At 73.2% G+C, this 45,324-nt stretch carries 31 protein-coding genes; 24 read left to right on the forward strand and 7 right to left on the reverse strand.

Features of this window, described 5'->3' with window-relative positions; genetic code table 11:
• The 6 genes from EBM89_RS21050 to EBM89_RS22415 form a co-directional block, all read left to right on the forward strand.
• On the forward strand, window positions 1-1,381 hold a 1,381-nt coding region (locus EBM89_RS21050), incomplete at its 5' end, for a putative type IV secretion/conjugal transfer ATPase (protein WP_122148398.1).
• On the forward strand, window positions 1,378-1,623 hold the full coding sequence (locus EBM89_RS05175; RefSeq protein WP_122148399.1) for a hypothetical protein: 246 nt from the start codon (window positions 1,378-1,380) through the stop codon (window positions 1,621-1,623). The genes EBM89_RS21050 and EBM89_RS05175, both read left to right, overlap by 4 nt.
• Window positions 1,620-2,270, forward strand: a complete 651-nt coding sequence (locus EBM89_RS05180; protein ID WP_147463452.1) for a hypothetical protein — start codon at window positions 1,620-1,622, stop codon at window positions 2,268-2,270. The genes EBM89_RS05175 and EBM89_RS05180 overlap by 4 nt, the downstream gene beginning before the upstream one ends.
• Before the next feature lie 150 nt (window positions 2,271-2,420).
• Entirely contained in the window at window positions 2,421-3,890 is a 1,470-nt protein-coding gene (locus EBM89_RS05185; RefSeq protein WP_122148401.1) for a type IV secretory system conjugative DNA transfer family protein, read from the forward strand.
• Entirely contained in the window at window positions 3,887-4,558 is a 672-nt protein-coding gene (locus EBM89_RS05190; RefSeq protein WP_122148402.1) for a hypothetical protein, read from the forward strand. Before EBM89_RS05185 ends, EBM89_RS05190 begins: the two co-directional genes overlap by 4 nt.
• On the forward strand, window positions 4,555-6,273 hold the full coding sequence (locus EBM89_RS22415) for a hypothetical protein (protein WP_158609515.1): 1,719 nt from the start codon (window positions 4,555-4,557) through the stop codon (window positions 6,271-6,273). Before EBM89_RS05190 ends, EBM89_RS22415 begins: the two co-directional genes overlap by 4 nt.
• Window positions 6,274-6,410: 137 nt before the next feature.
• Here the strand turns inward: EBM89_RS22415 and EBM89_RS05200 are convergent, their stop codons facing one another.
• Both EBM89_RS05200 and EBM89_RS05205 read right to left on the reverse strand, forming a co-directional pair.
• Entirely contained in the window at window positions 6,411-11,315 is a 4,905-nt protein-coding gene (locus tag EBM89_RS05200) for a helicase-like domain-containing protein (RefSeq protein ID WP_122148403.1), read from the reverse strand.
• 65 nt (window positions 11,316-11,380) lie between these two features.
• The gene (locus EBM89_RS05205) at window positions 11,381-11,722 is read right to left on the reverse strand and encodes a TnpV protein (protein WP_122148404.1); all 342 of its coding nucleotides are present in this window, start codon (window positions 11,720-11,722) and stop codon (window positions 11,381-11,383) included.
• Between the two features lie 308 nt (window positions 11,723-12,030).
• Between EBM89_RS05205 and EBM89_RS05210 the strand changes: the two genes are divergently transcribed.
• The 11 genes from EBM89_RS05210 (at window position 12,031) to EBM89_RS05265 (ending at window position 31,981) form a co-directional block, all read left to right on the forward strand.
• Window positions 12,031-13,152, forward strand: a complete 1,122-nt coding sequence (locus EBM89_RS05210) for a hypothetical protein (RefSeq protein WP_122148405.1) — start codon at window positions 12,031-12,033, stop codon at window positions 13,150-13,152.
• 256 nt (window positions 13,153-13,408) lie between these two features.
• Window positions 13,409-17,029: a hypothetical protein gene (locus EBM89_RS05215; protein WP_147463453.1), complete on the forward strand. Its 3,621-nt coding sequence runs from the start codon at window positions 13,409-13,411 to the stop codon at window positions 17,027-17,029.
• Window positions 17,030-17,208: 179 nt separating this feature from the next.
• Window positions 17,209-17,649, forward strand: a complete 441-nt coding sequence (locus EBM89_RS05220) for an HNH endonuclease (protein WP_147463454.1) — start codon at window positions 17,209-17,211, stop codon at window positions 17,647-17,649.
• 165 nt (window positions 17,650-17,814) lie between these two features.
• Window positions 17,815-19,344 carry a glutaredoxin family protein gene (locus EBM89_RS22010; RefSeq protein WP_233571552.1) on the forward strand — a complete coding sequence of 510 codons (1,530 nt, stop codon included), beginning with the start codon at window positions 17,815-17,817 and terminating at the stop codon, window positions 19,342-19,344.
• An 832-nt stretch (window positions 19,345-20,176) separates the two neighbouring features.
• Window positions 20,177-20,593, forward strand: a complete 417-nt coding sequence (locus EBM89_RS05235; RefSeq protein WP_122148409.1) for a hypothetical protein — start codon at window positions 20,177-20,179, stop codon at window positions 20,591-20,593.
• The gene (mobF, locus tag EBM89_RS05240; protein WP_122148410.1) at window positions 20,593-26,073 is read left to right on the forward strand and encodes a MobF family relaxase; all 5,481 of its coding nucleotides are present in this window, start codon (window positions 20,593-20,595) and stop codon (window positions 26,071-26,073) included. The genes EBM89_RS05235 and mobF overlap by 1 nt, the downstream gene beginning before the upstream one ends.
• A 187-nt stretch (window positions 26,074-26,260) precedes the next feature.
• Entirely contained in the window at window positions 26,261-26,995 is a 735-nt protein-coding gene (locus tag EBM89_RS05245; RefSeq protein WP_147463455.1) for a hypothetical protein, read from the forward strand.
• Window positions 26,992-27,597: a hypothetical protein gene (locus EBM89_RS05250; protein ID WP_147463456.1), complete on the forward strand. Its 606-nt coding sequence runs from the start codon at window positions 26,992-26,994 to the stop codon at window positions 27,595-27,597. Before EBM89_RS05245 ends, EBM89_RS05250 begins: the two co-directional genes overlap by 4 nt.
• Before the next feature lie 1,041 nt (window positions 27,598-28,638).
• Window positions 28,639-30,132, forward strand: a complete 1,494-nt coding sequence (locus tag EBM89_RS05255; RefSeq protein ID WP_147463457.1) for a Shedu anti-phage system protein SduA domain-containing protein — start codon at window positions 28,639-28,641, stop codon at window positions 30,130-30,132.
• Window positions 30,133-30,351: 219 nt separating this feature from the next.
• The gene (locus EBM89_RS05260) at window positions 30,352-31,098 is read left to right on the forward strand and encodes a helicase associated domain-containing protein (RefSeq protein ID WP_122148414.1); all 747 of its coding nucleotides are present in this window, start codon (window positions 30,352-30,354) and stop codon (window positions 31,096-31,098) included.
• Window positions 31,091-31,981 carry a hypothetical protein gene (locus tag EBM89_RS05265; RefSeq protein WP_122148415.1) on the forward strand — a complete coding sequence of 297 codons (891 nt, stop codon included), beginning with the start codon at window positions 31,091-31,093 and terminating at the stop codon, window positions 31,979-31,981. Before EBM89_RS05260 ends, EBM89_RS05265 begins: the two co-directional genes overlap by 8 nt.
• Window positions 31,982-32,058: 77 nt before the next feature.
• Here EBM89_RS05265 and EBM89_RS05270 read toward each other — a convergent pair whose 3' ends face one another.
• Window positions 32,059-33,327, reverse strand: a complete 1,269-nt coding sequence (locus EBM89_RS05270; protein WP_147463458.1) for a hypothetical protein — start codon at window positions 33,325-33,327, stop codon at window positions 32,059-32,061.
• A 321-nt stretch (window positions 33,328-33,648) separates the two neighbouring features.
• Here EBM89_RS05270 and EBM89_RS05275 point away from each other — a divergent pair, with 321 nt between their 5' ends.
• Window positions 33,649-34,620 (forward strand): hypothetical protein, encoded by a 972-nt coding sequence (locus tag EBM89_RS05275; RefSeq protein ID WP_122148417.1) that lies wholly within the window; start codon window positions 33,649-33,651, stop codon window positions 34,618-34,620.
• A 148-nt stretch (window positions 34,621-34,768) separates the two neighbouring features.
• On the opposite strand, the gene EBM89_RS05280 is transcribed toward EBM89_RS05275, so the two are convergent.
• Window positions 34,769-34,996, reverse strand: coding sequence for a hypothetical protein (locus EBM89_RS05280; RefSeq protein ID WP_147463459.1), 228 nt, complete (start codon window positions 34,994-34,996; stop codon window positions 34,769-34,771).
• Between the two features lie 223 nt (window positions 34,997-35,219).
• On the opposite strand from EBM89_RS05280, the gene EBM89_RS05285 reads away from it, so the two are divergent.
• Window positions 35,220-35,747: a hypothetical protein gene (locus EBM89_RS05285; protein WP_122148419.1), complete on the forward strand. Its 528-nt coding sequence runs from the start codon at window positions 35,220-35,222 to the stop codon at window positions 35,745-35,747.
• A 229-nt stretch (window positions 35,748-35,976) separates the two neighbouring features.
• Here the strand turns inward: EBM89_RS05285 and EBM89_RS05290 are convergent, their stop codons facing one another.
• Window positions 35,977-36,921, reverse strand: a complete 945-nt coding sequence (locus EBM89_RS05290) for a tyrosine-type recombinase/integrase (protein WP_122148420.1) — start codon at window positions 36,919-36,921, stop codon at window positions 35,977-35,979.
• A gap of 1,279 nt (window positions 36,922-38,200) precedes the next feature.
• Here EBM89_RS05290 and EBM89_RS05300 point away from each other — a divergent pair.
• The gene (locus tag EBM89_RS05300) at window positions 38,201-39,685 is read left to right on the forward strand and encodes a hypothetical protein (RefSeq protein ID WP_122148422.1); all 1,485 of its coding nucleotides are present in this window, start codon (window positions 38,201-38,203) and stop codon (window positions 39,683-39,685) included.
• A gap of 508 nt (window positions 39,686-40,193) precedes the next feature.
• A complete protein-coding gene (locus EBM89_RS21060; protein ID WP_158609517.1) occupies window positions 40,194-40,331 on the forward strand; it encodes a hypothetical protein in 138 nt (45 codons plus the stop codon).
• On the opposite strand, the gene EBM89_RS05305 is transcribed toward EBM89_RS21060, so the two are convergent.
• Window positions 40,328-41,557 carry a heparan-alpha-glucosaminide N-acetyltransferase domain-containing protein gene (locus EBM89_RS05305; RefSeq protein ID WP_122148423.1) on the reverse strand — a complete coding sequence of 410 codons (1,230 nt, stop codon included), beginning with the start codon at window positions 41,555-41,557 and terminating at the stop codon, window positions 40,328-40,330. The genes EBM89_RS21060 and EBM89_RS05305 overlap by 4 nt on opposite strands.
• 198 nt (window positions 41,558-41,755) lie before the next feature.
• Window positions 41,756-42,697: an ATP-dependent DNA ligase gene (locus EBM89_RS05310; RefSeq protein ID WP_233571553.1), complete on the reverse strand. Its 942-nt coding sequence runs from the start codon at window positions 42,695-42,697 to the stop codon at window positions 41,756-41,758.
• Between the two features lie 208 nt (window positions 42,698-42,905).
• Here EBM89_RS05310 and EBM89_RS05315 point away from each other — a divergent pair, with 208 nt between their 5' ends.
• The 3 genes from EBM89_RS05315 to EBM89_RS05325 all read left to right on the forward strand — a co-directional run.
• A complete protein-coding gene (locus EBM89_RS05315; RefSeq protein WP_122148424.1) occupies window positions 42,906-43,436 on the forward strand; it encodes a hypothetical protein in 531 nt (176 codons plus the stop codon).
• Between the two features lie 6 nt (window positions 43,437-43,442).
• On the forward strand, window positions 43,443-44,447 hold the full coding sequence (locus EBM89_RS05320) for a lysylphosphatidylglycerol synthase domain-containing protein (RefSeq protein WP_122148425.1): 1,005 nt from the start codon (window positions 43,443-43,445) through the stop codon (window positions 44,445-44,447).
• A 112-nt stretch (window positions 44,448-44,559) separates the two neighbouring features.
• A partial coding sequence (locus EBM89_RS05325; RefSeq protein ID WP_439647167.1) for a hypothetical protein occupies window positions 44,560-45,324 on the forward strand: 765 nt, incomplete at its 3' end.

Raw genomic sequence — 45,324 nt, forward strand, 5'->3', positions numbered from 1 at the left:
CGCCGTCGCGGCGCGCCGCCGGGCCGGCAACGCCCACGTGGGCGACGACCTGCCGAGCCTCGGCGGGCGCCTGGCCCGGCGTCGCGCGGCGTGGGGGCGGCTGCGGGCCGGGATGTGGGGACCGGTCGGTGTCGCGACTCCTGTGCACGTGACCTCGGCGGCGCGGATCGGGGTGCTGACGAGCTTCTGCGTGCCGCAGGCCTCGGCGATCCCCGGCCCGGTGATCGGGCTCGAGGTCACCACGCGGGCGCCGTTCACGTTCGACCCCTGGGGGGTTTACCCGCACCTGGCCACGTCCCCGTGCATGCTGATCTGTGGGCTGCAGGGCTCGGGCAAGTCCTTCGGCACGAAGGTCACCATGGCCCGCCTGGTCGAAGATCTGGGCCGGCAGGTCATCGTGTCCTCCGACCCGAACGGCGAGTGGTCCGCCCTCGCCGAGGGCTTCGACGGGCAGGTCATCCACCTCGGTCCGGGCACGGGCACCGTGATCTGCCCCCTCGACGAAGGCCACCGCCCTGCGCAGGTCGCACCCGAGGACTGGCGGCGCGCGGTCGACCTGCGCCGGTCCCAGGCGCTGGAGTCCATCGCGTCGATCCTGCGCTCCGGGGCGCTGGACGACGAAGAGCGCACCGTGCTGGACACCGCCGTCGAGCACATGGCCACCGGCGCCCTGACCCCCACGATCGCCGCCCTCGTCGACTGGCTCGACGACCCGCCCACCGAGCTGACCGACCGCGCCGGGACCGACGCCCCGCGGCGGATGTCGCTGGTGTTCACCCGGTTGACCCGCGGCCCCATGGCCGGGATGTTCGACCACCACTCGACCACCGCCCTGGACCCCGCGGCGCCGATGATCGCGATCAACACCAGCGGCCTGGGCGGCGCCGGCGACACCGTCCGGCAGATCGCCGCGGCGTGCACCTCGGCGTGGATCGACACCACCCTGCGCGGGCGCGACGGGCGCTGGCGGGTCGTGGTCTGCGAAGAAGGCTGGGACGAGCTGCGGAACCCCGCCCAGGCGCAGGCCATGGACGACCGGATCCGCCTGGCCGGGCACCTGCGGTGCGCGTCGGTGCTGATCATTCACGAGCTGAAGGACGTCGAGATCTTCGGGCAGGCCGGGTCCGCGCACCGGGGCCTGGTCGAACGGGTGCTGTCCAAGTGCGCGATCAAGGTCCTGTACCGGCAGTCCTCGGACTGCATGGATGCCGTCCACCGCATCGCCAAGCCCACCTCCACGGCCGCCGAGCTGCTGCTCACCCTCCCGCAGGGCCAGGGCATTTGGTGCATCGGCACCACCACTCCCATGTGGGTGCAACCCCTGGCGGGTCCCACGCTGGCCGCCCTGATCAACACCGACGCCGGAAGGACCGGACGATGACCCACCACCTCGCCCCCGCCACCCGCACGCGAGACCTCCAGCAGATCGGGGCGCGCGACCGCCACCTCGTCCTCGAGATCGAGGAGGTCCACACGCTCGCAGGCCCGGAGCACCGCCGGGGGCGGGACATCGTCGAGGTGTGGTGCCGCGTCGGGCGCCGGCCGGCGTCGCGGCGCCTCGCGGAGCTCCTCGACGACGTCGCGCCCGCAGGCGTCGACCCGAGCGACGGGTGGCCCCGGTGAGCCCCGCCCGCCCGCACACCGGCGCCGAGCCCGACGACATCGAACCGCCCCCGCCCATCGCCCGGCCCGCAGCCACCGGCGGCGCAGACGGCGTCCGGAAGGCCGCACGGGTGCTGGGTGTCGGTGTGGGTGCTGCGCGCACGGCCGCGCGCCGCTACCTGCCGGTCTACCGGTGGGCCGCCGAGCTGTCCGACACCACCATCGCCGCGGCCGTGGTCGCGGGGTGGGGCGTGTGGCTGCTCGGTGGGCTGCTGGTGGTCGTGGCCCGACTGCCCGGCTCCGCGCTGGTCGGCGCGGTGCTGGCCGTCGGGCTGCTGGCAGGCGACGCCGCGCTGGTGTCGTGGTGGATGGGCTACCGGCGCGCCGGCGCCCGGCTGCGCCACGAGATCCTCGCCCGAACCCAGATCGCCGCAGGGCGCGAGCTAGCCGACTCCCCGCTGGCCGGCGCGCAGGTCGCCGCCCTCGGCCAGCAGATCCGCCCCACCCTCGCCGCTGGCCTGGCCAGCGGTGTCGGCGTGGTGCGAGTGCCGGCCGCGGTCGGACCGAGTGGGACGGCGCGGCCGCTGCGCCCCGGAACCCTGCCCGACTGCCCCGTTTTCACCAGCGGGCCGACGGCTGCCGCGGGGCGGGCGGTGGGTCGTGGGTAGCCGGTGGCTGGCCTCGTTGCGGGTGCTGGGCAACGCCGGTCCCGCCCGCGCGGCTCGCACCCGCCGTGGCGTCGCCGTGCGCCGTGCGGCCCGTCCCGCCAAGCAGCCCACGACCGCGAACCAGAGCACGTCGACGCGAGGAGCACCGTGATGGACGCGAAGACCGCAACCCGGCTCGGTCAGCTCGCCCGGGCCGTCGCCGGACCCCAGGTCGGACAGGTTCGAGATCCCGGCGCGCTGGTCCCCGGGCGGGTGGCGCTTCCGCTCGGGGTCTCGCGCAGCGTGCCGCTGTGGGTGTCGTTGGAGCGGTGCGTGTACGTCTTGGGCGCTGCCCGCTCGGGCAAGGGCACGCTGGTGGTGGTGCCGTTCATCCTGGCCGCCCCGGGCGCCGTGGTGACCACGAGCACCCGGACGGACAACCTGCGCCTCACTGCGGCGTGCCGGGCGCGGATGGGGCCGGTGGAGGTGTTCAACCTCGACGGCGTCGGGGATCTGCCGCACACCGTGAACTGGGCGCCCCTGGAAGGCTGCGCCGACCCTGCGGTCGCTCAGCGCCGGGCACGGACGTTGGTCGCCGCGACGGGGATGTCCGGGGAGAACGCCCCCTGGGCGACCACCTCGGCGTCGATCGTGCAGGCGCTGCTGCACGCCGCGGCGCTGGAGGGCCGCACGATCGCCGACGTCTACACCTGGTCGCGGTCTCCGGCCAAGGCCGACGAGGCCATGCGCATCCTGGAGACCCGAGGGCTCGGCGACGCCTGGCACCTGACGATCGCGCAGGTCCGCGAGGAGGACCCGCGGATGCGGGCGAACAAGTGGTTCGGGGTCGACAACGCGTTCGCCGGGCTGGCCGTGAAGTCCGTGCGCGACCGCCTCGTGCCCACCCCCGCTGCCGCGTTCGACACGAGCGCGTTCCTCGCCCGGTCAGGCACCTGCTACATGCTCGCGCGCGGCGCCGACGCGAACTCCGGCGCCGGCGCGGGGACCGTCGGGGCCTCCACGGCGGGGACGGTGGGTGGCTTCTACTCGCTGTTCCTGGACCACGTCACCGAGACGGCCCGCCAGCTCTCCCAGACCTCGCTCGGGGGGCGCCTGGATCCGCCGCTGACGATCGTGGCCGACGAGCTCGCGCACATCGACCCCTGGCCCGCTGCGGTGCGCATGTCCGCCGCCGGTGGTGGTGAGGGCATCCAGCTGGTCATGGTGTTCCAGTCCCGCAACCAGGCCGCGGCCGCCTACGGGCAGCACGCCGAGGCGACGATGTGGGACAACGCGACCAACGTCATCCTCGGCGGCGGGAAGTCCGAGGACTACCTGGGCGCCCTGTCCCGCTCGCTCGGCGAGCACGAGCAGACCCGCACCCGCACGTCGTTCTCCAGCCGCGACCTGTTCGGTCGGGACACCTCCGTGGACGCTGAGTGGCGCCCCGCGGTGTCCGTCGACGAGCTGCGGCGCCTGCCCGTGGGAACCGCCCTGGTGATCCAGGACCGGACTCGGCCGATCCTGACCGACCTCACCCCGTACTGGCACGGCCCCCACGCGCCGTGCACCACCGCCTCGGCCGACTGGCACGCCGCCCACCCTGGGCACGTCCTGACGTCCCGGCAGGTGCCCGCATGACCCACTACGACGACCACGACCGGGACGAGTACGACGACGTCGAGCCGCCGCCGGCGGACCCGGGCGACCGGGCCGACCTCGAGGACCTGCTCGCCGAGCCGGCCAGCCCCGCCCCGCGACCGCGCTCCGGCCGAAAAGGTACGGCTGGTCCCGGCGTCGACCCGGTGGAGCGGCGGCTGGTGCTGCTCACGGAGTTCTGGGGACACGGCGACCCCGGGGTGTTCGCCTGGATGGACGCCGACCCCGCCACCCGCCACGCCGCCCTGATCCGCTTGGCGCGGTTCGTCGAGTGGGTGATCTCGACGTTCGAGGTCCGGGAGATCAAGCCCTGCTGGACCGCGCACCCCTCGGTGGTGGTCGAGCTGTGGGCCCTGGAGCGCCTGCACCACGCCACCCACGTCACCAACGCCGACGACGGCGCCGCGCCCGTCGTGTTCTACAACCAGCTGCCGGTCACCCGCGCCCGGCTGCGCACCGACACCGGCATGGACGCCTGCACCACCACCGACCACACCGTCCCCGTCCGCGAACTCGCCGACCGGGTCGCCGCCCGACGAGCGACCTACGACACGACCGAACGCTGGACGGCGACCTGGGCCTGGCCGAGCGTCGACGACGCCGGCGAGTCCGTCGTACCACCACCTCACGCCCAAGGACCACGCCCATGAACCAGCCCCCCATCCACGGCGAGGACGTGGTCGACGCCGAAGTCGTCCCCGACACCCCAGACAGCGTCGCCCCGGACGCGCCGTGCGACGTGACCACGACCGACACGACCATGGACACGACCGGCGGCGACGTCGCGGAGGGCGGGTTGGCGGCCCAGCTCGCCGCCGGACGCGCCGCGCTGAGCGCCGCCCAGGACACGGCAGCCAAGCCGCGCCGCGGGCTGGGGCGCAAGCCCCGCCGCCCCCGGCCCGGGCCCCCAACCGCCACCGACACGGACGCACCGGGTCCGGTGAACCCCGGCACGCGATCCAACCCCGCCGCGGCGGCCGTCACCCCCGATGCCCCCGCAGTGCCCCGGCCGGAGCCGGCTGTGGCACCCGAGGCCCACCAGCCCCCGGCGCCGGACCTGCAGCGAGGGCCCGCGCCCGTGTCCGCCGCGGTGCCAGACACTCGCCGCGTCGACGCCGCCCCGACCTTCGACACCGCACCGGGGCCCGAGGCGGCACCGCCGGAGATGATCGACACCCCCGAGATGACCGGTAACGGGGGGCCGTCCGACGACGTGGACGGCGCTGGTGGCCTGGACGTGGTCGACCTGGTCGCAGGTCTGGCCGAACGGACCCGCGTCGCCGAGGCAGCCACCGCGACCGCCCGCGCCGACGCGCAGGTCTGGCGGGAGCAGGTCCAGGCCGCCCGCGCCGAGGCCGCCGAGACGCGAACCGCCCTCGACGCGGCGCTGGCTGACGTCGAGCGAGCGCGCGCCGAGACTGCCTGTGCCCACGCGCAGGCGGCTGCCGCGCGCGACCGGCTCGCCGAGCTGACGGCGGCCATCACCCAGCACGCCACCACCACGAAGCGCCCCACCCCGCCCACCGGATCCGCGATTCCCGACGGCCCCGAGGTACCCGGCCCGTGTGACGGCGCCGCGTGCGTCGACCCCGGCGACGAAACGGGCGCGGGCGAGGTCGACCCGCAGCGCGAGCCCGGTGGCGACGAGCACCGCCAGGCCCTCGAGGCCAGCGCGGGCGAGGCTCCCAGTGGTCGGGGGCCGCGGCGAGGCCGGGTCGCGATGGGCGTCGCCGCCGTGGTCGTCGTGGTGACGTGCGTGGCAGTGGTGCTGTGGCCTCGCACCGCGACCGAGTCCACCGCGGTGCTGCGCCCGACCGCGACCACCGCCCCGCCGTCCCCGACACCGACGCCGACTCCCAGCGAGGTGTCGGACGACGACGTCACCGACCCCTCGGCCGAGGCTGAGGCGGAAGCCGCGGCGCAGGCGCAGGCCGACCAGGCTGCCGCCGACGCCCGAGCCGCGGCCGAGCAGCAGGCACGGGCCGAGCGCCGGGCCGCGGCGGACGAGCAAGCCGCCGCCGCTGCTGCCGCGCGGGCGGCCGAGCAGCAGGTCTCTGCCGATCAGCAGTCGTCCGCCGCGCGGTCGGCGGCGGGTGACCAGCAGCCTGTCACCCGGCCGCAGGCGCCGGCCGCTCGGGCGAGCACCTCCCAGACCGTGACCTGTACGGGCGCGGCGTCGGTGACGTTCACCGCCACCGGCGGTGGCACCGTCGAGCTGTCCGCCGGCGGGCAGCACGCCACCGTGCCCGGGACGGCGACCCTGACCGTGAGCACCGGGCCGGGTGCGGTGACCGCCTCGGCGTCGGCCGAGCAGTCGGTGTCGATCGCGCACACCTGGGCTGCCGCGGGCGGCACCTGCGCGTGAACCGCGCCCTGAGCTCAGCGGCGGCGCGGTCGTGCTGAGTCCAAGCCGGTAGGACGCGGGGAAGGGCGGCGCGAGGTTCCCTAGGCTCCCCAGCCGATCGCGTCGCGTCCCCGCGTCCTACCTCTGTTCGAGCCCGCTCACCCGGGGCCAGTGGTGCCGGGCCCGGCTCCGGGCCCCGGACGACCGTGGCCGGTGCGCACCGCGTCCAGCCACGGCCGCGCGCCCGGCGACGCGGTCGGGTCGGGCCCGCTGCCCGCGTCGGCGTCGGGTGGGTTGAGCAGCGCGTCGATGCGGGCGAGGTCGGCGCGCGCCTCGCCCAGCTCGCGGGCGTACTTGAACCCGCCGGCGGCGGCTTGCTCGACGTGGTCGAGGTCGCGGTGGGCGGTGGCGATCTCGGTGCGGACCGTCTCAGCGAGGGCGGGCAGCCGCTCGATGCGGTTCTCGATCTGCCGGACCAGGCCGATGCCCTCACCGGCAGCGGTCTCGACGTCGACGCGCCAGGTGGTGCGCGGGACCCCGGCGAGCTGGAACAGGAACCCTGGCTCGCGCAGGGTGAGCGCGCCGGTGCGGGGCGCGACGGCCGCGGTGATGGTGTGCCCGCCGACCTCGCAGACCACCCCGAGCGGGCGGTCGTTGAAGGTGTGGCTGACTGTCGCTCCGGCGTGGGCGTTCACCCACTGCCGCAACGCGGCCGCGGCGTCCGCGCGGGCGGTGTGCCGGGTCGCGCCGGTGGTCAGCGCGAACTGCTCGCCGGCCGTCGACGTCGCGCGTTGCACAGCGGCGCTCAGGACGGGCAGGTCGGCCTCGGCGGTGGCGAGCAGGGCGCTGGTGCGTTGGCGGTCGCGGCTCAGGTGGACCTGGTTGCGGTGGTACGCGCGCTCCAGCCGCTCGTACTTCGTGACGGCCTGCAGCGCCTTCTCGCGCTCCATGACCAGTGGGTTGCCTGAGGCGAGGGCCTTGACCTCGGCGAACGAGAGGGCGGAGTCGCCGATGTCCTCGATCTCGCGTACGTCCAGGCGCCCGCGCATGACCTGGGCGATGAACTTCGCCTTGCGTTCGACGGTCTGCCAGGAGTACGCGTCGAAGGACCGTTCGGTGACCCACCGGTAGATCTCGATCTGCGGGTTCTGGTTGCCCTGGCGCAGGATCCGCCCGTCGCGCTGCTCGAGGTCGGCAGGTCGCCACGGGCAGTCCAGGTGGTGCAGGGCGATGGCCCGGGTCTGGACGTTGGTGCCGACGCCCATCTTCTGGGTGGAGCCGACCAGCACCGAGACGTGCCCGGCGCGCGCGGCGGCGAACAGGCGGGCCTTGTCGGCGTCCTTGGCGGCCTCGTGGATGAACCGCACCTGCTCGCGCGGCATCCCTCGACGCACCAGCTGGTCGCGCAGCTCGTCGTAGACGTTCCAGTTCGCCGACGGGGTGCCCAGATCGCAGAACACGATCTGCAGCGCGCCCGGGACCGGGGCCTGGTCCCCGGTGGTCGGGTCGGCGTAGACGCGGTCGCGGTTGGTCGACCAGATCGCGTGGATGCGGTCGGCCGCGGACTCGACCTTGTTGTCCTCGGTGCGGGCTCCCGCGGCCAGGCGCAGGTCGAGGGCGGCCTTGCGGCCGTCGGTGGTGATCTTCAGCATGTTGTCTTCTGCCGGGTCGACCAGGCGGGCCTGGACTTCGTCGGCACGCTTGCCGAGCCAGCCCACGTACTCCAGGAGCTCGTCCGAGGGCGGCAGGATCATCGTGCGCGGCCCGCGTGTCCCGTCGGGTCGCTCCGCGATGAGCGGCCGGTCGAGGTTGAGGTCGGCGGCGGTCTTGACGTCGGCGAACGTGTGCCAGGTGCGCAGCATCTCCGGGACGTTCTGGAACCGCGCGAACCGGGACTTCTGCTTGTACCCGCCGGTCACGGACATCTCGATCTCGGTGACGACCTGCCCGAAGGTCGCAGCCCAGGCGTCGAACTCCTGCACCCCGGCCGCGCGCAGCAGGTCCGGGCGCATGAGCCGGGTCATCACGTGGGCCTCGGTGACGCTGTTCGCGATCGGGGTCGCGGTCGCGCCGGTCACGACGCGCTCGCCGTGGCGGGCGCGCAGGTACTCCAGCTTCATGTGCAGGTCGGTGGCTCGTTGGGACCCAGCGATCGCGGCGTCAGGGATGTTGGAGACGGTCATCAGGTTCTTGAAGTCGTGGAGCTCGTCGACCACGACGTAGTCGATGCCGGTCTCCTCGAACGTGATGCCCGGGTCTTGCGGGGAGTCCAGGCGAGCACGGACCCTCTCCTCGATCGCGGCGACGCGCTTCTCCAGGCGCTTGACCGTCCCGGAGCCCTTCTCCTCGGCCAGGCGCTCGAGCATGGCCCGCACGCCAGCCATCTCGGTGCTCATGTACTCGGCCTCGGTGGCGCGGGACACCGGGATGCGTTCGAACGCGCCACGGGTCATGAGGATCGCGTCCCAGTCGCCGGTCGCGGCCCGCGCGACGAACCTGCGGCGGCCGTCGCCGGCGAGGTCCTCACCGGAGGCCGCCAGGAGCCGGGCGCTGGGGTAGAGCTGGAGCCACTCGCGGGTGAACTGTTCGAGCATGTGGTTCGGGAGGTTGACGACCGGCTTGTTCACCAACCCCAGGCGACGCAGCTCCATGACGCCCATGGCCATCTCGGCGGTCTTGCCCGCACCGACCTCGTGGAACAGCCCGACGGCGGGCTCGGCGATCATCCGCGCGACGGCGGTGCGCTGGTGGGGGCGCGGGGTGAACGTCTCGACCAGTCCCGGCAGGGTCAGCCGCTGGCCCTGCTCGGTGTAGTCCCGCAGCACCAGGGCGTTGAACTGGCGGTTGTAGACCCCCGCCAGGCGCGCAGCACGCTCAGGGTCCTCCCACACCCACTCCGCGAACCGCTCCTGCAGAGCGCCGGCCTTCTCCCGGGCCGCTTCGGTCTCGGTCGGGTTCAGCACCCGACCGCCGTCCTCGGTCGGGTCGGTGACCTGCACCTGACGCTGCTCCAGGACCGCCTTCAGGATCACCGGCGCCGACATGCGGGCGGTGCCCCACTCGCTGGTCGCCTGGATCGAGTGGGTGCGGGCCTTGACCTCCCAGATCGCCCCTCCGGCGTGGATCACCCGCGCCTCGGGGTCGCCCATGATGTCGCGGACGAACTCGGAGTGCGTGTCGGCGTCGATCCACGCCGCGCCGAGCCGGGCGGAGATCTCGTCGACGCCGAGCGGGGTCGGGACGACCTCCTGCAGGGCGCGCACGTTCACCGCATACCGCTGGTCGGACTCGGCGGCCGTGCGCGCGTCGTCGAGCTTGTCCAGGACGTTGCCCGACAGGTACTCCGCGGCCGGGACGATCCGCCCGGGCGCGACCGGGTCGTCGTACACCAACGTCGCGAGCCGGGCGCGCGCCTCGCCCTGCTCGACGCCGAGCAGCGAGGCGATGTGCGCCAGGTCCGCGCGCCCGAGCGCCTCGACGCTGACCGCCAGCGCCTCGTCGGCGTCCTCGACGCCCAGCACCGTGGCGCGCGGCACCACCACCCGCTGGCGCAGCAGCTGCGCCGGCGCTGCGGTGCCCGTGGCGTCGTCGTAGGACTCCAGAGCCATCACCAGCGCGCTGAACGGGTCCCTGCGGAACGTGTTCATCACCGGTGGGCGCACCCGCGCCAGCCGCGGCTGCCCGGTCTGCGGATCGACCTTGCCGGTGCTGCGGGTCGTCGAGCGGTTCAACGGCCCGTAGCGCGCCACGTACGCGGTGTACCGGACGTGCAGGGCACGCCGAGCGGCGGTCAGGTCCTCGGTGTCGTCCAGGGACGCCGACTCCATCGCCAGCAGGTCACGCGCGCCGTCGCGCAGCGCGAGCAGCGCACGCAGCTCGCCCGCCCGCGTGCCGGGCACGACCAGCGGCTCGTGCACGCCGTCGACCAGGGTCGTGAACGACCCGTCGTCGCCCGCGCTGATGTGCCCCTCCCACAGGCCCTCCTCGGCCCGCGCAACCCGGGCCGTGACCGCGGGTGCCTCGGTCGCGGGTGCAGGCGGGGACCAGGTCAGGTGCTGGCTACGGCCGCGCTCGACGACCTCACCCAAGGCTCGCTCCAGCACCTCGGGCAGCGCGTCGAGGTCGGCGACGACGGACAGCGTCTCCTCGCCGTACATCCCGTGGCCGAGGCGGTAGTCCCCGAGGACGTGCTCGGGGTGGTCCAGGAAGTAGTTGTTCGTGCGGACCGTGTGCCCGTCGACCTGGTGCGCCCCGACGGTCTCCCAGACCTCGTCCCGCACCACCGCGCCGTCCTGTCGACGCCGCAGCACGAGCAGGTCGGTGACGACCTCGGTACCCGCCGCCCGGCGGTGCGCCCCCGCCGGCAGCCGCACCGCACCGACCAGGTCACCCAGCGCGTTCATCTCGCGGCGCGCGGCGGGGTTGACCTGGTCCATCGTGAACCGCGACGTCAACGCCACCACCAGCCCACCCGGGCGAGTCAGCGCCAACGACTTGATCAGGAAGTGGTTGTGCATCGCGTGCCCGCCCCGGTTGTGCACCGGGTCGTGCAACCGGACCTCGGCGAACGGCACGTTGCCCACCACCGCGTCGAAGAACCCACCCGGACGCCGGGTCTCGGTGAACGACTGCGCGTGCACCTGGGCGTGCGGGTACAACGCCGCCGCGATCCCCGCGGACACCGGGTCGAGCTCCACCCCGGTCATCTGCGCGCCGTGCGGCGCCATCCCGATGAACGTCCCCGCCCCGCACCCCGGCTCCAGCACCTGCCCACCGGTGAAGCCGAGATCGCCCAGCACGCCCCAGAGCGCCCGCACGTACACCGGGTCGGTGTAGTGCGCGTTGATCGTCGTGCGCCGCGCCGCGCCGTACTCCGCCTCGCTCAGCAGCCCGCGCAACTCCTCGCGCGCGGCGGCCCATTCCTGACGCGCCTCGTCGAACACCCCGGGCACCGCACCCCACGCCGACCACCGCGCCAGCACCCGCTGCTCGGCTGCCGACGCCGCACGGCGCTCGCCCTGCAGGTCGCGCAGCACCCGCAACGCAGCGAGGTTCGCCGCCACCCGCGCACGTTGCCCCGACGGCGCCAGGTCGTCCTGGCTCTCGGGCCGGAACCGGCCCGAGACGATCAGCCGCGCGCCCGCGCCACCATCCGGTGCGCGTCCAGCACCGCCGTCCCGATCTGCGAGGGCTCCTCCACCGGGTCGCTCTCCGGGCCGATCGAGAACACCAGCTCGTCCATCGCCGCCTCGACTGCCTGCGACCTCGCCGCGTTCAACCGGCCCACCTTGCTCAGGTACCCCTCGCCCGGCACGTCCGGTCCCGCCATCGACGCCGACAGCTCGCTCACCCGCGCCTCGATCTGCTGCGCCAGGTCCGCGAAGAACGCCGTCGGGTCGTCCATCTCCGCCAGCTCCACCGGCCGCTGCTCCTGCCACCACATCCGCGCCGTGCTCGCGTACCCGCTCATCACTGACCTCCTCCAGCTGCCCCCACAGATCCAGTACGCCCTGACCCTCGACCCGGACGCTCCTACGACGTGCCGCCACCAGCAGACCCTCACGCTCGCGGCTCCCCACGACCGAACCTACCCGCGCCCACCCACTCAAACCCCGCCCCGGACAGCCTGGTCACAGCGACGACGGCCTCGCCTCGACGGCATTTCCGGCGTCCGGGACGTTAGTCGCTGGCTGGTGTCTGTGCCGACCGGTACTTTCACGATCAGCCGCAGTCCCTTCACCCGTACGGGTGATCCGAACGAGGCGACGGAGCACCGTGATGCGCACCCACCCCCACGACACGACCCCGACCGCGGCGAGCAGCGACGCCCTGCGTCCCGAGGTCGACGCCGACCGGTCGCGGTGGCGACGACGGCTCACCCGGCCGCGGCTGGCCGCGATGGTCGCGGCCGTCCTCGTCCTCGGGCTCGGTGGCACGCTCGGCGGGGTGCAGGCGGCGAAGGCGTCGACCCAGCGCAACGCCGTCGCGGCCCACGACCAGGCCGCCACAGCCCTGACCGCCGCGCTCGACGAGGCGAACGCCGCCGCCGACGAGGCCAGCGAGGTGACCGGCCTGGGTGAGCAGGTCACCGACCCCGACACGATCACCGCCCTGACCCAGGCGCTCGAGGTCGTCGCCGACCTGGACGCCGCACCGGACACCGGTCAGGACGCACCGTGGCGGACCTGGACCGCGCCCGACCTCGACGTCGCCACCGCGGACCTCACCACTCGCACCACCGACGCCGAAGCCGCAGCGCAGGGCGTGCGGGACGCAGCCGAGGCGGTGCGCGCCTCCCACACCGCCTGGGTCCTGGACACCGCACACGCCACCTGGTCGACCACCCACGACGCCCTCACCGAGGCGGTCGCCTCCGCACAGACCCTGCTCGCGGACTCCGACGGCCGGGTCGCGGACGCCCAGACCCGCTTCGACCTCACCGACGCCATCGTCAACGCCACCACGACCCTCGACGCCGGGACGGACGAGACCGACGCCGATGCCCTGGACCAGGCCACCGCCGCCCTGGGCGAGGCGCGGGGCCCTCTGGACGCCGCGACCGCGGCTGTGACCGCCTCGGTCGCGGCGTGGCAGGCCGAGCAGGACCGCCTCGCCGCCGAGGCCGCCGCGGCGGCGCAGCGCTCCACCACCAGCTCCGGCGGCGGGAGCAAGTCGACCGGCGGCGGGTCGTCCTCGAAGGGCAACAACTCGGGGTCGTCCTCGAGCGGTAACCGCAGCACCGGAAGCAACAACGGAGGTAGCGGGACCAGCAAGGGCGGCGGGTCGAACACCCCCGCACCCCAGCAGGACAACCGCAGCACCTGGGAAGACTTCACCGGTGTACCCGGTGATCGGGGCTGTGACGGTACGAGCAGCAACGGGGATGTCTGGCTCTGCTGACTGGCTGGGCCCTCTTCGAGCGATGCCCTCGACCCCTTTGGGTCGGGGGCATCCGTCGTGTCTGGGCGATATCGCCTGGGGCGGGCGCGCGGGTGCGCCACGGGTTGTGGGGTGAGCCGCTGGTTGGCGGCTCGTCCTGCAGCTGGTGGAGGTTGGCATGTCTCGTGCGTGGTCGTGGTGGCCGGGGTGGAAGGGCCGGAGATCGGACGTCCGGGTGCGGTCGGGTCGCTCGGGTCCGCCGGTGCGGTCGGGCCCGGTGCGGCGCAAGGTCGCCTCGGTCGCCACGGCGACGGCGCTGAGTCTGGGTCTGCTCGCCGGTGCGGGCGGCCCCGCGGTCGCCGGGGACGGTGGCCGGGTGTCGGCCGGTCAGGCGATCGCCGGCGGCACCGCCGCGGGGGACGGGTGGCGCATCACGGGGGTGACGTCGACGGGTGCGGCGTTCCTGGGTCCGCTGCACGATCCGACGGGCTCGGGTGAATGGGTGTGGTGCATCAACTTCGGACTGGCGGTGCCGGCCGGGTCGGTGTCGGTGCAGAGTGTCTCGGACGCGAACTCGGCGGCGATGGCGTGGCTGCTGCAGCGTCTGCAGCACGACCCGGGTTCCCTGGGTGTCGGAGACCGGGGTCTGTCGAACGCGGCCGGCTCCTACCTGGTCCACATGCACTACGAGGAGGGCAACAAGGCCGCAGTGTCCGCCGAGGCCCGCAAGGGTGCGCTCGCCGCGGCCGCGTGGCCGGCTCTGACCGCGGAAGCAGACCGTCTCTGGGACCTCGCGACCGCGAACGCCAACCTCACCGCGACGACCGAGGTCCAGACCTACCGCGTCGGCCAGCGCACCGGCGTCGTCACCAACATCGGCATCCAGAACCGCCGAGGCGAGTGGATTCCCGGGATCGACTTCACCAGCACGCTGACCACCGGTGCGGTGTGGGACACGAACGGCAATGGCATCGCCGACCCGGGCGAGTCTGCGGTCTACAGCGGGGTGACGACGAACGGGCCGATCACCCTGCCGTGGGTTGCCACCCCCGGTGTGCACGACGTGCACGCGAACACGCGCTATCCCATGACGCAGGCAACTCTCGAAGCTCTTCGTGCGGGAGCCGGGATTCAGGACAGCATCCGGCGTGGTCCGGACGATCCGCAGATCCTGGAGTCGGCGGGCGTGCGGTTTCGCGCGGTGGGGTCGTTCCAGCCGGTGGTCACGACGCGGGTCGTGCAGGAGGTCGTGGATGCCGGGCAGGGTGTGCCGGACCGGGTGACCTTCGCCGCGAAGGCTGGTGAGCAGTGGATCGCGGGGACGCGGGTGTGCGCGGACGGGGTGCTGTACGGGCCGTACGCCTCGGAGCAGCCGGCGTCGAACCAGGTCCCGGCGGGTGCGCCGGTGGCGGGTCGTGCGTCGGCGTGCGCGTCCGAGCCGTCGACGGTGGTCGCGGGGTCGCAGGTCGTGGCGCCGAACTCGGGCGTGTACACGTGGGTGTGGTCGATCTCGCGGTCGGCGCAGGCCCAGCCCGAGCTGATCACGGGCGACTACACGGACGGGTTCTTCACCGCGGGGGAGACGTCGTACGCACGGCTGCGGATGGGGCTGTCGTCTGCGGTGGCCTCGCACACGCAGGTGATGTCGAAGGGTCAGACGGTCGTGGACTCGTTCACGATCGCCCCTGTCGAGGCGGGTGACCTGTGGCTGGCGCCGGAGGGGGTGCCGGTGGAGGTCCCGATGATCGCGGAGATCTCGACCCCGGTGTCCGAAGAGGGCCTGGAGGTGGCAGGGGTGTCGCAGGCGATCCGGTTCACGGCGTCGCAGTTCGGGACGTACACCACGGGCACGGACGAGGTTCCGGCGTTCGCGTCGACGGGCCTGTCGGGTGCGTACTCGGTGCGTCTGAGCGTGGACACCGCGGCGCTGTCGGAGCGGACCCGGTTCTGGCTGGACGAGGCGTACCACGACGCGACGGACGGTTGGTGGGCGCCGGACGAGACGTTCGTGGTGCGGATGGCTCCGGAGATCTCCACGCAGGTCGCCGAGCGGTTCTTCGACCAGGAGTCGTGGGACGCCCCGGCGGAGTTCGTCGTGGTCGACCACGTCACGGCGTGGCTGCGCGATGCCGGGGACGTGTGGCTGACCCAGGGCGGGGTGCCGGTGGGTATCCCGGCGGACAACACGTTCTGGGGGATGTTCGACCAGCCCATGGCGCCGGCCCCGCTGTCGGTCGCGCCCGCGGGACACGAGATCGGCACCGAGCGGGTGGTGTTCACCGAGCCCGGCACGCTGTCCACCGCGGGTGAGACCCGCACGACGGGTGTGGGGTTCGGGACCTGGACGACCGTCGTCGAGGGTGACCCGCTGTGGTTCGAGCCGTTCGAGTCGCGGTTCTTCGAGGAGTCCGAGACCGTCTCGGTGCGACGGGCGGTCAAGCACTCCTCGATCGTGCGGGAGTACTCGGTCGACGGCGGTGACCTGGCGTTCGACACCGTGACCAACGCGCGGCTGTCGCCGACGGCCGGGCTGTTCGACGGTCTGGGCGGGTGGGCGCCGGACGCGCAGGCCGCGACGATGAGCCTGTACGCGATCGACCGCGAGCCGGACACCACCGAGGTGCCGGACGATGCGGTGCTGATCTGGACCTGCGACTACGCCGACCTGATCCGCAACGGCACGTACGAGATCGGGTGGGGCGCCAAGGGTGACTGCGACCGGGTGGACATCCCCGAGCCGCTGTACCCGGACGGCACGTGGTACGTGTTCGTGTACGACCACCCCGGTGACGACCGGCACGTGCCCTACACGAGCCCGTTCGACGACCTGCGCGAGCGCATGTTCGACAAGACCGTCCCCCCGCCGCCCCCGGTCGAGCCCGAGCCCGGCATCCCGGCACTGGTCACGCAGGCGGTGGTCGTGGCCGACGACACCGGGAACGCCACGAGCATCCCGGTCGCGAGGGACTCGACGTACGACGTCATCCGGATTGTGGCTGGCGAGGGTGAGCAGTTCCCGCCCGGGTCGACGGCGGTGTCCGAACTGTACTTCGCCCCCGACGGGCAGCCGCTGGTGTGCAACCCGACGCAGTCGGTGTTCGTCTCCGAGGTGATCGAGCTCCTCGAAGACGTGCAGGAGTACGTCACGGACTCCTTCACCACCGCGGCGGGTCTTGCGGGGACGTACGGGTGGGTGGAGTCCGCCCACGACGCGGGCGGCGCCTTGCTGTCGCGTGGCGTGTGCGGGGAGCCTGCCGAGACGTTCGACGTGATCTCGGTCTCGACGACCCTGGGTCACGAGGACACCAACGGCGACGGCCTGGCCGGCGCCGGCGACGAGCTCTGGGACGACATCCACCTCGTCGGAGCAATCGGCGACGGCGTGCAGGTCGAGCTGACGTCCACCGTCTACCAGGTCGACGCAGCCGACGTGACCTGGGGCGACGCAGCGATCAACACCGGGGCGGGGAACATCACCGTCAACCCGGACGTCTGCACGCCCGATGCGGTGTTCACCGAGCTGACGGTCGCCGAGGAGGTCACCGGGCCCGGCACCTACGCCACGGACCGGTTCACCGTGCCGGAGGCCGGTGACCTGGTCGTCGGCGGTCTGACGATGGTCGAGACCGCGACGCTCACCACCGACGACGGGTCCGAGACCCGCACCGTGACGGGGGAGTGCGGGGCGCCGGAGGAGTCCGTCGGCCCGGTGTACTTCGGCGCCGGATCGACCGCCGCGTCGGTGGGGGCCGGTGGTGGGGACGCCCTGGCCCGCACCGGGGTGGAGCGCCTGGCCTGGATGCTCGCCGCCGCGGTTCTCCTGGCCGCCGCCGGAGGGACTGTCGCGCGGGCGGCCGAGCGTCGCAAGCACGCAGCGCAGGACGCGGCCGCGACCTGACGCACACGGGGTCGGCCCGCCCTGGCGTGGGTGGGCCGGCCCCGACGCCCGGCCGACGCGGGGCCGTGGCGCCGCCGCTCCTGACGACCTGCCGACGTCGTGGGCAGCCGCGCCGAGCACGCCGTGCGAGGCGCCCTGCCCCGTGCGACGTCAACCACCTGGTGCTGGAGGTGTCCCTCGTGCAGTTGACGCTGCCCGCCGTGATCGGGCTTGCGAACGTTCCGGCGCTGGCGTGGCTCGCGGTCGTCGTCGTGCTGGCGGCGGCTGTTGGCGCCAGGCGCCGCGGCCGCAAGGGCCGCCGTGATCCGGCGCGGTGGTTCGACACCGGCGCCCGTGCCGCGGGCCGGGCGCTGGCCGGGGGCAGGTGCGAGTACCCGGCGCGGTGGCGGCCGTGGCGACGCTGCACCAGCGCCGCGCAGCAGGCCGATCACTTCTACCCCTGGGCCCGCGGTGGCGCGACGTCGATGCGCAACCTCGTGGCCGCCTGCACGGCGCACAACCAGACCAAGGGCGGCGCGTGGCCGAGCTGGTGGCTGCGCGCGGTGATCACCCGCCGGCGATGCGCGTACTTCCCGCCCGGTAGACCGCGACGTCCCGGGCAGCGCTACCAGCCCCGATGACCCTGCGCCCCGGCGCGTGCCCGCGGGTCGGGGCCTTCCCACACGACCTGCGGCGCCCGGGCCTGCGGGGCACCCAGCACGACGGACGAGAGGCGAACAACGATGGATCCTGAAGCGAAGACCACGGCTGCGAGCACCCAGGGTCACGGACGGCGTGCGCCGAGCGTGCGCGACCTGCGCCGCGAGCTGAGGGCCGGGCAGCGCGACCTGGCCGAGCTCGTCGCGGACGCGTTGGCGTTCTCTGTGACCGCCACCGGCCTCCAGGGGATGCTGCAGCGCGCGGCGGCGGCGCGGGCCGCGCTGATCGCGCACGCGGAGGCCGAGGACGCCGCCTACCTCGCCGCCGCCGGGACCGGCCATGAGCCGTACGTGCCCGAGCCGTTCGCCGCGCGTCTGGTCGCGGACGCCGAGGGCGACCTCGCCGCGGTGCTCGCCGACCCGTACGACCTGCTCGCCCAGCAACTCATGAAGGTCCAGGGCCACGAGTTCGGTGAGGTCCTGGTCAACGACGAGGACGGGCCACGCTACGAGTGGGCCTCCGCTGACGTCGAGGACATCGCTGCGGCGCGAACGGTGCTCGACCAGGTCGGTGACCTACTCGAGGAGCGACACGGCGTACCCGGGGCGAACCCTGGGCCTGCCCCGGATGTGGCTGGTCTGGCGGAGCGGGCCCGCGACGGCGCCCTGCCGGAGCCCGGCACCTCGTACCCGGTGCGCGGGTACGAGGTGCTGCTGCGCGCCCGCGGGGCCGGCCCTGGTGCTCCGGTCCACGCGGTGCCGGTGGTCTCGTGGGACGCCGGCGCGGCCGCGAAGGCCGTCGAGGACGTCATGACCGACGACGAGATCTCCACCTGGGAGCACGCCGGGGTCAACCACGCCCGAGCGCCGTGGGCCGGCGCGCCGGACTCCACGGACCCGCGGATGCAGCGCGGCCCCGACCTTGAGACTGGACCCGAGCGCGGGCCGGGGGAGGAGGCGGTCCCCGGCGGGTCGGGGGTGCTGGTGGACTTGACCGCGCCCCCGCTCGCAGCGCTGGCGCCGCCGAGCCCGCAGGTCGCGGAGCTGGTCGCGGACATGCGTGACGGCGGGCACGGCGTGCGCGTCGAGGACCTGGTGGCCGAGATGTTCTCCCGCCCGGCCCGGGTGGTGTTCACCTGGCACCCCGCGGCCAGCGAGCTGGCGTACCGGGCGGTGGCCGAGGACATGTGCGGCCCGGAGCCGACCTCGTGGCAGGGGCCGGAGGGGTACGTGCAGGCCACGGACCTGCTGCACGCCGGCTACGTGCTGCCTGACCTCTCCCGCGACCCCGACGTGCTCGCCCGGGCTGCCGTGGCCAGGCAGGTCGCGGACGACATGTACTCCGCCGCCTACCCGCGGGACGCGCTCGAGCCCGACCGAGGTCCTGAATCCGAGGCGGAGCCGGAGCGGGTGCGGGTGTACTCCGCGCCGCACTGCCCGCAGTGCGCGGCCACCGTGCGGACGCTGACCAAGGCCGGGGTGCCGTTCGACAAGATCGACCTCGGCGACCTGGACGACGGCGAACGTGCCCGCGTCACCGCCGGGCACACGACCGCCCCGGTGGTCGTGGCTCCGGGGGTGGGGACCTGGTCCGGGCACCGCCCCACCCGCCTGGAAGCGCTCACCGCCCAGCACGCCACCAAACCGTCCGCCGGTGGACCGGGCGGCCCGGCATGACCCCCACCGATCACCGGTGGCCGCCGAACGACCCGGTTGGGGCGGCGGTGACCACCGGCGCGCCGGCAGTCGAGCCCTCCGCGGGTGTGGAGCGGTGGCGGCCCGCCGTCGACGACCCGGTCGTCGTGGCGCGGTTCGTCGGGTTCGTTCACCGGAGCCCGGGTTGCTGGTGGTGGACCGGGGCGCTGTCCAGCTGCGGGCATGGCCGGTTCTGGGTCCGCGCGGGGCTGGTGGTGATCGCCCACCGGTTCGCCTACGCGCTCGCCCACCCGGACGCTGCCCTGCCGGAGGTACTGGCGCACACCTGTGATGAGTCGTCGTGCCAGAAGCCCGCGCACCTGGCCCCGAGCGACCCGGACGACAACCGCGCGCAGTGGGTCGCGCGTCGCTCCACCCCAGGTAGTCCACTGCGCGACACCAGGGGTGCCCGAGGGCGCGCCGCGGCGGTGCGTGCCGCGCTGCGAACGGGAGGCGACGCGTCCGCGTCCGCAGCGGCGGGAGCCCCGGCGGTGGATGCCGGGCAGGGCTCTCTGTGGTGACTGGCAGCCGTGACCCCGACGCCGGGCCGGCCCCGGCCTCGGGCGCGGGGCGGGTGTGCGCGAACCCGGTGTGCACGCAGGTGCTGGCCTCGCACCGGCGCCCCGACGCTCGGTACTGCACTCAGGCGTGCCGAGACCGGGCTCGCTCAGCCCGCTACCGGCAGACGCGTGCCGCAGCCAGAGCCCTGGCCGGGCCCGCGAGCGGTGCCGGTGGCCCGGAACCGGCCGGGTCGCGCACGTGCGCGAACCCGGCGTGTGGTGCGAGATTCGCGCCCGGCAAGCGGGCCGACGCGGTGTTCTGCGACCGCTCCTGCGGGGCCCGCGCGCGGGCGGTCGAGCGCCGCGCGGCCAAGGCGGCCGCAGCACGCGGCGAGCACGCCCAGCGCCTCGCAGTGGCGCTGTCCGCGCGGTTGCCGCGCACGTCGGCGCAGATCACGGCGGTCCGAGACCGCATCGAGGCAGCCGACGCGCGCGCCGCGGCGCTGGAGACCGAGTTGGACCGGGTGCGGGTCGACGCGCGGCGCCTCGCCCGCCTGGCCCGGTACCTGTTCCTGGCGACCGGCGCGCCCGGGTTCTCCCGCCCCGGGGTGCAGGCGGTCCTCGGGACCTACCTGACCGCGGCGGACCGCCGCACCGTCCCCGAGGGGTTCGCGCAGGCCGACCTCGCTGCGCTGATCCCCGACCTCGGCGTCGCGGACGGTGGTGCCTGATGGCGATGAGCATCACGGTGATGCGGTCGGTGGCCTACCTGCTGGACACCTGCCAGACGCCCGACGGGCCAGCCGGCGGCCCCGTGGCGTACTTCACCCAGGACGGCACGTGGCCCGGACGGTGGGGAGGCGCCGGGCTGTCCGCGGTCGGCCTGAGCGCGGGGACGCGCGTCGACCCCGGGCAGGCCACCGCGCTGCTGGAGCACGGTGCCCACCCGATCACCGGCGAGGCGCTCGGGCGCCCCCGGCTTGCCGGCGACGCGGCCGCGTCGGGCACAGCGGTGGGGGCGTTCGACCTGACGTTCACGATCCCGAAGTCGGTGTCGGTGCTGTGGGCCGTGGCCGACGCTGACACCCGCCAAGCCATCTGGGACGCCCACCACGCCGCGATCGACGCCGCGGTGGACTGGGCCAGTGCGCAGGTCCTGCGCACCCGCTCTGGGCGCGGCGGAGTCGCGGTCGAGGCCACGCGCGGGATGCTGTACGCGGCGTTCGACCACTTCGAGTCCCGAGACGGCGACCCCCACCTGCACACCCACGTCGCCCTGGCGAACAGGGTGCAGCGCGCCCGCGACGGCGCGTGGCGGACCGTGGACGGCAAGTCGCTGCTGCGCGGCGCGGTCGCGGTCTCCGAGCACCACGAGAACCTCCTGCTGGACCTGCTGCACGAACGCCTCGGGCTGCAGTTCACCGAACGTGCCCGGCCACGCGCCACCTCGAAGGCGGTCGTGCTCGACGTCGCCGGGATCGGGGCGGACGTGGTGGCTGCGTTCAGCTCCCGGGACAAGGCCGTCTCGGCGCGGCTGGACGAGCTCTGCCAGGCATGGTCCGCCGAGCACGGCGGCGCGGCGCCGCCCCGTCGGGTGGTGGACTCGCTGAAGCTCGCGGCCTGGGCCGCGACCCGCGCCCCGAAGAAGACGATCCCGGACTCGCTGTCCGACCTGACCACCCGGTGGCGCCGCGAGCTCGCGACACTCGGCACCGACCCACGCGGCCTGGTCACGGCGTGCATCGGGCACCCGGTCCGGCAGGTCGCCGTCGCCCGCATCAGCAGCGACCCCGAGGTCGTCGTCGAGCTGGCGCGCTTGGTGCTCGCCGCGCAGGCCTCCACCGACCGCGAGAAGGTCAGCCCCGACCAGGTGCCGGGTCACGAGGTCGCCGACTACCTCGCGGCCGCCGCGGCGGGGGCAGCCGACGCCGCCGCCCTCGCCGAGGTCCGGGGCGCCGCCGAGGGGTCGGGTGACGGGGTGGTCGAGCAGGTCAGCGGACACCTCGGGGCGATCGTGCACGCCCGGCTGGCCGCGGGTTCCTCGACCTGGACCGCGGCGGGCGCGTTCGCGGCCGCCGCCCGCCTGACGCGGTCGCTGCGCACCGACCCCGCCCAGCGCGCGGCGCTGACCGACGTGGTCGCCAGCGCGGCGCTGAAGATGTGCGTCCCGCTCACCGCGCAGCGCTACCGCCTCCCACCGAACGCCACGAACCTTGTCGCGGTCGGCGGGGCGTCGGTGTTCGACGATCCCGGGGCGCGGGTGTTCACCTCCCGGGTCGTCCTAGACGCCGAGGCGGCCGTCCACGACGCCGCCACCACGGCGCTGCCGCGGCAGGCGACCGGCGCGCTGGACCCCGACCACGCACGGGCAGCCCTGGCGGCCTACACGCCGGGGCAGGGGCGGACGCTCGCCGCCGACCAGGTCGCGGCCGTCGCGCACCTGGCCTGCGCGCCACCACGGGTCGCCGCGATGGTCGGCGCCGCCGGCACCGGCAAGACCACCTCGTTGCGCGCACTGCGGGACCTGTGGGCCGACGCCCACGGCGAAGGGCGGGTGCTGGCGCTCGCGCCGTCGGCTCGGGCCGCGTCCGTGCTGCGCGGCGAGCTGGACGGCGTCGACGCGATGACCGTGGCCGGATTCCTGACCGCGACCACCCCCGCAGCGAAGGCCGACCGGACACGGTGGATCGCCCGCTGCCGCACCCGCGCCCACGCGGCCCGCAACGTCGCCTCGCGCGCGCGCGCGGGACGCGCGCTGGCCGCGGCCCTGGCGCAGGACGCCTCGGTTACCGTGCGCCCAGGGTCCCTGGTGATCGTGGACGAGGCCGCGATGGCCACCACCGCCGACCTCGCAGCGGTCCTGGCCGAGGTCGAATCCGCCGGAGCACGCATGGTCCTGGTCGGAGACCCCGCCCAGCTCGACGCGGTCGGCGCCGGCGGGATCCTGGGCCGGTTGGACCGCACCGGCCTGGCCGCGCGCCTGACCTCGATCTTCCGATTCACCGACCGCTGGCAGGCAACCGCGTCCACCCGACTGCGCGCCGGCGACACCACCGTGGTCGCGCCCTGCACGCACACCCAGCCGCACCAGGCGGCAGGCCCGTGCTCGTACGACGACGCCGGGTGGGTGCACGAGGGCCACGACTCCGAGGTGTCCGAAGGCGCCTACGCCGCCACCCAGAGCGCCCTGGCCGCCGGGCGGGACGCGGTCCTGCTGGTGGCGACGAACGCCGACCTGTTCGAGCTGAACACCCGCGCCACGCTGGAACGCCGCGCAGCCGGGACCGTCGACACCAGCCGCCTGGTACCCCTACGTGCGGGCGCGGACGCCGGGGTCGGTGACCTGGTGGTGACTCGCCGCAACGAGGCGAAGATCACCGACTCCACCGGGGCCCGCATCGAGAACGGGCAGCTGCTGCGCGTGGAGAAGATCACCGACGACGGCCGAGCGATCTGTCGACGCACCGGCACGCCCGGCACCGACGCGCGCGCGGCGCGGGTCACGTTGCCAGCGACCTACCTGGCCGAGGACGTGGAGCTGGGCTACGCGCTGACCGCGCACCGGGCGCAGGGCATCACTGTGGACGAGGCGCACCTGGTGATCCCGTACGGAGCGCGGATGACCCGCGAGCTGATCTACGTCGCGATGACCCGCGCCCGCGGCGCGAACCATGTCTGGACCGGCCTGCCGGACGCCGACCAGCTGCGCGCCGAGCACACCCCCGCCTACACCCGCGACGAGAACGGGGACATGGTCCCCGTCCAGCCCACGGCGACGGACGTCCTGGCTCGCGCGCTGACCGCCACACGGGCGCAGACCACCGCCCACGAGACCGCCGCAGCCGAGACCGAACGCACGAGCTCGCTAGCACTGCTCGCCGCCGAGCACGCGCACCTGGTGCACCTGGCCGCCGAAGAACAGCTGCGCGATCTCATCACCGACCTGCACGGAACTGACCACGCCGCCGCCTACTGGGCCGACGAGGGACCATGGCAGGCGCTGGTCGCCACCTTCGCCCGCGCCCACGCGCTGCACCCCGAGCGCACCACCCGACTGCTCGCCCTGCCCCACCACCGCGACGTCGACCCCGCCCAAGGCGAACTCGACCTGTTCGGCCCAGCCCCAGCACCAGGCGCGCCGGCGTCCCGGCGGACCCACCCAGCGGGGACGGGCGCGCAGGACCACGCGCTCGACAGCACAGCCCCGACGGCACCCACCGCGCACGACCTGAACCTGGACCTCGCCCTGGACGAGAGCCTGGCCTCCAGCGGCCCAGTCACCGGGCGCCCACAGGGCGACACCGAGATCGCCGACGGCGCGGGTGGCGGCCCGCACACGCCGGACGACACGACCACGGCGGCTCCGGACGAGCAGGGAGCGCGGGGTGCGGCGCTGCTGGCTCACTGGACGCTGAACGCCGCCATCGTGAACCCCCACCTGGCCGGGGGAGCTCCGCCCGGGTGGGTCACCGGACTGACGCCACCCATCGGCGCCGGGCCCTCGGACGTGGTGGACCTCGCCCACCAGGCTCAAGCCCTCATCGCCGCGCGGCAGAAGAACCTTGCCCGACAGGTCATCTGCAGCACCCCGCCCGGCTGGGTGGACCTGCTGCCGGCGTGCCCGGAGGCCGCCCTCGACCCAGACGGCGCGGCCGCCTGGCAGGACGTGGCCACGCAGGTGGCCGCCTACCGCGACACCTTCACCATCGAGACCCCCGACCCCCTCGGCCCTGAACCCGAGCCCGGGTTCCAGTCCCGTGCCCGGGCCCTGGTCGCCACCGCGATCGACCAGCTCACCACTCGGAAGCCCGCACGCCCGCCCGCGCCATGGAACCCACCGCTGGACCCGCACGCCGACCCCGACCACGACTGGGCCGAACCCGAGGAGGTCAGCGCGCCGACCCGCGCCGAGGCACGCCAACGCGCACCGTGGTGGACCGAGCACGACCGCGCCGAGCCGGCCGACGCCAGCGATGCCGACCTCCTCGACGGCGACGTCGACGAACCGACCTGGTGGGAACCGGCCTACACCCTTCCCGCCGCCGCCCGACGAGCCAGCACCACCCCACGCGACGTCGACCTCGCGGTCGACGTCGACGACCTGCTCCGGCTCGCCGCGGTCAACACCGCCGCACTGGACTACTGGACCTCCTGTGCACAAGACCCCAAGTCCTGGGTCCCCGCGTACCTCGCCAACCGCGCCCTGGACACCGCGGTCACCCCGGCGCATGCCCCACCCGGATGGACCAGCACCTACAACCACCTGCGCGCACACGGGTTCACCGACGCTGATCTGCTCGACGCGGGCCTGGCGACCCGCACCCGCCAAGGCACCCTGGTCGACCGGTTCCGCGACCGCGCCGTGATCCCCATCCACGACCAGACCGGACGCATCGCAGGATTCACCGCCCGCGCCAACCCCCACGACACAGACCCGCGCACCGCGAAGTACCTCAACACCCCCACCACCGCCCTGTTCGACAAGTCCACCCTCCTGGCCGGCCTCACCCCCAGGGCGCGAGCCGCCCTGGCCGCCGGAGCAGTACCCGTCATCGTCGAGGGCGCCCTGGACGCCGCGGCCGTCACCGCCGCCGGACGCGGAACCCTGGTGGGCGTCGCACCCTGCGGAACCGCCCTCACCACCGCCCAGCTCACCACCCTCGCCACCGCACGCGAAGGACACACCGGCGCCGTCGTGCTCGGGTTCGACGACGACACCGCCGGACACTCCGCGACCGCCCGAACATGGGACCTCCTCGACCCCCGAGACGCGACCACCGCCCGGTCCGCGCAGTGGAACGGCCACAAGGACCCCGCCGCCCTCGCCGCCCAAGCCGACTCCGACGCGGTACTCACCGCGATCACCAACGCCCAACCGCTCGTCACCTCCGTCATCGAGGAACGACTGCGCGAACACGACCTGAGCACCGCGGAGGGTCGCGTGTGGGCCGCACGCACCGCGGCGGCCACAGCTGTGGCGACCCTCGAGCCCGAGACCATGGACGCCGCCGGACAGGCACTGCGCGCAGCCCTAACAAGCGCCGGAATCGAGACCGACACCGCGAAAGCGATCTGGGACCGAGCCCACACCGAGGCCCTCGTTGCCTACTCGCAGGCCGCCGACCACCGACCCGACGACGTAGCCACGACCGTGACGAACCTGCCCCCGAGGCACCCGCACGCCGGGGCCAGCGGTCCCGCACCGCTCTGAGTGCTACCCAAGGCAGCGGCGAAGCGCGTTGGAGTTCGCGGCAGAGGACCGTGGGCCGGTCGCGATCGCCCCGAGCGTCGTCGTCTCCAGCCGACTCGTGCCGACTCCGTCCGTGTTCTTAATTCTGACAAGCGCTCCGATTGCGAACGGACACAATTGGGGCTTGAGATCCGCTATGGTCACGCGCATGGCAGATCAGCAGCGAGCTGACGAGGGCGGCACGGGATCGTCGCGCACGCGAGGCCTTCTGGGCGACGTCCTTGTCTGCTTGGCGATTGCTATCGTGACTATCGCCGGAACGGCGGCCCTCTGGGTGAAGGGTGGAGGGGCGTGGTTCGACGACTCGTACATACGGATCGTCGGTTGGGTGGGTGCTCTTGTCTCGCTCGTGGGGGTACTCCTCGCGTACCTCATCTTCCGCCGTCAGAAGCGCGATGCTGACAGCGCGAGCGCGCGACAAATCGACATTCTTTCCGGCCTTCAAGAGGTGATGGGCCAAGTGCACGCGAAAGTAACAGACCTCGCGATGCACCGAGCGAACGAAGCCATCTCGGACAGTGAGGCGGAGGAGGGGGCGGGGCTCGAAGACCTCTGGGCTGATGTTGCGCCCGAGCGAAGCGCTGGCGAGCTCTACCTAACCAGCCCTTCAGGCAAACGTCGCCGCGTGTTTGAACCGCGCGATATCCCCATGGCAGTCGTCGGTGCGCTCGTAGGGGAGTGGCGAAGGCAGGGGTTGTCCGGGAAATGGCCGCTCGGCGCGCTTCGGGGGGCATTCCGCGCAGAGGGCAAGGGGAATCACCCCTGGTATCTTATTCTTGTCCCGCCGCACGACGAGGATAATCCGCGAATGTGGAAAGTGACGAGAGGTCCGGGCGACGCGGACCGTGCAGTGCAGGTCACGAACCCGAAACAGATCCGATGAGCGCGTCTCGTCAACTTCGGCGGAATGATCCGCCCTCGTGGGATGACGGCTGGACGCTGCAGCTCGACGACCAGTCGCTTCGCGGCGTGTTGTGGAGCAGACGCGGACTCGTTGAGGCCCACCGTCGCGCGGCGAGCGCCGGCTCCATCGCGTTTGATCACTGGTCTGCTGCTGTTGAAGCAGTGTGGTGGGCGGTCGCGCTCGACGACGTGTTGAACTCGTTGCTCGACGGCCGATACCGCCCAGCGCGCGCTACTGAACGCGACGGGCAGACCGTCGTCGGACTGCGATGGCTCCGCCACCAGCATGCGCATCGCATCATCGTGACTGGCCAAGGCGGGCCAAAGCAAGACTTCATTGGACCCAGCGGCGGCCCCCCGTTCTATATCAGCCCGGCCAACCGATGGCTACCGCGCTCGGACATGAGCGTCGCTGACCGAAAGCGCGACCCGATATCGGAAGAAGCCTACGATGTGTGCGTTGCCGGGCATCCGCTTGAATCGCCGATCGCCGAGTCGATCAAGTGGTTCGACCTCGTCCTGGCCGCCTCGGGGGTCCACCCCAATCGCCGAGTCGATGGCGGCGATCCGACGATTCTCTAGAAATCACGGCGGTCGACCGTGGTGAGCATCCTGCCCGCAAGAGCGACCGCCGCGCCGCGGAACTCCGGTGGGTACGGCTTCGGCATGGTTCGAACCTTCTCTCCGGAGGTGCCGAACCGCCAGATCCGATCTGGCAACCGAGCCGTAGGGCAGGTCGCTCCAGCTCCGGGCACAACTGAGTGCGACCACTCAACGCCCGAGCGCCAGGTCCTCGGGGCGGCGCGGCGCTGATCGCCCGTGGTCGTGGGTCACCGGGTGGGGTCGCGCGTCGACCCAGATGTCCGCCTGTCGCCGCGACTACCCGGCCGACACCGTGGCCCCTCGCAGCGCTTCGCGCCTGCGCGCCTGCGAGACGTCAGTGATGCGGGCCTCCGATGTCGCGACGTGGCGGGTGGTGAGCTGCGGGCTGCCGGTGCTCGGCGTCGAGGTGCATCCGGTGACGGGGGTGACTCCTACTGCGAACCTCGGGTGCAAGAGGCCCATCCCGTTTTATCCGATACTCATCCACAGGTGCGCTGTACACGGTCGACCGCTGAGCAGGTATCTGTCGGTCGAGCCAGGCATGTAGTCGCGGGGTCGTCCTGGCGGTGCTACGGGTCTCACGGTGGGCGAGGCATATGCGGCTGGGCGTCGGACGGCCAGGCGCGGTAGGGCCCATGCCTGATCGGACATAGGCGCACCGTGGAGGCGGAGCTGAGGGGTTCGCGACCCGCGACCGCGCTGCGCCGCCCAGGGGAGCGCGATCGCAACCGATCGTGAGCGCGCAGGTGCGAAGCACCGCGCGCGGCCACCGCTGCCGGGCGTGGTCGCGGCCACCGCTGCCGGGCGTGGTCGCGGCCACCGCTGCCGGGCGTGGTCGCGGCCACCGCTGCCGGGCGTGGTCGCGGCCACCGCTGCCGGGCGTGGTCGCGGCCACCGCTGCCGACGCGAGGCGCGGGTCTACCGGGGGCGCGGCGAGCCGCCCGTCGACATGGTGCTAGATGGCGCGCCACACTGGCGCAGTGCGCGGCGCTGGTGCTGTGCGTGACCCCGGGGGTGGGCGTGAACGCCGAGGACCTGCAAGAGGACGCCGGATCGGTCGTCGAGACGAACGACGGCAACGAACTGGTCTTGTCCTGGCTCGAGAGCACGCGCGACGCCGAGCCCGTCGAGGTCATCCGTTACGAACCGAGCGCCAGGCTGCTGCGGATCTTCCCCATGGTCCAGCGCGGATGGCCCGGAGGGCTCGGCAGGCAGTTCGACGAGCTGACCGAGATCCAGCTCGACATCGGTGCAACGCAGTGGGACCCCGAGAACCACACGGGTGAGGGTGACAACGGGCACCTGCAGGCGATCGGCCTACCGAAGGGCTTCGAGTCCACGTACGCTTTCGGGATCGGGATCGAGCGTGGATTCCAGGGGCTCTTCCGCAAGATCGAGAAGCTGACGACCTTCACGCTCGTGCGCATCGTCGCTGGAGCCGAAGAGGGCGAGGCGGATGGGGTCTTCCGGATCAGCGTCGGCCGCTTCGCTCGATGGGTCGCCGCGGTGAAGACCAACCGTCAGCGTGGAAGCACCGCGGTGCGCCGGGTCAACGAGGCCGAGAGCCACAACCTCCTCGCCGACCTGCTGGACCTGGAGCGCGTCGAGCCGGCCTTCAGGCGTCACCCCTTGATCAACGCGATCACCGAGGTCGTGGCCACCGGCCACCTGCTCGGCGGCGCCGATCGCGGCTCCCTGGTGGCGCACATGGCGCAAGTCGCTCCGGTCGTGGCCCAGGAGGACCCGGTTCAGTTCGGGCAGTTGCGCCAGGACGTCGAGCTCGCCTCGCTCAAGGTCATCATCCGACGCTTCAACGAAGGGCTGAGCAGCGCGGCGGGCAACGCCGAGGACTACTGGCAGGACTTCTTCCGTGCGTACCCGTTCGCGCTGCAGCAGCTCTTCTCGGCGCCGGTGAAGCTGTACCGCGAGCACCTGCACGTCAGGGGCAGCAACGCCGAGGGTCGCGGGCAGCGAATCACGGACTTCGCCTACGTCAACCCGGTCACGCTCAGCACGTTCATCATCGAGATCAAGACGCCCGCCACCCCGCTCACCTCCACCAGCTCGTATCGAGGTGCCAGTGGATCCGGATCCGAGGCGTACCCGCCGAGCCCGGACCTCAGCGGTGCGGTGGCTCAGGTCCAGGCGCAGGTGGCTTCGATGCGCGAGGACTTCCCCGACCTCAAGCGCCGGACACCGGGCCTGCCCGACGACATCGACCCTCACGATGTGCACGGCGCCGTCATCGTGGGCCGGGTCGGCGACCTCGACTCCGGCGAGCGCCTCGCATCCTTCAAGCGGTACCGCTCCGGGCTCGCAGGCGTCACCGTGATCGGATTCGACGAGGTGCTGGAACGGCTCCGCGGACTCCACGCGATGCTCTCCAACCCGGTTGACGTCGACGTCGAGGATGGGGAAGTGGACGAGGCGCCGCCGGCTGCGCGTCCTCGCGCCAGGCGCCTACCGCGCAACGGCGAGCGCGCGTCTGCCGGTGGCGACGCCGGGGCCGACTAGGACCCCGCCAGGACGGCGGAGTGGAACGCCTGGACCTCATGCCAGGGAATGTTGTCGGTCCAGCCGTGCGGGTTGCGGACGCTGACCATCTCGCAGTTTGCGCGGACGACCTCGTACAAGTAGCCGCGGGTCGAGCGTACTCGGGGGGTCTGACACGCACTGCCTAGTTGCTTCGTAGTCAGTGCACGCGGGAGGATGTCAAGAACCCGGGGAGGACCCGTGCCCGATCCCACAACCCGCTCACCCGCAAGCGCCGCCCCCACCTCCGCGCGTGCCCGCGCCGAGGCCAGCGCCTTCGCGCACCTCCTCGACGAGCTCGACTGGTGGATCGGCCAGCACGGGAGCGCCTACGTGCCCCAGAACGCCACCAGTCGCCACATCGACGGCCGCCCTTACCCCCTCGGCCAGCGCCTGCACGACCGCCGCAAGCGGCACCGCGCCGGACGCTTGCACCCCGAGCAGGCAGCTGCCCTGGAGGCCCGCACCGGCTGGGCCTGGACCAGCGCCGACCGCGTCGTCGACGACGCCCGCGAGCGCCACCTGGCGACCCTGCGCGCCTACGCCCGCGAACACGGCTCCCTCGACGGCCTCGACGTCGCCCACGTCGCCACCGCCGTCTGGCTCCGCAACCAGCGCAACCGCGGCCTGACCCCCCAGCTGCAACGCGAGCTCGCCACCATCCCCGGCGCCACCCAACCCCGCCGCGAGCGCATCCCCGCGTTCACCGCGGCGCTCGCGGACTGGGTCGCCGGCGACGCCGACCGGGACGCGGGCGCGTTGCGGTGGTCGACTGAGCACGTGCACGACGGCGAGGGCATCCCGCTGGGCAAACGGGCTGCGTACGTGCGCTCGCGCTACGAGCGGGGTCGGCTCACCCCCGAGCAGGTCGACGCCCTGGAGTCGATCCCCGGATGGCTGTGGACCACACCGCGCTCGCGCGCCGTGCAGGAGGGGTCCGTTGGCTGAGAAGTACCCCGGATTCGACGCATCGGCGATGCTCGCCCAGATCAACGCGTCGCTGAACCGGCACGTCCAGGGGATGGCTAAGTCGGTGCTGGGCTACCAGCGCATCGGCGAGATCGCCGCCGCGAGCCTCGCGCCCTTCACGTCGGGAGTCCGGCAGATCGCCACGCCCCAGCTCGACTGGGTCGCCGGCTTCACGCGCGACTTCGGGCGCATCGCGGAAGAGGCGCTTGCCGAGTTCCGGCGGTCCCTCCCGCCGAACCTGCGCCACCTCGACGGCGTCGAGTTCACCCCGATCCTCGCGCTGGCCGACGAGGGCATCACGCTCTGGGCTGTCCCGCGGGCGCAGATCGCAGACCGCCTCCTGCGCGCGCAGACCACCCGCGCCCGACGACGCATCCTCGGATCGAGCGCCGACGACATCCTGCACGACTGCTCCGTCGTCGCCGTCGCCGGGGCTGCGGGTCCCTATGCCGACCTTGCCCGACTGCTGGAGCAGGCGATCCGGGTGATCCGAGCGGGCGAGCTCGCAGCCGGACAGGCGCTCGCGGCGAGCGTGCTGGACACCCTCATGCGGGTGTCGTTCACGGAGGACGACCGCAAGCGCCTCATCGCGCACAAGAGGAGCGCGCGCTCGCAGGTGACGCCCGTGGACCACTTCGACGAATACGACTTCGCGTTCGCCATGGTCATGCGGCCCGTGTGGTTCGCGTACCGCCCACAGGACACCGCCGAGCAGCGGGCGGCGTCCTCGACGTTTGCTCGCCACGGCTCCGCCCACCACATCCGGGGCCGCCAGGTCAGCAAGCGCAACGCCGTCCAGTCCGTGATGCTCGCCGCCGCGCTGCTCGACCTGCTCGCAGTCCTTGACCGCGAACGCTCCTGACCGCCCGGGGCTGTTGCTGCCAGGCGCATGGGGCTGGCGGTGCGGCTGTGGGTCGCTGATCGGTCCGGGCTGCGTCGCTACTGAGGTGATCGCCCTGGGGATGGGCTGTTCGGTTCGGGGAAGTATTCGCCCGGGGCGAGGGGGTTCCGCACGACGTGCATGTCCGCCGAGGCGGCCATGAGTCCGTTCGGGAGGCTGGTGTGATGGACGTTCATGAGGGTCGTTGCCAGGAAGTTCTCGCGGGTCACAACGTCGTTCGTCGCGAGCGCGGTCGCCTCGCGCAGGACATCCCAGTTCGCCGGTGACAGGTCGAATCCGGCGAGCAGGAGCATCGAAGGCTCCGAGCGGTCGAGTTGACTGATGGCCTCCCGGAGCCGGCGACGCGCCAGCTTCCGCGCTTCCGAGGGCGAGAGGCGCGCGGTCGGGCTCCACAGTGCGGAAGGGGCCTTCACCTCTATGCCGACCCGGATCGCAGTGCCGGGGTAGAGCCAGAAGTCTGCGCGCTTGAGGCCGGTGCCGGCTTCGATGAACTCGACGGAGATCCCATGGTCGACGTAGGAACCTGCTGCCATCAGCATCGCGACCGTGTGCCGGGTGCTGTTCGTCAGCAGCAACTCCTTCACCAGCGCTTCGTAGCTCGGGTGGTTCCGCCATCGCTCCAGGTGCTCGCGGATCAGCTCGAGGGCGAACACCCGGCTCGGATCCCAGAGCACGTCCTCGCCGGCGTCGGAGCGGCGGGCCTCCTGCAGCGCGTACTCGACGAGTTCCACAACGCGGTTGCGGGTGCGTGGCGGGGTCGTTCCTCGCCCACGGCCGCGGTCGTACGAGGCCTTCTCCCGCGCGTACCCGGGCCCGAGGGCGTCGCGTACCCACCGCGCGGTCTCCGCGATCCGCTCCGAGGTCAGTAGGCGCGGCTGCTCGGGCTTGGTCGGATCGTGGCGCCCGACCTCGCGCGTGTACGCCTCCCAGGCGCTGCGCCCGATCACCGTCTGCAGTCCTGCGCCCCGCGGCGCACCGTCGACGTGGACCGTCCCCGGCTCGCACACCACCGGATCCCCCAGGACGGGCGCACCGGGGGTGCGGTGTGCGGCGACGACAGCCCTGCACCGAGGGCACGCGAACAGCACCCCGACGAACTGGCTGCTTCGAACCCCAGCCAGCACGACCAGCCCGCAGCTGCCGCAGACCGCGTCGGCGCCGACGACCTCAGGGCCGAAGAAGATCGGCGCCGCATCGGCAGTGAAGACGGGGAAGTCCTCAGCCGGCCCGTCGTGCACAGTGAGCACGATCCGCGAACGCCCCGCGGCACCTGCCGATGGCGCCGCTGGTGAGTTCTCGTCGGTCATCGGCTCTGTCTCGGGTTGCTCTCGGGTGTCGCGGCGGGGGACCCGCAACACCCTAGCCACCTCGGCACCCACGACCGCCGGGCGCTCCGAGGTCGCGTGCGAGGCCACGAGAGTCGCGCGCTGTGACGCTACGGTCGGGCTCCAGGAGGTGGTGAATGACGTCGGCCCGGTCGACCACGAGCCCGAGGACGCCGCGAGCGCTCGCGTCCTCGTTCGCCATGCGAAGCACGGATGCCCCACCGACTCGCGACGAAGAGGCGATCGCCGGGTCATCTTGGACGCCGCCGCGGGCTCACGTCGCCACTGGGGCGGCGTCGAGCGATGGCTGACGAGCCGATCTCTAGCCCGCTGGTTCCGGTGGAGGACCAGGTTGCCAGTGCCCGGGTCGCGCTTGGTGCTGCGGTCGCGGTGGTGCGGGCCGTCTCCGACGCGCTTGGAGGCGGGGCCGCCCTCAGCAATCTCGCGGAGGGCCTTCGCTGGTTCGGGGAGTCGGTGGCGCCGCTTGCACGGGTCGTCTCCGCCGCGCTGCCCACGGTCAAGGAGACGCTTGCGGGCCTGCAGGAGATCGCTGAGAGCTGGCGGCGTCGCTCGTTCCCGCCGAATGTCGTCGACCTGCCCGAGCTGCGGATGGACGCGCTGGTCGCGCTCAGCGACGAGGGCATCACGGTGTGGACCGTTCCTCGCCCGGCGATCGCTGCGCGGCTGCTGAGCGCGGACTCCCCGCAGGCCCGGCGTCGGGTCCTCGGGCAGTCGTGGAGGCCGATCCTGAAGGACTGCGCCGATGAGGCGGCCAAGGCGGTCGCGAGCGACCACGTCGACCTCGCGCGGCTCCTGGAGCAGGCGATCCGTGCGGTTCAGGCTGGACACACCGCAGCGGGCCAGGCGCTCGCCGCGAGCGTCCTCGACGCACTGCTGAGCACGACGTTCGTCGAGTCCTACCGCCGTGATCTCGTCCGACACCCGCGCGGCAACCCGAAGGCCAAGGTCATGAACCACTTCGACGAGCTCACGATCGGCGAGGCGATGGTGCTGCGCCCGATCTGGTTCGCCTACCGGCCACAGGACACCCACGAGCAGCGGGCGGCGTCCTCGGCCTTCGCCCGGCATGCCACGGCGCACCACATCCACGGTCGCCAGGTCAGTCGCCGCAACGCAGTCCAGGCGATCATGCTCGGGACCGCGCTTTTGTCGTACATCCCCGTGTACGACGCGGCCCGGGCCGAAACCGATGCGTTCCTCGCGAGCCTGAGCGACGACGAGCGCGCTGCCTACGAGGTGGCGACCCCGGAATGAACGCCGAGGAGATCCGACGCAACGCGGCTCAGGCCGTGACGCTCGTGGCCCTTCTCCTGGATGCGCGACTGTTCCTTGACCACGCGTAGCGACCTGGCCCCCAACGAGACGGCCAGTCGACGGCGGTACCCGCCGAGCTCGGCGTCGCTCACGAGCGCCTGGTGACGGCCGAGGCCCACACGGTCACGAACCCCTCGCGGCCGTGCGGGTCGAAGTACCTGACCTGGACTGTGCGGGAGGTCCAGGCGACGGCCTCGCCGTCGACCTCGACGTCGCGGCCGCGCGCGTCGACGATCCACGCCCGCACCGGCACCGCCACGTCCGGGCGACGCACCGACTCACCCGCCGTCGCCTGCGACGGCGCCTGGCGCGCCATGTCCCGCATCGGTACCCGATCCACCACTCAACAAGTATCGAACAAGTGTTCGATTTTGGGCGAATCGACTCCGACCGTTGAGGGCTGGGTGTTGCGCGCTACTCACGCGCCGGGGGTCGTGCGTGTTCCGCTCCTACGCTTGCGCAGGCCAACCCTTTCGGCCGCTGATCTCCGCACCTGCGGACATGTCATCCGACGCGGCGCACGATCCCAGGGAGAACGCGTGGACCCTTCCGACCTGTCCGTCACCGAGCTGGTCGCCGGCCTGCGCGCGGGCGCCGCCGGGTCCTACGACACCGAGGCCGGCGTCGAGCTGCTGATCCGGCATTGGACCTGGCTCGCCACGCCAGGGTTCGTGCGCGAGTGCGTCACGGCGCGCGACCCGGACGGCGACCTGCTCGACGTCGACTGGACGCGCGTGGCCGCGTGCGCGCTGGCCCCACAGGCCGACCCGGCGCCGCGCGCAGTCGCGCTGATCGCTGTGCAGCTCGCCGGGTACCCGAAGTTGTCCTCCGAGCCGGTGTCGCTGGGGACGCTGCCGCCCCTGGCGTGGCTGCTGCGCACCCTCAGCCGTCGGGACGTGGACCTGGTGCTGGCCGCGATCTCCCACGCCACTGGCACCCACCACCAGGTCCACCACCTCGGCGAACCCGACCCGGACGGCACGTGGCACGTGACGTCGACCAGCCCCCGGCTGCGCCCCGGACCGCTGCACGACTGGCCGCCGCCACCGCTGCCCGGACTCGACTGACCGCACACCACAACTCAGCAGGAGGCGCCGGTAGCGCCCGCCTCGCGAGGTGAGGAGCGCGAGCCCGAGTGGCACCGAGCGGCCGGAGGGCGTGGTGCTGGTCGGCGACGACCCTTCAGATCCCCGACCAGCGCAGGCATCGCCCGCGCGCGACCGATGTTCGAGAGTCCGGTCGAGGTGCCCTCCGTCGCGCGCAGTGACACGGAAGACCCGCACTCGAACCGTGATCTCACGCTGGCTCCCGCATCAGGGCCTTGATCACCTGCACGGCTATCAATGTGGGGTCGGACTCGGCAGTCGGACCCAGCAGGGCTCTTACGAGGTCGCTCGGATCGACGTGCGCCGGTCGGGGGTTCTCCGGTGGGGGCAGGTCGCTGCTTTCGGGGGCTCCGGCTCGCACGACGTCGAGCAGGCTTTCGTACGGCACCTGCGTGTAGATCTGGGTGGTCTCCGGCCGGGCGTGGCCGAGGACCTTCTGCAGCGCGAGCACGTCCGGGTGGCGGGCGTTCGACGTGGTCGCGAACGCGTGCCGCAGCTTGTGCCCAGTCCACGCTCCGGCTAGTGCTTCGCTCATCAGACGCGAGACGGTGCCGGGGGACAGGTGCCCGTCCACGCGCCCGGGGAACAGCCACCCGTCAACTTCGTTGATCGCCGCGAGCAGCTCAGGGTTCTGAATCGGGATGCACCGGACCTTGCCGCCCTTGCCTGTGACCCACAGGACGCGTCCGTCCCAGTTGTCTCGGTGGGCAGTGGCGATCTCGCAACAGCGCATCGCCGCGTAGCGGGCGAAGCGCAGCATCGTCGCTTCCCGGTGCGCCGACAGCTCGATCGCTCGCGAGACCACCGACCACGGCGCCGGCTGGGGGACCGGCTCAGGCACCGACACCGGCTCCAGGCGGGCAGCCGGGTCTCGGTCGACATAGCCCTCGATCGACGCCCACCGATAGAACTTCACAACCGCTGCGCGCGCCGAGCGAGCGGTGTTCGGCTTCCACCGCTCGACGGCCAGGAACCGGCGCAGGTCGCCCGTGCCCAGCGACCACGGTCCGGACTTCTGCTGCAACGCGAGGCGCCGCAAGTAGCTCAGATGCACGCGGATCGATCCCTGTGCGAACCGGGTCGACACCAGGTAGATGCGGTACTCGCTGATCGCCGATGACCAGTCGTTTTGCACTGAACCCTCCCATGGACTCTCGCTCGGGCCGACACCATCCGCGGCGCAGTCGGGCACCTTCGGGGACGTCCGGCACTGGACGCCCCGAACAGCAGGACGAGTCGGACACCGCGGGCACGACGCCGCCGCGTCGCGGCCGCCCCGACCCAGACCGGTAGGTATCGCCTAGGTGGTGGAGCGACGCCGACCCGTGGGCCGCGAGTGGCGCTGCGTGCGCCCGACCGCACGAGTCATCAGCCGCTCGCCGGCACGAAACCTCCGCCAGCACGACGGGCAGGTCCACCGATCACCGTGCGTCCCGTCGGGGTGGGTAAACGTCGGCGAGTACGAGGCGACCGACCAGCCTGCCCCGATCGACCACGGCGGGACACGCTCGGGGTCCTCGGGGTCCTCGGGGTCCTCGGGGTCCTCGGTGTCCTCGGGGTCCTCATCGGCCCACCGGCTCCCGCGTTCGCAGACCTCACACACCGCCCGGACGCGACCACGAGCGGGCCTCCGAGACGCCTCCAGCGGCACAGGCGTGCGCGTCGTGCCGAAGTCGGAGCCTTGAGAGCTCCCCGCTCCATCCGCGGCCTCCTGTGCCGCCATGTAGTCCTCAAGCGCGCAGTGATCCGCGCACTGCCGGCACTCGTGCGCGCCGACGAGCCGCGACGCCGTCACCGCACCTCGCGTGGGTGCCCCGCACCAGCACCTCACGCCCCACACTCCTGACCGGGCTCAGCGGCGGACCGCTGCGCACGCAGGCGCCGGTACTCGGCCAGGTCGACCACCAGCCCAGACCCGTAATCGGACGGTTACTGGTTCGAGTCCAGTCGAGGGAGCACCCAGACCCCCAGCGGCCACCGGCCGCTGGGGGTCTTCTGCATCCCCCGCCCCTCGAGTTGCAGTGGCCGTGGCGGAGTTTGGTCCCCGCAGCGGCGAGTAGAGGCGATCTGCGCTGCCGTGGAGCGGCGACGGGCGCGTTCCCGCAGGGGCACCGCAGGTCTGGTGCGTGGTTCTGCAGCGGAGCGGGAGGTCGGGAGCGGCGCGGACGTCGGGGCGCGGCAACGTGCGGTGTCGTCTGAGGGGCGCCTCGTGGCACCTCAGATCAGGTGCCACCTACTCGTGCACCAGACCCTCCCCGCTGGGCTAAGTCGGTACGAACGAGGTCGAGCTAATCTCCGAGTGCCCGCCCGGCGGCTCGATCGACAGCGGTGACCGGGCCGTGGCGCAGGTCACGCTGTCTGCGTAGGTCATCTGCGCGCCCGCCCGCTGGTGCACGTACGACGATGGAGGTTCCGTGCCGGAGTTCGCCGATTGGCTGTTCGCGCCCGTCGATTGGATGGCGCGGCTGGTGGAGGGTGACGTTCCGGCGGATCTTCGTGGCATTATTGTCCTGTTCGCGTTCAGCTCTTTCCTCGTGCTTCTCGGATCGATCGCTGCCCGTTCCACTCTCTTCTCGGTCCTGCTCGAGGCGGAGTTGCTTATCCAGCGGATCGCGATCTGGTCCATTCGTGGCAGCAACGTCGCCACCATGCGGCGCATCGCCTCGCGCTATGTGACCGCTCGCTCGGTGCTGGCCCGTGTTCGGTCGGGGACGGGTGTGTTCTCAGGTTTCGCGCCTCGGGATTCCGAGAGCTTGCGTCCCTGGCTCGCACGGCCTCGGCTGAGAGCGAGGTCGTTGGTGCGTGCACTGCTTGGTCTACCAGTCCTCGTCGCGCACGTCTCGCGCTTCGCCGTGTACTGGCTACGTACCCCCGTTGGCCTCTACCTGGCACTGGGCTCGATCTGGGTGGCGTTGCGCCCGACGACCGTGGGCCTCGCTGCCGGTGAGCGGCTCGCCGAGTTCTGGAACTCGGTTTCGGAACCAGCCGGAGTGGCCGTCCTTGCTGTGCTCTTCGCCGCAGTCGCCGTCGCGCTTGATCACGGGCTGAGGTCGCGCACGCGCGGGCGTAACGCTTTCCTGCAGAGTCAGGCAGCCACCGCTGCCGCTGCGCTGGAGCGGATCAGCGACATCGCCGTCGACCTGGCGGATTCCGTGTGCACACTTGTCGATGTCCATGTCGGCTTTTATCCGGAGATCGTCACCAGTGCGGTCGAGCATGCTACGGATGACTGGCGGACGGTCCGAGATGGAGAAGTGACGAATGTGCATGGTGACACCAGGATGTCGTTGTTTGCGGATCGCGCGCCGAATTGGGGTGACGAGCGACCGTTGAGCGAGATGGCAATTAGTCGTCCTCGTGTTGAGAGATTGCGGAGTTACGAGGCGCATCTCGTAGCCGACGTCGCCCGGATGCGCGAGGCAGTCGGCGACTGGGACAGTTACAACGCTATCTGCCGCCAGGCGCCGACGGCCGCTCTCGGCCTGCTCAGGGAACTGTCCCCAGCCGCTGGTAGAGACGTCGCTGAGGGCTCCGGTCTCGGCTCTCCGCACTGGATCGTCGCACGACTCGACACAGCGCGGCTGGAGCGATTCGGTCGTGACCTCGTCCGTCGTATCGGGGCGATCACCCCGGCTCCAGCGTTGAACTGCTCTTCCCTATTTGGCTTGGGCCAGTCCACCAAATCGGTCAACGAGGATGGAGAGGACATGCACATCGCTGGAGCCCGGGTCGATCTGGGATCACTCGAGCAGATGCAGCGAGTTCTCGACGAGGCGGCCGATGAGTTCGTCGTGAACCTGTGGCGGGCCTGCTGCTTCGCTGCGGAGATGGACCGGCTCGTCGGGGCCGTCGCACGTGATCACAACCCCCGGGGGTTCGCCGCGCGACTCGGGTACTGACCGCGACAGGCGTGCGAGTGCGGAACAACGTACCCACGGCCCGGTCCGCGATCGGAGAGATGAGGGGAGCGAGCCGACCGGTTTCGCCATCCCGGGACGAGGTGCGCGCGAGCATCACGGCTTCGGCCCTCCTCCCGGGTCGGATGCCGGCGCGAGGCGTCCGCTTCCTGCTGCGCACTCGCCCGGCGCGGCGGCCGTCCAGAACTGCGGGTCGGTGTGCCACGGGTACGAGGCGCAGACAGGGCGATTGGTTCGCCGCGTCCGGTTCGCGCGTCACTCCCGGGTCGGCCACACGCTCGACGGCCGCGTCGGACGACCCGTGCGCGTCGAGCCCCGCCGTCATGCAAATCGCCGTGCCGAGCCCGGCTGAGTCGCGCAGGCCCGACACTCTCCCGTCGATCGCGGGCGCTCCACCCGAGTTGCCCGGGACGTACGGCCCACCCGTAGGGTGTCCGGTCGTTGGCACGATTCCCCGCGGAGTCGAACCGGATCACGAGGAAGCAAGGTCATGCGCAGGATCGCCGTCGCAGGCATGGTGGGAGTCGTCGCCCTCGGGCTGGTCGGGTGCGGGGACCTGTCGGTCCAGCGCACCGGGTCGCCGGACGCGCAGGAGATCGCCGAGGCCCGGGACGCCCAGGCGGGCTAGGCCCGCCCGCGCGCGGCGGGGTCACCCCGCAGCAGCCCGCGGGTGGCGAGCGAGGACGCGGCGGAGACGGCGGCCTCGAGCGGGCCGCGCCGCCCGGCCCGGTGCAGGACCCAGCCGAGCAGGGCCGCCGCCGCCACGCTGCCCGCCAGCACGGCGCTGCCCCCGCCGACCGTGGGTGTGGCGGTCGACGTCCACAGCCAGGTGCTGAGCACGTGCAGGACGTAGACGGTCAGGGGGACCGCCCCGAGCCAGGCCAGCGGACGCAGCGCCCGGTGCGCGCCGTCGTGGCGCAGCGCGAGGGTCAGCGCCCCGGTCACGGCGACCGCGGCCGAGGCGGTCAGCAGCACGTCGGCGACGTGCCCGCTGTGGGCGGTCGCGAGCAGGACGCTGTCCCAGGACGCGCCCGACGACGCCCCGAAGGCGGGCGAGGCGAGCACCTGCTCCACGGTCTGCTGGTCGAGCCCGGTCTGCTCGGCGAGCGCGGGGACCGCGACGAGCGTGCGGTACGTGGCGTCCACGACGGCGACGGCGGCGGTGACGACCAGCCCGCCGAGCGCGCACCGCAGCGCCCAGGTGCGGGAGGCGGCGCGCGTCCCCGCCTCCGCGTCCCGGCGGTGCGCGGCGACCATCGTCCGGGCCAGGACGATCCCCGTGGTGACGTAGACCGTCCAGGTGATCACCGGGTAGGCGCCGGTGAACAGCACCGACGTGACCCAGTCGGCGGGGGACTCCCAGGACAGCTCGCCCAGCGACTGCACGTGCCGCGCGTCCCGCACCGCCGACGTCAGGAACGGCCCGGTGGCGGTGAGGAGCACCGCGAGCGCGGCCAGCACGGACGTGCGCAGGTGCACGAGCACCGCCCCGAGCGCCAGGGCGACGCCGAGGTAGACCAGCACGACCATCACCCCGGACGGCGCGAGACCGAGCAGCGCGCCGACGGCGGCCACGGCCGCGCCGCGGGCGACCAGGGACACGGAGGCCGCGACGGGTCGGCCCGCGTGGCGCCGCGTCGCGAGGACGGCGCTCGCGCCCGCGAGCACCGCGAACAGGGTCGAGGGGAAGCCGCTGACCACGCGGCTCAGGACGCCGGGGGGCAGCGGCACGAGGTGGGCCGCCATCATGCCGGTCACCGCGAGCGCGCGGGCGACGTCGAGGGCGACGAAGCGGCGGTGCGGTGCGACGACCGGGGGTGGGGTCGTGGTGGGGCGCGTTCCCAGGTGGGTCACGGGGGCTCCTCGGGGTCGGGGACGTCGTCCTCGACCCTTCCGGGCGGCGCCCGGGTGCGTCGTCCGCCCCGGGGCGGGCTCGGGTGCGCGGGCGTGCGGCCGCGGGTGGTGGGGCCGGTCGGCTCCGGGGCGGATCCGTGAGGGGGAAACACGTCCACCCGTCGGGGGACGCTCCCGGGTGCGCGACGACGCCGGAGGTCAGTCGCAGCCGACGAGGACGGCGTCGGAGCCGACCTCCACGGGGTGCAGCTCCGGTCGGGCGCGCAGCAGCTGCGCGGGCTGGGCCAGCCGCCCGCCGGACCACGGGACGTCCGCGGACACCTCGACCACCAGCGGAGCGATGCTCGTCGCGATGGCCGACGGCATCCCCAGCGGCGTGATCTGCCGGGCCAGCGCGAGCGCGGCGGCCGGGCCGAGCGAGCGCGACCGGCCCACGGGCACGAGCTCGCCGTCGACGGGGAGGGCGAGCAGCAGCGCCCCGGGCTGGTCCACCGGCCCGGTGATCGCGGTGGCGACCAGGTCGACGGACGTGCGGTGCTTGACCTTGCGCCAGTCCCGTGTCCCGGCGCGGTACGGCTGGTCGAGGCCCTTGGCGACCAGGCCGTCCACGCCCTGCCCGGTCAGGACGTGGAACCAGTGCGCGGCGAGGTCGACGTCACCCGTCAGCGCGGACATCGTGAGCGGGTCGGTCCACGAGGCGGCGAGCTCCTCCAGGGCGATCCGGCGCTCGATGAACGGCAGGTCGCGCAGGTCGCCGTGCTCGCGCCGGATCACGTCGAAGGCGATGTAGGCCGCCGGCGCCTGTGCGGCCAGCGCGGCCGGGTTCGGCGCCGCCAGCCGACGCTGCAACGCCCCGAAGTCGACCCGGTCGTGCAGGCGCACGACCAGCTCGCCGTCCAGGACGGACCCGGCGGGCACCAGGTTCGCGACGGCGTGCGTGACCTCGGGGAACGCCCAGGTCAGGTTGGCGCCCTGCCGGGACCGCAGCTCCGTGCCGGGACCGTCGACGATCGCCAGGACGCGCATGCCGTCCCACTTCGGCTCCCAGGCGGTGCCGCCGGGCATCCCGACGGTGTCGCCGATCCCGGGCACCGCACGTGCCAGGGCCAGGTCGCTGGGATCCTCCGGCACTCGCGGCACGGCGGTAGCGTACGCGCGTTTTCCTCCGGAAATGTGGTGATTCGTCCGATTTCGCTCGACCGTGTGGTGCCGAGGTCGCCCGGGTGTCCGGGGTAGGGGTGCTGGTGACGGGTGCGCAGGGGTCCGGGCGGCTACTGTCGGACGGACCGGGCACCCGCGTGTGCGGGACCGGGCCGTGGCCGCCGCAGCACCGGATCGGAGCGCACCCGTGAGCACAGCCCCCAGCAGTCCCCGCCGCCGCCGCCGGACGGTCGGCGGGGGGCTCGCCCTCGCCACCGCCGCCCTGCTCGTCGCCTGCGCGTCCGGGGAACCCGGAGCGGAGCCCACCGCGTCCGAGCCCACCACCGACGCCCCGACGGCGGCCGCCCTCGACCTCGTCGCCGGGTCGACGGTCGTCGGGCTGCCCGACGGGTTCGGCCCGCAGCCCACGGACGCCCAGGCCGGGGCGGCACGGTCCGCCGACGACACGCTGATCTACGTCGTCACCTTCGGGTCCAGCACCTGCCCCGCGGTCCCCGACGACACCGCGGAGCAGACCGGCGACGGCGCGGTCACCGTCACGTTCCCCGAGCCCGGCGACGGGCCCTGCACGATGGACTACGTACCCGCGACCACCGTCGTCGCGCTGCCGGACGGCGCCGACCCGGCCGCCGACCTCGACGTGACCGTCGGGGAGAGCGGGACCGTGACGCTGCCCGCCGGTGGCGACGACGTCGTGTGGGCCCTCGCGACGAGCTGACGGCGCGTGGCGGAGCAGGTCCGGCGCCGCCGCACGTGGCTGCGCGTGCTCGTCGCGCTCGTGGTGGGCGTGCTGGTCTTCCGGCTCGTCGCGCAGCTCGTGGGCCGCGTCGACTGGACGGCCGTCGCGGCGGCGCTCGGTCGGCTCGACCCGTGGGTGGCGCTGCCGCTCACCGCCGCGCTGCTCGCGCGCCAGGTGCTCAACGCCGTGCCGCTCACCCGGTTCCTGCCCGGGCTCGGACTGGTCCGGTCCACCCAGAACGACCTCACCGCCAACCTCGTCGCCACCGTCGCGCCGCCACCCGCCGACATCGCCGTGCGGGTCGCGATGTTCCGCTCCTGGCGGCTCGACCCCGTGCTCGGCATGGCGGGCGTCACCCTCAACGCCGTGCAGTTCTACGCCGTGCGGTTCGCGGTGCCCGCCCTCGGGCTCGCGCTGCTCGCCGCGCACGGGCTGGAGGGACGGCACTGGCTGATCGGCGGCGCGTGCGCGGTCGCGGCGGTCCTCGTCCTGGTCCTGCTGGCGGTGGTGCTGCGCAGCGAGCGGCTGGCGCTCGGGGTGGGCACCGTCGCCGGGAGGCTCGCCCGGCGGGTCCGGCCCGGCGTCGACCCGGCGACGTGGGCGGCCAGGGTGGTCGACCTGCGCAACCAGACGGCGTCCTCGATGCGCACCGGCACCGTCCCGTCGCTCGTCGCGCTGACCGGCATGGTGCTCGCCGACGCGACCGTGCTCCTGCTCGCCGTCCGGTTCGTCGGCGTCCCGGCCGACGTGCTGCCCGCGACGCTCGTCGTCGGGGTGCTCCTGCTGCTCTACCCGCTGACGATCCTGCCGCTGTTCGGGTTTGGGGTGCTCGACGCGCTGCTGCTCGCCTGGTACGTCGGCGCCGGGGGCGCCGCGGTCGAGCCGGAGGTGGTCGCCGCGACCGTCGTGTGGCGGGTGGTGACGATCCTCGGGACGCTGCTGCTCGGCGCCCTCGCGCTCGGCGTCTGGCGGTGGCGGGCGCGCCCGTAGCGGTCGGTGGTCCACAGGGGGACCGGCGGGGTTGGAGCGGAGCGGGCGGGGCTCGCTAGGGTCGGTGGCTCAGCCGCGCTCACCCTGGATCCGACCCTGGAGCACCACCCCCATGAGCGCACCTCCCGCACCTCCCGCACCGTCCGCACCGCTGCCCGCCCCTGGTCCCGACGGAGCGCCGTCGCCCCGTCGGCGCCTGCTCGTGCGAGCGGGGGCCGTCGCCCTCACCGCGCTGCTCCTGGGCGGCGGGCTGACCCTCTACCGGCAGGCGGACGCCCGTGCCGCGGTGGCGCTCGGTGCCGCCGAGGAGGCGCTCGCGGAGGCCGTCCGCGACCTGCGCGCCGCGCGCGACGACGGCCGGGACGTGCTCGCCGCGTCCGCCGGGCGCGTCGGCGACGAGACCGTGCGCCGCGACCTCGCGACCCTGCTGACGGGGCTGCCGGACCAGGACGTCGACCCCGAGGCGAACCGCTCGGCCCGCACCGCGGCGGCGGAGGTGAACGCGGCGGCCGTCGCCGAGCGCGCCGCGGACCTGCGGGAGGCCACCGGCGCGGTGCGCGACGCGCAGGCGGCGTTCGAGCACGCCGAGGCCGTGACCGGGCACGACGCTGCGGTCGCGGCGCTCGGCGCCGCCGTCGACGAGGCCCGGGGGGTGCTGTCCGCATCCGAGGGGCGGGTGCTCGACGACATGGCCCGGGCCACGCTCGCGGCGGCCCTCGACGCGGCCGGGCAGGACCGGGACGCGCCGGCACCGGCGGGCACCGAGGACCTGGTCGCCCGCACCGCCGGGCTGCTCGCGCACGTCGACGCCCTCGCGGCGGGGAGGGCCGCCGTGGCGGAGGCCGAGGCGCAGTGGCAGGCCGAGCAGGAGCGCCTC

It is taken from the genome of Cellulomonas triticagri (assembly GCF_003696205.1).
Taxonomy (GTDB): Bacteria; Actinomycetota; Actinomycetes; order Actinomycetales; family Cellulomonadaceae; genus Cellulomonas; species Cellulomonas triticagri.

Coding starts and splice junctions, on each gene's coding strand:
- EBM89_RS05175 (WP_122148399.1), top strand. CDS start 1,378: ATGACCCACCACCTCGCCCCCGCCACCCGCACGCGAGACCTCCAGCAG.
- EBM89_RS05185 (WP_122148401.1), top strand. CDS start 2,421: ATGGACGCGAAGACCGCAACCCGGCTCGGTCAGCTCGCCCGGGCCGTC.
- EBM89_RS05190 (WP_122148402.1), top strand. CDS start 3,887: ATGACCCACTACGACGACCACGACCGGGACGAGTACGACGACGTCGAG.
- EBM89_RS22415 (WP_158609515.1), top strand. CDS start 4,555: ATGAACCAGCCCCCCATCCACGGCGAGGACGTGGTCGACGCCGAAGTC.
- EBM89_RS05205 (WP_122148404.1), bottom strand. CDS start 11,722: ATGAGCGGGTACGCGAGCACGGCGCGGATGTGGTGGCAGGAGCAGCGG.
- EBM89_RS05210 (WP_122148405.1), top strand. CDS start 12,031: ATGCGCACCCACCCCCACGACACGACCCCGACCGCGGCGAGCAGCGAC.
- mobF (WP_122148410.1), top strand. CDS start 20,593: ATGGCGATGAGCATCACGGTGATGCGGTCGGTGGCCTACCTGCTGGAC.
- EBM89_RS05245 (WP_147463455.1), top strand. CDS start 26,261: ATGGCAGATCAGCAGCGAGCTGACGAGGGCGGCACGGGATCGTCGCGC.
- EBM89_RS05250 (WP_147463456.1), top strand. CDS start 26,992: ATGAGCGCGTCTCGTCAACTTCGGCGGAATGATCCGCCCTCGTGGGAT.
- EBM89_RS05270 (WP_147463458.1), bottom strand. CDS start 33,327: ATGACCGACGAGAACTCACCAGCGGCGCCATCGGCAGGTGCCGCGGGG.
- EBM89_RS05275 (WP_122148417.1), top strand. CDS start 33,649: ATGGCTGACGAGCCGATCTCTAGCCCGCTGGTTCCGGTGGAGGACCAG.
- EBM89_RS05280 (WP_147463459.1), bottom strand. CDS start 34,996: ATGGCGCGCCAGGCGCCGTCGCAGGCGACGGCGGGTGAGTCGGTGCGT.
- EBM89_RS21060 (WP_158609517.1), top strand. CDS start 40,194: ATGCGCAGGATCGCCGTCGCAGGCATGGTGGGAGTCGTCGCCCTCGGG.